This window comes from Sorangium sp. So ce1153 (genome assembly GCF_051521595.1).
Classification (GTDB): domain Bacteria; phylum Myxococcota_A; class Polyangia; order Polyangiales; family Polyangiaceae; genus Sorangium.
The window spans coordinates 6,727,501-6,784,675 of the sequence record NZ_CP150361.1 but is presented as its reverse complement, the minus strand read 5'-3'; the positions used below and the strand labels follow the sequence as shown (position 1 = coordinate 6,784,675).

General features: G+C 72.1%; 46 protein-coding genes and 1 rRNA gene (2 of these 47 running past the window's edge). 29 read left to right on the top strand and 18 right to left on the bottom strand.

The window, feature by feature from the left end:
* Window positions 1-629 carry the beginning of a UxaA family hydrolase gene (locus WME85_RS24385; protein WP_437841426.1) on the bottom strand. It extends 859 nt beyond the left edge of the window, so 629 of the gene's 1,488 nt are visible here — the first part of the coding sequence; it begins with the start codon at window positions 627-629; its stop codon lies beyond the left edge, outside the window.
* Window positions 630-891: 262 nt separating this feature from the next.
* Here WME85_RS24385 and WME85_RS24380 point away from each other — a divergent pair, with 262 nt between their 5' ends.
* Complete coding sequence (locus WME85_RS24380) at window positions 892-1,323, top strand: carboxymuconolactone decarboxylase family protein (RefSeq protein ID WP_437841425.1); 432 nt, start codon at window positions 892-894, stop codon at window positions 1,321-1,323.
* 1 nt (window position 1,324) lies between these two features.
* Window positions 1,325-2,215, top strand: a complete 891-nt coding sequence (gene sigJ, locus WME85_RS24375; RefSeq protein WP_437841422.1) for an RNA polymerase sigma factor SigJ — start codon at window positions 1,325-1,327, stop codon at window positions 2,213-2,215.
* Window positions 2,216-2,248: 33 nt separating this feature from the next.
* Here sigJ and WME85_RS24370 read toward each other — a convergent pair whose 3' ends face one another.
* Window positions 2,249-3,076, bottom strand: a complete 828-nt coding sequence (locus WME85_RS24370) for a helix-turn-helix domain-containing protein (RefSeq protein WP_437841419.1) — start codon at window positions 3,074-3,076, stop codon at window positions 2,249-2,251.
* A 246-nt stretch (window positions 3,077-3,322) separates the two neighbouring features.
* On the opposite strand from WME85_RS24370, the gene WME85_RS24365 reads away from it, so the two are divergent.
* The 3 genes from WME85_RS24365 (at window position 3,323) to WME85_RS24355 (ending at window position 5,405) form a co-directional block, all read left to right on the top strand.
* The gene (locus WME85_RS24365; protein WP_437841417.1) at window positions 3,323-4,195 is read left to right on the top strand and encodes an NAD(P)-dependent oxidoreductase; all 873 of its coding nucleotides are present in this window, start codon (window positions 3,323-3,325) and stop codon (window positions 4,193-4,195) included.
* Window positions 4,196-4,214: 19 nt separating this feature from the next.
* Window positions 4,215-4,979 (top strand): SDR family oxidoreductase, encoded by a 765-nt coding sequence (locus tag WME85_RS24360; protein WP_437841415.1) that lies wholly within the window; start codon window positions 4,215-4,217, stop codon window positions 4,977-4,979.
* Window positions 4,980-5,129: 150 nt separating this feature from the next.
* The gene (locus WME85_RS24355; RefSeq protein ID WP_437841412.1) at window positions 5,130-5,405 is read left to right on the top strand and encodes a hypothetical protein; all 276 of its coding nucleotides are present in this window, start codon (window positions 5,130-5,132) and stop codon (window positions 5,403-5,405) included.
* An 8-nt stretch (window positions 5,406-5,413) separates the two neighbouring features.
* On the opposite strand, the gene WME85_RS24350 is transcribed toward WME85_RS24355, so the two are convergent.
* On the bottom strand, window positions 5,414-5,818 hold the full coding sequence (locus tag WME85_RS24350; RefSeq protein WP_437841410.1) for a PEGA domain-containing protein: 405 nt from the start codon (window positions 5,816-5,818) through the stop codon (window positions 5,414-5,416).
* A gap of 87 nt (window positions 5,819-5,905) precedes the next feature.
* Window positions 5,906-7,864, bottom strand: a complete 1,959-nt coding sequence (locus WME85_RS24345) for a patatin-like phospholipase family protein (protein ID WP_437841407.1) — start codon at window positions 7,862-7,864, stop codon at window positions 5,906-5,908.
* Window positions 7,865-8,057: 193 nt separating this feature from the next.
* Between WME85_RS24345 and WME85_RS24340 the strand changes: the two genes are divergently transcribed.
* Complete coding sequence (locus WME85_RS24340; RefSeq protein ID WP_437841405.1) at window positions 8,058-8,669, top strand: hypothetical protein; 612 nt, start codon at window positions 8,058-8,060, stop codon at window positions 8,667-8,669.
* 365 nt (window positions 8,670-9,034) lie between these two features.
* Window positions 9,035-14,155: a protein kinase domain-containing protein gene (locus WME85_RS24335; protein ID WP_437841402.1), complete on the top strand. Its 5,121-nt coding sequence runs from the start codon at window positions 9,035-9,037 to the stop codon at window positions 14,153-14,155.
* A gap of 69 nt (window positions 14,156-14,224) precedes the next feature.
* Here WME85_RS24335 and WME85_RS24330 read toward each other — a convergent pair whose 3' ends face one another.
* The gene (locus WME85_RS24330; RefSeq protein WP_437841399.1) at window positions 14,225-14,608 is read right to left on the bottom strand and encodes a VOC family protein; all 384 of its coding nucleotides are present in this window, start codon (window positions 14,606-14,608) and stop codon (window positions 14,225-14,227) included.
* Window positions 14,609-14,933: 325 nt separating this feature from the next.
* On the opposite strand from WME85_RS24330, the gene WME85_RS24325 reads away from it, so the two are divergent.
* The gene (locus WME85_RS24325; protein ID WP_437841397.1) at window positions 14,934-15,458 is read left to right on the top strand and encodes a hypothetical protein; all 525 of its coding nucleotides are present in this window, start codon (window positions 14,934-14,936) and stop codon (window positions 15,456-15,458) included.
* A gap of 52 nt (window positions 15,459-15,510) precedes the next feature.
* On the opposite strand, the gene WME85_RS24320 is transcribed toward WME85_RS24325, so the two are convergent.
* Together WME85_RS24320 and WME85_RS24315 are read right to left on the bottom strand one after the other, a co-directional pair.
* Window positions 15,511-16,107 (bottom strand): hypothetical protein, encoded by a 597-nt coding sequence (locus WME85_RS24320; RefSeq protein WP_437841395.1) that lies wholly within the window; start codon window positions 16,105-16,107, stop codon window positions 15,511-15,513.
* Between the two features lie 4 nt (window positions 16,108-16,111).
* Window positions 16,112-16,759, bottom strand: coding sequence for a hypothetical protein (locus WME85_RS24315; RefSeq protein ID WP_437841393.1), 648 nt, complete (start codon window positions 16,757-16,759; stop codon window positions 16,112-16,114).
* A 279-nt stretch (window positions 16,760-17,038) separates the two neighbouring features.
* Between WME85_RS24315 and WME85_RS24310 the strand changes: the two genes are divergently transcribed.
* From WME85_RS24310 to WME85_RS24255, 12 genes are all read left to right on the top strand, one after another.
* Window positions 17,039-17,575: a hypothetical protein gene (locus WME85_RS24310; RefSeq protein WP_437841390.1), complete on the top strand. Its 537-nt coding sequence runs from the start codon at window positions 17,039-17,041 to the stop codon at window positions 17,573-17,575.
* Between the two features lie 8 nt (window positions 17,576-17,583).
* Window positions 17,584-19,812, top strand: a complete 2,229-nt coding sequence (locus WME85_RS24305) for a type VI secretion system Vgr family protein (protein WP_437841389.1) — start codon at window positions 17,584-17,586, stop codon at window positions 19,810-19,812.
* A complete protein-coding gene (locus tag WME85_RS24300; protein ID WP_437841387.1) occupies window positions 19,812-22,025 on the top strand; it encodes a type VI secretion system Vgr family protein in 2,214 nt (737 codons plus the stop codon). The genes WME85_RS24305 and WME85_RS24300 overlap by 1 nt, the downstream gene beginning before the upstream one ends.
* Window positions 22,022-24,253, top strand: a complete 2,232-nt coding sequence (locus tag WME85_RS24295; protein WP_437841384.1) for a type VI secretion system Vgr family protein — start codon at window positions 22,022-22,024, stop codon at window positions 24,251-24,253. Before WME85_RS24300 ends, WME85_RS24295 begins: the two co-directional genes overlap by 4 nt.
* A gap of 52 nt (window positions 24,254-24,305) precedes the next feature.
* Window positions 24,306-24,665: a PAAR-like domain-containing protein gene (locus tag WME85_RS24290; RefSeq protein WP_437760552.1), complete on the top strand. Its 360-nt coding sequence runs from the start codon at window positions 24,306-24,308 to the stop codon at window positions 24,663-24,665.
* A 1-nt stretch (window position 24,666) separates the two neighbouring features.
* Window positions 24,667-25,365, top strand: a complete 699-nt coding sequence (locus tag WME85_RS24285; protein ID WP_437841381.1) for a hypothetical protein — start codon at window positions 24,667-24,669, stop codon at window positions 25,363-25,365.
* Between the two features lie 93 nt (window positions 25,366-25,458).
* Window positions 25,459-26,262, top strand: coding sequence for a hypothetical protein (locus WME85_RS24280; protein ID WP_437841379.1), 804 nt, complete (start codon window positions 25,459-25,461; stop codon window positions 26,260-26,262).
* The gene (locus tag WME85_RS24275) at window positions 26,262-27,257 is read left to right on the top strand and encodes a type VI immunity family protein (RefSeq protein WP_437841377.1); all 996 of its coding nucleotides are present in this window, start codon (window positions 26,262-26,264) and stop codon (window positions 27,255-27,257) included. The genes WME85_RS24280 and WME85_RS24275 overlap by 1 nt, the downstream gene beginning before the upstream one ends.
* Entirely contained in the window at window positions 27,254-28,270 is a 1,017-nt protein-coding gene (locus WME85_RS24270) for a DUF2169 family type VI secretion system accessory protein (protein ID WP_437841374.1), read from the top strand. Before WME85_RS24275 ends, WME85_RS24270 begins: the two co-directional genes overlap by 4 nt.
* Window positions 28,271-28,333: 63 nt before the next feature.
* The gene (locus tag WME85_RS24265; RefSeq protein WP_437841371.1) at window positions 28,334-30,112 is read left to right on the top strand and encodes a tetratricopeptide repeat protein; all 1,779 of its coding nucleotides are present in this window, start codon (window positions 28,334-28,336) and stop codon (window positions 30,110-30,112) included.
* Between the two features lie 72 nt (window positions 30,113-30,184).
* Entirely contained in the window at window positions 30,185-31,309 is a 1,125-nt protein-coding gene (locus tag WME85_RS24260; RefSeq protein ID WP_437841368.1) for a beta-ketoacyl synthase N-terminal-like domain-containing protein, read from the top strand.
* Window positions 31,306-34,251, top strand: a complete 2,946-nt coding sequence (locus WME85_RS24255; RefSeq protein WP_437841366.1) for a hypothetical protein — start codon at window positions 31,306-31,308, stop codon at window positions 34,249-34,251. Before WME85_RS24260 ends, WME85_RS24255 begins: the two co-directional genes overlap by 4 nt.
* A 103-nt stretch (window positions 34,252-34,354) precedes the next feature.
* Here the strand turns inward: WME85_RS24255 and WME85_RS24250 are convergent, their stop codons facing one another.
* Window positions 34,355-35,053: a fatty acid desaturase gene (locus tag WME85_RS24250; protein ID WP_437841364.1), complete on the bottom strand. Its 699-nt coding sequence runs from the start codon at window positions 35,051-35,053 to the stop codon at window positions 34,355-34,357.
* A 327-nt stretch (window positions 35,054-35,380) separates the two neighbouring features.
* Between WME85_RS24250 and WME85_RS24245 the strand changes: the two genes are divergently transcribed.
* Window positions 35,381-36,430 (top strand): SRPBCC family protein, encoded by a 1,050-nt coding sequence (locus tag WME85_RS24245; protein WP_437841361.1) that lies wholly within the window; start codon window positions 35,381-35,383, stop codon window positions 36,428-36,430.
* Window positions 36,431-36,472: 42 nt separating this feature from the next.
* Here the strand turns inward: WME85_RS24245 and WME85_RS24240 are convergent, their stop codons facing one another.
* Window positions 36,473-36,910 (bottom strand): hypothetical protein, encoded by a 438-nt coding sequence (locus tag WME85_RS24240; protein ID WP_437841359.1) that lies wholly within the window; start codon window positions 36,908-36,910, stop codon window positions 36,473-36,475.
* Between the two features lie 267 nt (window positions 36,911-37,177).
* Between WME85_RS24240 and WME85_RS24235 the strand changes: the two genes are divergently transcribed.
* The 3 genes from WME85_RS24235 to WME85_RS24225 all read left to right on the top strand — a co-directional run bounded on the left by WME85_RS24235 (window position 37,178) and on the right by WME85_RS24225 (window position 40,159).
* On the top strand, window positions 37,178-37,465 hold the full coding sequence (locus WME85_RS24235; protein WP_437841356.1) for a hypothetical protein: 288 nt from the start codon (window positions 37,178-37,180) through the stop codon (window positions 37,463-37,465).
* 5 nt (window positions 37,466-37,470) lie between these two features.
* Entirely contained in the window at window positions 37,471-37,995 is a 525-nt protein-coding gene (locus tag WME85_RS24230; protein ID WP_437841353.1) for an HNH endonuclease, read from the top strand.
* Window positions 37,996-38,308: 313 nt separating this feature from the next.
* Window positions 38,309-40,159: a M2 family metallopeptidase gene (locus WME85_RS24225; RefSeq protein WP_437841351.1), complete on the top strand. Its 1,851-nt coding sequence runs from the start codon at window positions 38,309-38,311 to the stop codon at window positions 40,157-40,159.
* Window positions 40,160-40,301: 142 nt separating this feature from the next.
* Here WME85_RS24225 and WME85_RS24220 read toward each other — a convergent pair whose 3' ends face one another.
* The 5 genes from WME85_RS24220 to WME85_RS24200 form a co-directional block, all read right to left on the bottom strand.
* A complete protein-coding gene (locus WME85_RS24220) occupies window positions 40,302-40,604 on the bottom strand; it encodes a DUF3817 domain-containing protein (protein WP_437841349.1) in 303 nt (100 codons plus the stop codon).
* Between the two features lie 77 nt (window positions 40,605-40,681).
* Window positions 40,682-41,935 (bottom strand): ferritin-like domain-containing protein, encoded by a 1,254-nt coding sequence (locus WME85_RS24215; RefSeq protein ID WP_437841346.1) that lies wholly within the window; start codon window positions 41,933-41,935, stop codon window positions 40,682-40,684.
* 37 nt (window positions 41,936-41,972) lie between these two features.
* Window positions 41,973-43,262 (bottom strand): cytochrome P450, encoded by a 1,290-nt coding sequence (locus WME85_RS24210; protein ID WP_437841343.1) that lies wholly within the window; start codon window positions 43,260-43,262, stop codon window positions 41,973-41,975.
* A 69-nt stretch (window positions 43,263-43,331) separates the two neighbouring features.
* On the bottom strand, window positions 43,332-45,428 hold the full coding sequence (locus WME85_RS24205; RefSeq protein WP_437841341.1) for a substrate-binding domain-containing protein: 2,097 nt from the start codon (window positions 45,426-45,428) through the stop codon (window positions 43,332-43,334).
* 92 nt (window positions 45,429-45,520) lie between these two features.
* Entirely contained in the window at window positions 45,521-46,960 is a 1,440-nt protein-coding gene (locus WME85_RS24200; protein ID WP_437841339.1) for an alpha/beta fold hydrolase, read from the bottom strand.
* A gap of 161 nt (window positions 46,961-47,121) precedes the next feature.
* Between WME85_RS24200 and WME85_RS24195 the strand changes: the two genes are divergently transcribed.
* A complete protein-coding gene (locus WME85_RS24195; RefSeq protein WP_437841337.1) occupies window positions 47,122-48,054 on the top strand; it encodes a LysR family transcriptional regulator in 933 nt (310 codons plus the stop codon).
* Window positions 48,055-48,225: 171 nt separating this feature from the next.
* Entirely contained in the window at window positions 48,226-48,735 is a 510-nt protein-coding gene (locus tag WME85_RS24190; protein WP_437841334.1) for a hypothetical protein, read from the top strand.
* Window positions 48,736-49,402: 667 nt separating this feature from the next.
* On the opposite strand, the gene WME85_RS24185 is transcribed toward WME85_RS24190, so the two are convergent.
* Window positions 49,403-50,395 (bottom strand): SGNH/GDSL hydrolase family protein, encoded by a 993-nt coding sequence (locus WME85_RS24185; protein WP_437841332.1) that lies wholly within the window; start codon window positions 50,393-50,395, stop codon window positions 49,403-49,405.
* Between the two features lie 141 nt (window positions 50,396-50,536).
* A complete protein-coding gene (locus tag WME85_RS24180; RefSeq protein WP_437841329.1) occupies window positions 50,537-51,244 on the bottom strand; it encodes a DUF1349 domain-containing protein in 708 nt (235 codons plus the stop codon).
* Between the two features lie 131 nt (window positions 51,245-51,375).
* Here WME85_RS24180 and WME85_RS24175 point away from each other — a divergent pair, with 131 nt between their 5' ends.
* Window positions 51,376-51,765: a hypothetical protein gene (locus WME85_RS24175; protein ID WP_437841327.1), complete on the top strand. Its 390-nt coding sequence runs from the start codon at window positions 51,376-51,378 to the stop codon at window positions 51,763-51,765.
* Between the two features lie 152 nt (window positions 51,766-51,917).
* Here the strand turns inward: WME85_RS24175 and WME85_RS24170 are convergent, their stop codons facing one another.
* Window positions 51,918-53,456 carry a hypothetical protein gene (locus WME85_RS24170; protein WP_437841324.1) on the bottom strand — a complete coding sequence of 513 codons (1,539 nt, stop codon included), beginning with the start codon at window positions 53,454-53,456 and terminating at the stop codon, window positions 51,918-51,920.
* A 416-nt stretch (window positions 53,457-53,872) separates the two neighbouring features.
* Between WME85_RS24170 and WME85_RS24165 the strand changes: the two genes are divergently transcribed.
* Window positions 53,873-54,349 carry a mechanosensitive ion channel domain-containing protein gene (locus WME85_RS24165; RefSeq protein ID WP_437841321.1) on the top strand — a complete coding sequence of 159 codons (477 nt, stop codon included), beginning with the start codon at window positions 53,873-53,875 and terminating at the stop codon, window positions 54,347-54,349.
* Between the two features lie 5 nt (window positions 54,350-54,354).
* Here WME85_RS24165 and WME85_RS24160 read toward each other — a convergent pair whose 3' ends face one another.
* Window positions 54,355-55,257: a hypothetical protein gene (locus WME85_RS24160; protein ID WP_437841318.1), complete on the bottom strand. Its 903-nt coding sequence runs from the start codon at window positions 55,255-55,257 to the stop codon at window positions 54,355-54,357.
* A gap of 1,337 nt (window positions 55,258-56,594) precedes the next feature.
* Here WME85_RS24160 and WME85_RS24155 point away from each other — a divergent pair.
* Window positions 56,595-57,175: ribosomal RNA gene (locus WME85_RS24155) — 16S ribosomal RNA — on the top strand (it continues 976 nt past the right edge of the window).

The following is a 57,175-nucleotide window of genomic DNA, read 5'->3' as shown; positions in this document are numbered from 1 at the left end:
GCGCTCTCGAGGAGCAGGCCGAGCTGGTTGTTCTCGCAGCCCAGGCCGATGATCAGCACGCCGCCCGCGTTCGGATGGCCGGCCAGGGCCGCGGTCATCCGGCGGGTGGCCTCGAGGTCGCCCCCCAGCTGGGAGCAGCCGAAGGGGTGGGTGAGAGCGTAGACCCCGTCCACCCGGCCCTTGAAGCGTCTGTCCGCCTCGGCGGCCACCTTCTGGGCGGTGCGCGAGACGCAGCCCACCGTCGACAGGATCCAGATCTCGTTGCGGGTGCCCACCCGCCCGTCCTTCCGCCGGTAACCCATGAAGGTGCGGTCCTCGGTGGCGGAGAGGGGCTCCGGCGTCGTGGGCTCGTAGGCATAGGTGTCGAGGCCGGAGAGCGCGGTGGCCAGGTTGTGCGTGTGCACGTGGTCGCCCGGCTGGATGTCCGCCGTCGCCCGCCCGATCGGCCATCCGTACTTCCGCACCGGCTCGCCGGCGGCCACCGCGCGCAGCGCCACCTTGTGTCCGGCCGGGATCTCGACACGGGCGGTGATCGCCTCGGCCACCGGATCGCCGGCAGCCAGGCCCCGCACGGCGACGGCCACATCGTCTCGAGGATCGATCCGCAACAGGGAAGCTGCCAGGCTCATCTCACCAGGGTAATCGGTGTGTCATTGGCGCGGCAAGCCTGCGCGGCGCCTCAAGTACCAGAGTCCAGCGCGCGGCCAAACTCACGGAGGTCGCTCTGGCCGGTGCTCTTCGCAGCGATCTCTCCGTGGATTGGTGTAAAATTCATATGAGAGCGAAATTTTATGCCCGGTGAGCGCGCGCGCCGGTCCCACGTCACAGGCGCGAAGGCTGGATCGTCGTCAGGTGGAGGGGCCCGCGGGGCCCATGACAAGGAGAACGACGATGAGCGAGCGATCCTCGGTGAAGTACGAGCAGGTGATCCCGGACGTGGTGCAGGCGCTGACCGGCGTGCACCGGGTGATAGCGGGGCACGCCTTCGACCGGAAGATCATCCACCTCGTGCACCTGCGCGCGTCGCAGATCAACCAGTGCGCCTTCTGCGTGAAGATGCACACCAGGGAGGCGCGGGAGGACGGCGAGACGAACGACCGCCTCGACCGCGTGGTCGTCTGGGAGCACGTCAGCGATTTCAACGAGCGCGAGCGGGCCGCCCTCGCGTGGACCGAGGCGCTGACCGTCCTCGACCGGAAGACCGACTACGCACCGCTCCGCGCGCGGCTGCGGGAGCACTTCTCCGAGGAGGAGATCGGCGTCCTGACCGCCGCTGTCGCCATGATCAACCTCTGGAACCGCCTCCAGGTGTCGAAGCACTGACATGGCGCAGCGCGACGACGCATCGGCCTTCGAGGCGGCCAGGCCCATGCTGCTCGGCCTGGCCTACCGCATCCTCGGCTCGCGCGCCGAGGCCGAGGACGCGGTGCAGGACACGTACCTGAAGTGGCAGGGCGCCGACAGGAGCGCCATCGAGAACCCGGCCTCGTGGCTCACGACCCTCTGCACGCGCCGGTGCATCGATCTCCTGCGCTCCGCGCGGAGCGCCCGCGTGGACTACGTGGGCGCGTGGCTGCCGGAGCCGATCCACGCGCCGGCCGAGGTCGATCCCGGCGAGCGGCTGTCGCTCTCGTCGTCGCTCCAGACAGCGTTCCTGCTGGTGCTCGAGCGGCTCGCCCCGAAGGAGCGGGCGGCGTACCTGCTCCACGAGGTCTTCGACGTCTCCTACCCGGAGGTCGCCGCGGCGCTCGGCATCCAGGAGAGCGCGTGCCGCAAGCTCGTCTCGCGCGCGCGCGCCAACATCGCGCAATCGAAGGCGCGGCACGCGACCCCCCTGGACCGGCAGGAGCGGCTGCTCGCCGCCTTCCAGAGCGCCATCGCGAGCGGCGGCACGGACCACCTGGCGGCGCTGCTCTCGGACGACGTGGAGCTCTGCGCCGACGGGGGCGGCAAGGTCCCCACCCTCCTCCATGTCCTGCGGGGCAAGGCCGAGGTCCTCGGCTTCATCCGCCGCGCGCTCCACGAGTACTGGAGCGGCTACGAATGGGACGAGGAGGACATCAACGGAGGCCGGGGCGTCGTGCTGCGGAAGCACGGCTCGGCCACGGCCTGCGTCTCCTTCGCCTATGACGAGCACGGCGCGGCGACGAACATCTACATCGTGCGCAACCCCGACAAGCTCTCTCGCCTGGCCAGGGACGGCGCGGGCGCGTGAGGGGCGCGCTCTCCGCCCGGTTGCTTGCGCAGATCAGCGCGCGGCCGGGCGGCGGGCCAGCGCCGTCGGCGTCACGCCGAGGACGCGGCGCATGCACCTGGCCATGTGGCTCTGGTGCGCGAACCCCGCCTCGATCGCCACCTGGCTGGCAGGCAGATCGCCGCGCAGGAGCAGCGCCTTCGCGCGCTCCACCCGGCGCTGGACGACGTACTCGTGCACAGGGACACCGGTCGACCGCTTGAACAGCGTCTTCAGGTGGGACGCGCTGACCTCGGCGACACCGGCGAGCCGCTCGAGGGAGAGGTTCTGATCGAGGTGCTCCTCGATGTACGACGTCAGGCGCCGCAGCTGCAGCTTCGACAGCCCGCGCGGCGGCTTGCTCGGCGCCGGGGAGCGGCCGAGCAGGTGCACCGCGAGGGCGAGGCCCAGGCTCTCGGTGTAGAGCAGCCCGCTCGGGTATCCGGCCATGCGCTCGGCGTCGAGGGCCCAGGCGATGTGCTGGATCTGAGGATCCCTGAGCTGGTGGCGCAGATCGAGGCCCGCCTTGTCGGGGTCGCGCCCCATGTCGATGGCCGCGCGGCGCAGGAGGGAAGGGGAGAGCCGCAGGATGAGCGACGTGTTCGCGTCCTCCTCCTCCCAGACGTCCGCGAACCCGGCAGGGAGGATGTCGATGTCGCCGCGCGTGTAGAGGAGCCGCTGGACACCGCAGATCCCGCGTACCGGCGACCCCGCGAGGACCCGCAGCCGGTGGTCGTCCGATGCCTCGAGCGCGATGACGCCGGCCTGGGTCGTGAGGACGTCCACGCGCATCCCGAGGCGCGGGCGGGGCGCGGCCTGCTCCTGTGTGCCGATGGCTTGCATCCCGCCCGAGTATCCACCGGCGGCGCGCCGTGCGCCATGCGCTGCTGCTCCGGCGTTCGGGGGGCGCCCGGATGCGCTCGATGGCGCTCGATGGCGCTCGATGGCGCTCGATGGCGCTCAATGTCTGATTGCGTCCGAACGTGCTCTCCGCGCGTCCGAACGTGCGCGACGGCGCCCCGCGCGGGCCCAACCATGGCGAGCAAACGCGCCCGCCATCGACGCGGGTGAGCCAACGGAGGACATCGTATGAGTGAAGTCTCTGTCATCGGCCTGGGTCCCATGGGCCTCGCGCTCGCGCGGGCGCTGCTCGAGCGCGGCGACCGCGTCACCGTCTGGAACCGGACGGCCGCGAAGGCCGAGCCGCTCGTCGCGCAGGGCGCGGCGCCGGCGGCGAGCGTCGCGGAGGCGGTGCAGGCGAGCGCCGTCGTCGTCGTCTGCGTCGCCGACTACCAGGCGACGCACCGCCTGCTGGAGGCGCGCGACGCCGCCGCGGCCCTCGCCGGCAAGGTGCTCGTCCAGCTGAGCACGGGGACCCCCGAGGACGCGCGCCGCGGCGAGGCGTGGGCGAAGGAGCGGGGCGTCGATTACCTCGACGGCGCCATCCTGGCCATCCCGAGCCAGATCGGAAAGCCCGAGAGCACCATCCTCGTCTCGGGCTCGGACTCGGCCTACCGCAAGAGCAAGCCGCTCCTCGAGCGCATGGCCGGCGCCGTGCCTTACCTCGGCAAGAAGGTGGGCACGGCGTCGGCCCTGGACCTCGCGTTTCTCTCGTACGTGTTCGTGGGGCTCCTCGGCTTCTACCACGGCGCGCGCATCTGCGAGGCCGAGGGGCTGAGCGTGGCCGACCTGGGCTCGATGCTGGCCGACGTCGCGCCGGCCGTCGGCGCGATGATCAAGCACGACGCTCACGTCATCCAGTCCGGAGCGTTCGGTGACCCGGAGAGCTCGCTGGACGCCTGCTGGCGGGGCGCCGAGATCCTCGTGCGGCAGGCGAAGGAGGCGGGGCTCAACACGGAGCTCCCGCTGTTCGCCTCGGGGCTCTTCAGGAAGGGAGTGACCGCGGGCCACGGCGCCGAGTCTCCGAGCGCGCTGATCAAGGTGCTGCGCGAGGGCGCCTGACGCCATGGAGGGACATGCGATGAAGCGCTATGCAGGGAAGAAGGCTGTCGTCACCGGCGGGACCCATGGCATGGGGCTCGCCACCGTCAAGGCGCTCCTCGACGGAGGGGCCGAGGTGCTGCTCACCGGCCGGAACGAGCGGAACGTCGAGGCAGCGCGGCGCGAGCTCGGGCCCGGGGCGCACGCCGTGCGCTCCGACACGGGGAGCATGGCGGACATCGACGCGCTCCGGGCGATCGTGGCGGAGCGGCTCGGCCAGATCGACCTCCTGTTCGTCAACGCCGGCGTCGCGAGCCTGGAGCGGCTCGATCAGGTGACCGAGGCCTCGTACGACTGGGCCTTCGGCGTCAACGCGAAGGGCGCTTTCTTCACGGTGCAGCGCCTGGCCCCGCTCATCCGGGACGGCGGATCCATCGTCTTCACGACCTCGATCGCCAACGAGGGCGGCAATCCCGGCATGAGCGTCTACTCCGGGTCGAAGGCGGCGCTCCGCTCGTTCGCGCAGGTCTTCGCCGCGGAGCTCCTGCCCAGGCAGATCCGCGTGAACGCGGTGAGCCCGGGGTTCATCAAGACGCCGACCATGGGCGTCACGGGCGCCCCCGCGGAGGTCCTCGCGGCCTTCGAGAAGGAGGGCCACGAGGTCACCCCCATGAAGCGCATCGGCACGCCCGACGAGGTGGCCCGCGCGGTGCTGTTCCTCGCCTTCGACGCGACGTTCACCACCGGCGTCGAGCTGCCCGTCGACGGCGGCCTGGGCCAGGGCATCGTCGCGCCCCACGCGTAGCGGAGGGCGCGCCGGCGCGCGCGGGCCCTGCTCCGGCCGATGCGCTCGCGCGCTGACCGCGCCTCCTCGGGCATCGCGTCTATCCGCGCGCGGCGCGGGCTCGATCGACGCACGAATCGACGCACGAGGAGACGTGCAGAGAGCCCGTCTTTGCTGCCGCCGTGGGCCGCCGCTCTGGCGCTGCTGTCGCCCGTCCTGGGCTCGCGCGCCATGCCGCGCCTGCCCCTGTCGCCCGCGGAGGCGACCATCCCGCGCGTCGAGCTCGCCTGCCGCGTGATCGCCGCGATGGTCATGGCCTGGCTCATCATGCGCAGCGCCGGCGTCGCGCCGGCGGGCGTCAGCGGCCTGGCAGCTGAGCGAGACATCGAATCGGGCGGGACGAGTCCGCGGAAGCGTGACCCACTGCCTCGTGTTCAGCGCTGGTAACTTGCGCGCTACTTCTTCTTCTCGTCTTTCTTTTCGCCCTTGGCGTCCCCGCCGCCGCTCTCCTGGATCGACGGCGGCGGGTCCGACTGGACCGTCTTCGCGTCGCCCGGCTCGAGCGTCACCATCATGGTCCGGTTGCCGCGCTCCGGGTCCACGAAGGTCACCTCGTGCGTCCCGGGCGGGACCTTGCGGCCCGTGATCGGCGTCGTCCCGATGGGCTTGCCGTCCAGCAGGATCTCGGTCGCCTGCGCCGAGGTGACGTCGAGCATCGGCGCGTCGTCCAGAGGCGGCTCGGGCTCCGGCTCGGGCTGGGACGCGATCGGGGCGGGCGGCGGAGGCTCCGGCGGGGGCTTCGGGGCCCCGCCGCAGCCGGCGAGAGCGAGGGTGGCGAGGAGGGCGGCGATGCGAAGCATGGGCGGAGGCTAGACAGGAAACGCGCGCGAGGGAATGCCCAGGCGACGGATCCGCGGGCGCCGGGGCCGGACGACCGGCGCTGCTGGCTACACCTCCGGGGTGATCCTCAGCGCCGAGTCGGGTGACGGCGTGTTCCGGCCGAAGAAGGGCAGCTTGAGCGGGACCTCGGTGGCCTGTTGCCAGGCGTCCACGACCGTCATGAGCGCGCTCATGCGCCGGGTCGCCTCGGCGCACCAGGGGCCATCCTTCGGACGATACCACCTCAAGGAAGCGTCGTTCTCCTGCGCGGCGCGCCGGTACGCTTCCTCCTGCGCCGTGAAGACGCCCGCGTAGCTCGCGTGGCTCTCGGTCCCCAGGAACACCCGCTTGAGCGGGACGAGCTCGCGCTCGAGGTGCTCGGTGAGCACGCAGAAGCGCACCCACCGGTGCTGGTCGAACTTGAACTCGGTGGCCAGGCGCTCGCCCGCGTCTCTCCCCTTCTCTTGCATGTCCCTGATGACCTCGGGCGCCATCGCGAGGTTCAAGCCGCCCTGCCCGGCCGAGAGCGGGATACGCACGATGCGCTCCCGGTAGCTCGGCAGCTCGGACTGCATGCCGTCCCGGAACCCCATCGACGTATCGATGATCGACCACAGGAAGCCGCGCAGGCTCTCGATGGGCTCCCACATGGGCCTTGTCGCGCAGGTGCCCCGCGCCTCCGGGAGGCTCGGCCTCTCGCTCTCGTCATCGCTCGAGGCGAGCGAGATGCCGAACGTAGGGCGGTCGGGCAGCCATCGATCGAAGAAGTGGATGGGGAAATTGCTCGCGATGCCCCCGTCGCTGAACCAGTGCTTCTCGAGGTCGGCGTCGGGGTCGCACCTGCGGCGCCGCTCCTTCTTCAGCCTCTTCATCGCAGCAGCGTTGAGGCGGTAGAGCGGCACCGCGCTGAGCAGCACCGGGAAGCTGAGGCTCATCCGGGTGGCGACGATCACCGGAAGCCGTTTGCCCGTGGGCAACCAGTGATGATCCTCGGGCAGCCACTCTGGTCTACGCCCCCGCTTGCCCTCGGCGATCATGTAATCGACCACCGGCGCGGGGAAGAGCTTCCGCATCTCGCTGCCCTTGAACAGGAACGACCTGTCGGTGAAGGGCAGCACATAAGGTCTGGCGGAGCTGAGGTCGGTCGTCACCATCTTCAGCTCGACGCCGTTCTCCTCGTCGGTGGCCCGGGCGAGGTCCTCGAACGTGAGCGGCTGGCTCGGTTCCTTGCCGGCCATGTCGTTGATGTTCTCGTGAAGCCAGTCCGTCAGCGCCGTGCTGCGCGCGTCGCCGCTGTGGCCGGTGCAGATCCCGAAGAGGCCTCCCTGTGGCAGCTTCCCTGCGAAGAGATCCCAGGCGACGGCGAGCCATCCGCCGAGCAGCCGGCCGAGCGCGATGCAGCCGACGCCGGCGGCGACGGCGCACGAGACCGCGGTGGCGCCCGCGAGCTCGGTGCCGGCCCGGGACGCGAGCAGGGTCCAGGGCAGCGAGACCACCAGCAGCACCGCGCCCACGACCGCCCCGACCAGGGCGCCCCAGCGCCCGCCCGCGGCGTGGCCGACGGCATAGGAGCGTACACCCCGCTTGCGCAGGATGGCGTCCATCCGCACGAGGCGTCGGGCGATGAACCAGAAGAGGCTCTGCTCCGTGGCGCCCGCCGCCGGCCCGGCGGGGGCGCCGGCGCGGCCGCCTCCGGGCTTCGCCGCCCTCGCGGCGGCGCGCCGCTGGATCTCCACCGCGATCTCGAAGAGCGGGCGCATCTCGTCGATCGGCTGGAAGAGCTTCAAGAGGAGCCCTTTCTTGCCGAGGCTGTCGCTCAGCGCGCTGAGCTTCTCGAATCCGCGCGTGCCCGCGCCGTGCTGCGCCGCGGCCGTGGCCGCGGCGGCGATCGCCCCCGCGGACGCGCCGCCGATGCCGCGGAATCGATAGCCATTCTTGTGGAGCTGCAGGACCGCGGGCGGGTACACGATGCCGCTCGTGATCCCGCCTCTCATCACCAGATCGCACTCATGTGATCCGTCGCTCATCGTGCTTTCGCCTCCCGGCGCCTCGAGGACACTCTATCCCGAGCCGCGCGCCGCCGCCTGCCGGCTACCGCCGGTGAGACGTTGCGCCTGCCGGAGAGCGCGGGTACTTCTGATCGCCATGTCGACCGTGGCGATCGGCGCAACGGGGAACCAGCGTCGGCCGACGGTGCCATCCTCGTCGCGGCTTCGGGTGATGGGCGGCCTCGCGGCCATGGCGTTCGTCGTCCACGGCGGCAACCATGTGCGGCGGGGCTCTCCGCACGACCTGCTGTGGATGTGCAACGTCGCGCCGCTGCTCCTCGCGGCCGGCTGCTTCTTCGCGAAGCCGGACCTCGCCGCGATCGCCGCGCTGTGGCTCGCGTTCGGGACGCCCATCTGGTTGCTCGACATCGCGACGGGGAGCGGGCTCATCCTGACCACGTTCCTGCCGCACGTGCTCTGCCCGATCGTCGCCGTGCTCGCGGTGCGGGAGATGGGGCTCCCGCACCGCGCCTGGCTCAAGGCGACCGGGGCGCTGCTCGCCCTCGTGGGGCTGACGCGCGCGCTCACGTCCCCGGCGGCGAACGTCAACCTGTCTCAGCGCGTCTGGGCGGGCTGGGAGGGGATGTTCCCGCAGTATTACCCGTTCTTCGCCCTCGTCGCGGCCGCGGCGGCGCTCACGTTCTTCGTCATCGATCGCGCGCTGTCGGCGTGGCTGGGGTCATCGCGCCGGGGCGCCGCGGAAGGCATCGCGAGCTCCACGCCCGCGCGCGAGAGTGCGAGTCCACCTTCATCACCCGGATCCATCTCTCGTCGCCTGAGGTGATGAAGGAAGGGGGCTCACGGGTGGCTGGTGACCCGGCTCGAGACGTGGCTCCCGGCGATAGCCGCGCTGAAGAACAAGGCGCCGGTCGCGCGTCGACAACGCGGCTGTCGCCGCTCTGGCAACAGAGCAGCCAAGCGATCTCTGCCGGAGAGCGTCGACGGACGGGCTGACGAGCGTGCCCGGTAGCCATCTTTGCCGTCCCAACGCGGGGTAGTTCTCGGTCCTACAGAGGGACACGCCTCTCCTCTTGTTGTATGGAGGTTGCTCGGCTTGATCCCGTGGCGCGCGCGTGACTATCATCGCCGCGCGACAAGCGCCCAGACACGCCTGTCGCGACTCGGGGGAGCGCGATGTCACGAGCGGAGATGTTTCGTATCGACCGTTATGTCGTCACGGAGCAGATATACGCGGGCACGGGCGCGGTGCTCTACCGCGGTTACCGGGATGACGACGGAGCGCTCGTCACGGTCAAGCTGCCGCCGGGCGAGTACCCGGATCCGAGCGACGTCGCCAGGATCCGGCACGAATATGCCATCCTGAAGGACATCGACGTCCCCGGGGTCGCGAGGGCGCTCGACCTGATGAAGCACAGGAACGCGCTCGCGCTCGTGCTGGCCGACGACGGCGGTCGCCCGCTCGTCGACGTCATGAAGGAAGGGCGCCTCGACGTCGGCACGGCGCTGCGGCTCGCCATCTCCCTCGCCGGCACGGTCGACGCGCTGCACCGCCAGCGCATCGTCCACAAGGACATCAAGCCGCACAACCTGCTCGTGGACGGCGCGCGCTCTCGCATCACGCTGTTCGACTTCGGGATCGCGACGCGCCTGTCGCAGGAGGTCCAGCGGGCCCCCGTGCCGCAAGCGCTCGAGGGCACCCTCGCGTACATCTCCCCGGAGCAGACCGGGCGGGTGAACCGCGTCATCGATAGCCGGACGGACCTCTACTCGATCGGCGTCACCCTCTACGAGATGCTCTCCGGCGCGCTCCCTTTCTCGTCGAGCGACGCCCTGGAGCTCGTGCACTGCCACATCGCCCGGACGCCCTCGCCGCTCAACGCGCGCGCTCCGGAGGTGCCGGAGGCGGTCTCGAACATCGTGATGAAGCTCCTGTCGAAGGCGGCCGAGGACCGGTATCAGGGCGCCGGGGCGCTCCGGCGAGATCTCGAGAGGTGCCTCCGCGGCTGGGACGAGGCCGGGGCGGTCACGCCGTTTCCCCTCGGCGAGGCGGATCTCCGCGACAGGGTCCGGCTCCCCCAGCGGCTCCACGAGCGCGAGGCGGAGCTCGCGTCGCTCGCCGCCGCCTTCGAACGCTCGAGCGACGGCGCGGCCGAGCTCGTCCTCATCCGGGGCGGCGCGGGCGTGGGCAAGTCGGCCCTGGCGAACGAGATCCGCCGGCTGAGCGCCTCGCGACGAGGCTACTTCATCGCCGGGAAGTTCGACCCTCCGCAGGGCCGCAGCGCCCCTTACGCGGCCGTCGCGCGCGCCTTCGGCGATCTCGCCCGGCAGATCCTCGCGCAGCGCGGCGAGGTGTCGGCGCGGATCGCGAGGGATCTCGGCGCCGCGGTCAGCCCGAACGGGCGGGCGCTCACCGAGATCATCCCCGAGCTCGGGCCGCTCCTCGGCGCGCAGCCGGCCATCCCGCCGCTCGGCCCCGCGGAGTCGCAGAACCGCCTGATGCTCGCCCTCCAGCGCGCGCTCCGGGTCGTCGCCACCGCCGATCACCCGCTGGCGCTCTGCCTCGACGACCTCCAGTGGGCCGACGCGGCGTCGCTCAGGCTGCTGGAAGCCCAGCTCACCGACCCGGAGAGCGGCCACCTGCTCGTCATCGGCGCTTACCGCGACGCCGAGGTGGATGACGCCCACCCGCTCGCGCTCGCGCGGCGCGAGGTGGAGCGCCGCGGCGGCGCGGTCGTGGAGCTCGCGCTCGCCCCGCTGTCGCGGGCCGGCGCCGGCCGGTTCGTCGCCGACGCCCTCGGCTGCCCCGCGGCGGAGGCGGCGCCGCTCGCGGACCTCCTCGACGGCCAGGCGCGGGGCAATCCCTTCTTCCTGGGCCAGCTCCTCGTGGCGCTCGAGGCCGAGGGGCTCATCGCCTTCGATCCGCGCGCCGGCCGGCTCGCGTGGGACCTCGATCAGGTGCGCGAGCGGCTGGACACGGGCGACGTGCTCGTCGTCCTGACCCGCAGGATCAAGCGGCTCGCGCCGGAGACGCAGCGCCTCCTCGCGCTCGCCGCGTGCATCGGCGTCGAGTTCTCGCTCGATCTGCTCGTCGCGATCGGCGACCGCGACCCCCGCGCGCTCGCCGCCGGCGTGTGGGAGGCGCTCTCGGAGGGCCTGCTCGTCGCCCTCGACGGGGGCTACAGCGCCCTGGATTCCCTGACCGGACCGGCCGGAGGCACGGCGCTCCCCGCGGCGCCGGGCGGCTCGTTCGGCTTCGCGCACGAGCGGGGGCAACAGGCCGCGTACGAGCTCCTCGGCGCGGAGGAGCGGCGCGCGGTCCACCTCCGCATCGGCAGGCACCTCCGCGACAAGGCGCCGCCGGACGGCGGCCTCGGCGACGGCGAGCTGTTCGAGCTCGTGCGCCACCTGAACCAGGGCGCGGCGCTCCTCGAGGACCCGGCCGAGCGGCTCGAGCTCGCGCGCCTCGACCTCGCCGCCGGCAAGCGGGCCCGCGGCCGGATGGCGAGCGCCGCCGCCGAGGAGATCCTCGCGGCCGGCGCCGCGCTCCTCCCGCCCGGCGGCGCCGCGGGCGATGAGGAGCTCGCCTTCGCCCTGCGCCTCCTGTGGGCCGAGTGCGCCTTGCTGAGCGGCAAGGAGGAGCGGGCGGAGCGCCTGTTCGACGACCTCCTCGCGCGCGCGCGGTCGCTGGCGGAGCGCGCGGACATCCACTCGCTGCGCGCCACGCTCTACGTCGGGGCGGGCAAGCCCGCGGAGGCGCTGCGCGCCGGGCTCGCCGGGCTCGCGCACTTCGGCGTCGCCGCGCCCGAGGACGACGCCGGGTGGCAAGCGGCGCTCGCCGAGCAGATGGCGCTCGTGGAGAAGAACCTCGCCGGCCGCTCGATCGCGAGCGTCGTCGACGCGCCGGAGCTCGCGGCGCCGGAGGACAAGGCGCTCCTCCGCCTCCTCATGAACGTCTATGTGCCCGGCTGGGTGGTGAGCACGACCGTCGGCTTCTTCTTCCTGACGAAGCTCGTGAACACCTGTCTCGAGCGAGGCCACTCCGAGGTCGCCCCCTTCGCCTATGGCACCTACTCGTTCCTCCTCGCCGGGGCCTACGGCCGGTACCGGCAGAGCTACGAGTTCGGCGAGCTCGCGCTCGCGCTCGCCGAGCGGTTCCCGAGCCCCGAGCTCCTCTGCAAGCTCTACCTGAACACGGGCATCCCGCTCATCTTCTCGCGCCCCCTCCGTGCCGCGCTCGCGCGGCTCGGGCGCGCCGTCGAGGCGGGCTTCACGACGGGCGACCTGACGTACCTCTCTTACGCCGTCAACAACGCCCTCTCCATCCGTCTCGGCATGGGCGACGATCTCGGGGCGGTCCTCAAGCAGGCCGGCGAGGACATCACGCTCACCCAGCGCACGAGGGACGTCATGTCCGAGCGCATGCTCCGGCTCACCCGCCAGATGGCGGCGTGCCTGCTCGGCCTGACGAGGGACGAGGGATCGCTGAGCGACGGCGCGTTCGATGAAGCGCAGTTCCTGGCCGAGGCGGAGTCGAGCGGCGTCAAGGTGCACGTCTACTATCAGCACGTCCTCTGCGGACAGGCGCTGTTCCTGCGCGGGGATCCTCGCGCGGCGCTCGATCACGTGCTCGCGGCCGAGGAGGTCGCCGCTTACGCGTCGGGCCTCTACATCATGACGGAGCTCCCGCTGCTCGCCTGCTTGACGCTGGCGGCGCTCTGCGACGACGCGACCTCCGCCGACAGGGCGCGCCACGAGGCGATGATCGCGGCCCAGCGCGACAAGCTCGCGCGCTGGGCGGAGGGCTGCCCGGAGAACTTCCGGCACAAGCTCCTCCTCGTGGACGCGGAGCTCGCCCGCGTCCGGGGCGACGACACGGCGGCGACGGACGGGTACGAGGCGGCGATCACGGCGGCCCGCGAGAGCGGGATCGGCCGCGACGAGGCGCTCGCGAACGAGCTCGCCGCGAAGTACCACCTCGCGCGGGGGAGGCCGAAGATCGCGCGCGGCTACATGACGGACGCCTATTACGGCTACTTTCAGTGGGGCGCGACGACCAAGGTGCGGTCGATCGCCGCGGACCACCCCGGGCTGCTCGTCCGCCCGGCAGCGCCGGCCAGGGCCGACGCCGACCAGAAGATGACGAGCAGCACCGTCACCATCGCGCTCCGCACCTCGAGCTACAGGTCGACGACCGGCCACCCGGACGTGCTCGACCTGGAGATGGTGATGAACGCCGCGCACGCGATCGCCGGCGAGCTCGTGCTCGACCGGGTGCTCGACCGGATGATGCGGATCATCGCCGAGAGCGCAGGGGCGCAGCGCGGCGTGCTGCTCCTCGACCGCGAGGGGGAGCTCGCCCCGGAGGCGGAGATCTCGTTCGGTCCGGCGGGCGTCACCGTCGACCGCGCGGCGAACGCCGCCGCCGCGGTCGCCTATAGCCGGGCCATCGTGGGTCGCGTCGCGCACGCCGGCCGCACCCTCGTCCTCGACGACGCGTCGGCGAGCGCGGCGTTCTCGGACGATCCCCACGTCGCGCGCCAGCGCGTCCGCTCGGTCCTCTGCCTCGCGCTGAAGCACCAGGGCAGGCGCATCGGGGTGCTCTATCTGGAGAACAACGCGGCGTCGTCGGTGTTCACGCCGGCGCGCGTGGAGCTCTCCTCGCTGCTCGCGTGCCAGGCGGCCATCGCCGTCGAGAACGCGCGGCTCTACGCGCACGTGCAGAGCGTGACGGACGAGCTGCGGCGCTCGAACGAGATCCTGGAGACCAGCGTGCAGCGCCGGACGGAGGAGCTCCGGCAGGCGAACGAGCAGCTGACGATCGAGCTCGCGGAGCGGGGGCGGGCCGAGCAGGCGCGCGTGATCTTGCAGGAAGAGGTCATCCGCGCGCAGCGGGAGCGGCTCGCGGAGCTGTCCACGCCGCTGCTCCCCATCGCCGAGGGCGTCGTGGTGATGCCGCTCATCGGCACGCTGGACGCAGACCGCGCCGCGCAGATGCAGGAGGCGGCGCTCCGCGGCGCGGAGGACGTGAGCGCGAGGATGGTCATCCTGGACATCACCGGCATCCGGACGATCGACACAGCGGTGGCGGGCACGCTGCTCAGGACCACGGCCGCGCTGCGCCTGCTCGGCGCGCAGGCGGTGATCACGGGGGTCCGCGCCGATGTGGCGCAGACGCTGGTGGCGCTCGGCATCGACCTCAGGACGGTGCTCACCTTCGGGACGCTCCGGAGCGGCATCGCGTATGCGCTCACGCGCGCGGGCGGCGGGGGCAAGGCCGCCGTGCTGCCAGCGAGACAGGCCGGGGGCTGAGGAAAAGGAGCCACGGAATCGATTTCACGTGCGGCATGCCGGACTGAGGGCTGGACGAGACAACGGCGCTCAGCCGCCGCTGCCGTAAGGACGGGTGATGATCTCGAGGTAGTGCCCGTCAGGGTCGGGGAAATACACGCCGCGCCCGCCGTCGTGGTGGTTGATCTCGCCGGGGTGCTGCGCCTGTGGATCCGCCCAGTACGGCAGCTGGCGCTCGCGGATCCGGCCGAAGATCTCGTCGAACTCTGCCTCGCTGACCAGGAAGGCGAAGTGCTGAGGGCGGAAGTCCTCGGCGCTCTCCATGAAGTCGAGCGTGACGTCGTTGTCGAGCCGCACCGCCAGGAAATGTCCGAACGGCTGCGGGGCGGGGAGGCCCAGGATCTCGGTCATGAAGGTGGCGGACACCTTCTTGTTCTTCGCCGGAACGATGGTGTGGTTGAGCTGGACGGTCATGGGCGCGCCCCCCTTCCACGGAGCCTGCGCAGCCCCTCTGGCCGCTGCGGCGAGGCCACGATCTCGATCTTCGGCCTGGTGTCGTTCATCTCTGGTTCCTCCGTCCGAGCCGGGACCCGCCGAGCGATCCGCTTCATGAGGTCCGCCGCGCGCGCCCGCCCGGGATCAGGGCGAGGGTGCCACGGTGGGATCACGCCAGCAACCGCGCGCGCGGGTGCGATCTCCGCGATGGAGCGGGACGCGGGCCTGGTCGGCGCGTCGCTCGAGCTGACGCGTGTGCTGCTCGCGGCGCCCGCGCCTCCCGCGGGGGTATGATGGGCGCCCGATGCCCGAAAGCCGACCCCCCCTCCCGCAGCTCCCCGGCGGCCCCGACCCGACGCAGCCGGTGCCGCGCTCCCCTGTGGAAGGCGTCGATCTCGACACCTACGCCCGCATCTCCGCCGAGCTCGCCGAGACGCCGGCCGATCGAGCCACCATCCTGGCCTCGCACGGGCTCGACGAGATGCGCTGGATGGACGTCGAGATGACGTGGCTCCTCCGCGTCGCGACCGCCGCGCTCCAGTCGGACCTCTCGCTCGGCCAGGACCTCGATCGCGCCTACACCGCCGCGCAGGCGGAGCTTGGCTCGCCCGGGCCCACGTTGCCGCTCGAGGAATACGCCCGCCTCGCCGCGCACATCGAGGCGGGCGAGCCCCCGAGCGCCGTGCTCGCGCGCGCCAGGCTGTCGCTCGCCTCCTATGCCCGCCTGCAGCGCGCCTGGACGCTGCGCCTCGCCGCCGACCCGGCGCTCGCCCGGACCTACCGCGAGCTGGTGGCCGCGGCGCGACCCGCGCCCGATTCGCCGGGGTGAGCCGCCGCTGCGGCCAGGGGGTCGCAGGCGCAGCGCCCTCCTGCCGCGTCGGTCAGACCTCGACCTCGTCCGCCGGCGGCGCGAGCGCTTGCAGCACCTCGAAGAATCGCCTGGCCAGCTCTGTGTCCGCCGCCATGGCGCGCGCGAAATGGCGCGACAGCCGCAGGTAGTCGGCGGTCGACAGCCCGCGCGCCGCGAGCGGCTGCGCCGGCGAGCCGGCCGCCTGGATGGCGGCGACCAGCGTCGCGTATCCCTCGACGTCCATCGCCGGCAGCGGCTTGAGCGCGTCCTGCGCCTTCGCGAAGAAGTCCGAGTAGACGATGGGAATGCGCGCGCGCTCGGCGTGGTCCATCACGTCGTCGCCCATTCGCTGCATCCAGTAAAGCGTGGACTCGTTCCACTGCGCTTCCGTGAGCCCACGCGTCTCCAGCACACGCGCGAGCGCGCGATCGCCCTCGGCGAGCTCGGCGGACATCTGCGCATGATCGATCAGCGTCACGCCGTGCGGCGCGCCGCGCTCCGCCGCGGCCTCGTCGTCCTCGTCCCTGCCAGATGCCGGCACCAGGGCATCGTCGCCGCCCTCATCGCGCATGTCCAGCTCGCCCAGCTCGCCGGCGCCAGCGCCGCTGTCCGCGCCAGCGCCGCCCACGCCGTCAGGGCGCCGTCGAGAACTGCAGGTCGGGCAGCATGGCGTTGAGCTCGTCCACGACGGCCTGGACATGGCGGCTGCGGACCTGACGGCCGATGTTCATCAGGCTGTCGGTGTCGGCGAGGTGCGCGTGACCCGTGTTGTACTCATCGCCGACCGGCAGCGCGCTGCCGGCCGCCGTCGGCAGCGTGTGACCGAACTCGTGCGGTATCGTGTAGAAATTGCTCCTCGATTGATGCGCCGCGTTTCCGGCGGTGTAGGGGATGCCGTCGAGGTGATCGAGCTGGATCAGGCGCGCGCCGAAGTTGACCCAGCTCCGGGGCGAGGGGGTCCCGGGCGTGAGCTTTCTCACGTTGACTGTCCAGTGGCCTCCGGCGAGCACCCACCGGATGTCGAACTCGATGGGCAGATCGCGCGCTGGATTGGCCAGCCGGTGCGTGCCCGTCGGCCGGACCCGGAGCTGACGGCTCCACGTGCCCCAGATGTGCCTGTCGGCGATGTCATGGAACCGCCGCCGTTCTCTCAATGTCCACGGCCGGGCCCCTGGATCGAGCTGCCACACATAACGCCACTCCTCTTGCACGAAGATGTGCCCGGTTCGGGTATCCAGATCGATGACTCCCCACGACGCGCGGCGGACGATGTGGCCCATGGCAGGCGTCGATGGTAGCGCCTGCTCTGGTTGCAGGTCGATCGCCTCGCGACGAGGCGCGCCAGCGTTCATGGGGCGCTGGCCGGATTCGAACAGGGATACCGGAACAGGGGGCGAGAAGCTCAAGCATTCTCCCTACCGCTTCCCTGGAAATGTTTCTGGACGGAGTCTGGAGCTGCCGGCGCCGTGCGCGCCATTCTGGAGATGCGTGGAGGCGCACCTCGTGTATCGTGGCCGGATAGAGCCTCGCACGAGGCTTCACGCATACAGGAGGACCGCATGGCGGGGCGAGGGAAGCGGACGGCGGCGGTGCGGGCGATCGACGTTCCTTCACGCCCGTCGCTCGCGGCGGCGGACGCTCCGGTCGCGGAGCCGCCGCCCGCGTCGCAGGCGCAGCCGGCGGCCGGCGGGCTGATGGCCGCGCGGCTCGTCGCGTTCGACGCGCAGGGCCGCGCGGCCCGGCTCTCCCTCGGCGGCGCCGAGATCGAGGCGGCGCTCGACGAGGCGCTCTCGCCGAGCGTGCTCGCCACCGCCCTCGCCCGCGGCGAGCGGCTCGTCGTCCAGCGCGAGGGAGAAGGCTGGGTCGTGCTCGGCGCCCTGCGCACCGCGCCCACGCCAGGCGTCGACGAGGGCGACGAGTTTCTCATCAAGGCGCGCCGCGTGCTCGTCGCGGCGGAGCACGAGTTCGCCATCGCGAGCGGCGCGGCGAGCCTCGTCGTCCGCGCCCAGGGGTTCGTCGAGACCGTCGCGCACGACATCACCGCGCGGGCCTCCGGCATCCACAAGATCGTCGGCCGCATCATCCGGCTCAACTGAGGTCGACCGTGGAGCAACTCCTCTCGCTCTCCCTCGACTGCAGCGCGATCCCGGCGGGCTTCACCGCGACGGCCGCGACCGTCCTGGAGGCCATCTCGCAGCCGACCCACGCCACCGTCGAGCTCGTCGGGCCCGGCGACCTCGACCTCGAGCGCCCCATCGGCGAGAAGGCCCATCTCGCCCTCTGCGTCGACGGCGACCCGGTGCGCCATTTCCACCTCGTCGTCTCCGCCGTGCGGTTCGACGGCGTACAGCACGGCCACAGGCGGCGCTACTTCGTCGAGCTGGTCCACGAGCTCTCGCTCCTGTCGCTGCGCAGCGACGTGCGCATGTTCCAGGAGAAGGACGCCAGGGCGATCGTGTCCGAGGTGCTCGAGGGCGCCGGCGTCCCTCCCGGCGACGTGGCGTGGTCGGTGCAGCGCACGCTCGGCAAGCGCACCTACTGCGTCCAGTACCGCGAGACGGACCTGAGCTTCGCCTCCCGGCTGCTCGAGCACGAGGGCATTCATTACTTCATCCACGACGACGGCGACGGAACGCACGTCACGTTCGCCGATGCGCAATCGAGCTTCCCTCCCATCGAGGGGGTCACGCAATGGCCCATCCTCGACGGGCGCGATCACGGCGTCGGCGTGCTCGATTTCGAGCTCGAGACGATCGCGACGCCGGAGGCGGCGTCCGTCGGCGATTACAACTTCGAGACGCCTCAGCTCGACCTCACGTCCACCCACCCCGGCGTCGAATCGCCGCGCGGCGAGCGCTTCGAGTACGCCGCCGGCCACAGGACGCCGGACGAGGGCGCGGCGCTGGCGAAGATCCGCTGCGAGGAGATCCTCGCCCGGGCCCGCGTCGGCGCTGGCCACAGCGATCGCTGGACGTTCCGCGCCGGCTCGTGGTTCGAGCTCGAGAACACGGCCGGCGCGCACCTGTCGCAGAAGTACCTGCTCACCGCCGTGCGGCACGAGATCGTCGGCCTCGGCCTCGGCCCCGGGCTCGACAGCGACGACAGGCGCTCGTACACGAACCGGTTCACCGCGATCCCGCACGCGACCACGTTCCGCGTGCCGCGGACCGCCCCGCGCCCGCGGCTGCGAGGCGCCCACTCCGCGGTCGTCACGGGGCCGGGCGGCGAGATCCACACCGACAAGCTCGGCCGCATGAAGGGCAAGTTCTTCTGGGACCGCCTCGGCAAGGACGACGACACGAGCTCGCGCTGGATGCGCGTCGTCCAGCTCCCCATCGGCGGCTCCATGGCCCTCGCGCGGATGACGTGGGAGATGTCGATCGTCTATTTCGACGGCGATCCCGATCGGCCCATCGCGGTGAGCCGGATGTACAACGCCGAGAAGGCGTCTCCTTACCCCTATCCGGCCGCGAAGACGCGGATGGCGCTCCAGACCGCGTCGAGCCCGGCGAGCGGCAAATCCAACGAGATCCGGATGGAGGACGGGGGCGGCGGGCAGGAGTTCTTCGTCAATGCGTCGAAGGATTTCGACGGGCAGACGAACAACAACAAGACCGAGAAGGTGGGCGTCGACGAGCGGGTGGAGGTGGGCGTCGACGAGCAGATCACGATCGGCGCGAGCCAGACCGTGTCGATCGGCGCGAACCAGACCTCCACGGTGACGGCCGACCAGGGCATCCAGGTCACCAGCGACCGCACGGTGTCGATCGGCGCGTCGGAGGCCGTCTCGGTGAGCGGCAACATCAGCCAGCTCATCGCGGGCAGCGACACCGAGACGACCGGCGGCAGCCACACGACGCTCGCCGCGCTCGGCATCGACAAGACGGCCACGTCGAGCTACTCGCTCACGGTCGGCGGCTCGATGCTCTCGGCGGCCGGCATGGGCGTCTCCGTCGCGGTGGCGGGCGCCAGGTCGGAGACGGTCGGCGGCGCGAAGATCACCGCGTCCGGCAGCTCCGTCACCGAGTCGGTCGTCGGCGCCTACGCGGCCACGGTCGGCGGCGCGTGCGTTCACGCCGCGGCGGCGAACCGGGTCGGGGGCACGAAGGGCCCCGCGGCGGTGACCGTCGGCGGCCTGGCGTCGATGAACGCCGCGGGCAAGGTCGCGATCAACGCGAAGAAGATCAACATCCTCGTCGGCGGGGTGGCGAACCTGCTCGGCGGCGGCGGCGTGCTGACGCTCACGCCCGGCTCCGCGAGCTTCGCGGGCCTCATCACGCTCGACGCGTCGGGCAGCATCAAGATCTCCGGCAACCCCAACCTGGTGGGCTGATGGCGCGCGTCGTCGAGCTCTCCGTCGGCGGCACCGCGCTCGAGGTCGCGCGCCTCCAGGGGACCGTCGCGCTCTCGTGCCCCTTCGAGCTCTCGGCCGAGGTGTTCACGCGCGACGGCGCCCCGTCTCCTGGCGAGCTCCTGGGAAAGCCCTACGAGCTCGTGCTCTCCGACGGCTTCGGCGGGGCGCTCCCCACCCGCGGCGTGGTCGTCTCGGCCGTCCGCCACGTCGGCGACCTCGTGGAGGGCGCGCGGATCGAGCTCGCGCTGGGCTCGCCCGTCTCGCCGCTCGCGATCGGGCGCGACAGCCGCGTCTTTCAGGAGATGACGGTCGTCGAGATCGTCAAGAAGGTCCTGGAGCGCGGCCAGGTGGCCGACGTCGAATGGCGCACGAGCGCGTCGTACGCCACGCGGCCCTACACGGCCCAGTACCGCGAGAGCGACTGGGACTTCATCCAGCGATTGCTGGACGAGGAGGGCATCTACTACTGGTTCGAGCACGAGAGCGGCGCGACGAAGCTGGTCCTCGGCGACGACTCGACCGCGGCGGCTCCGATCGACGGCGGCGCGGAGCTCTCGTTCCGGGACGACGCGCAGCTGCTCGAGACGGAGGGCGCCGTTTACCGGGTGACGAAGCGCGCTTGCCTCGCCCACGACGCGGTTCGCCTCCGCGATTACAACTTCGACAAACCGCGCCTGCTGCTCGACGAGAAGGCCGGCAGCGGCGCGCGCGAGCTCTACGACTTCCCCGGGCGGTTCGCGGCGCCGGGCGATGGCAAGCGCCGCGCCCAGGTGCGCCTGGAGGAGCTGCGCGCGCGCCGCGTCGTCGTCGCGGGCGAGACGTCGACGACCCGGCTGCGCGTCGGCCGCGCCTTCGATCTGTCGGAGCACCCGGTGGAGGGGCTCGATGGCAGCTACCTGGTCGAGCGCGTCACGTACATCGTCTCGGATCACCGCGACCCGTCGACGGGCGGGCGCGAGGCGCTCCGCATGACGTGGGTCGCGCTCCCGAAGGCGACGCCGTACCGCGCTGCGCGCCGCGGGCCGGTCACGCGCGACCCGGCTGGCCCGGAGACGGCGGTCGTCGTGGGCGCGCCGGGCGAGGAGATCCACCCCGACAGGTCCGGCCGCGTCCGCGCGCAGTTCTACTGGGATCGTGAGGGCAAGCGCGACGACAGCGCCTCGACGTGGATGCGCGTCGGCCAGTTCCCGCTCGGCGGCTCGATGGTCCTGCCGCGCGTCGGCTGGGACGTGCTCGTGCACCACGTCGAGGGCGACGTCGATTTCCCCTACGTGAGCGCGCACCTCTACGACGGGCAGTTCCCCGTCCCGTACAGCCTCCCCGGCAACAAGACGCGGACGGCGTGGCAGACCGCGACGACGCCGGGCGGCGGCTCGTCGAACGAGATCCGGTTCGAGGACAGGAAGGGCAGCGAGGAGATCTTCATCAACGCGTCGAAGGACATGAACGTCGCCATCGGCGATAACAAGATGGAGAAGGTCGGCGTCGACCTGGAGGAGACGATCGGCGCGAACCTCGACGCCAAGGTCGGCTCGAACCGCAAGCTCGGCGTCACGTCGAACCAGGGCGTGACCATCGGGGGCGCGGAGTCGCTCACGGTGTCGGGCAGCCGGTCGGTGGTCGTCGGCGGCTCCGAGACCACGACGGTCGGCGCCTCGCGCAGCGTCACCGCGACCATGGGGTCGAGCCTCGACGCCAAGGGGGGCCGCTCGGTGACCATCGGCGGGACGATGATGGCCATCTCCGCGCTGGGCGTGAACCGCCTCGTGCTCGGCACGGCGAGCGTCACGGTGGGCGGCGCGTGGGTCAGCGCCGCGGCGACCGGCCTCGCGCACCTGACGGGCGGCGCGTGCGCCGAGACGGTCGGCGGCGCCAAGATCAACGCGGGCGCCGCCGGCTGCGCCGTCTCCGTGAAGGGCGCGGCCGCCGAGACGGTCGGCGGCGCGTACGTGATCGCGGCCGGGTCGAACGTGGGGGAGAGCGCGACGTCGAGGCTCGCCTTCACGGTCGGCGGGGCGATGCTGGCCAACGCCCCGAAGATCGAGATCGAGGCCGAGAGCGAGATATCGGTCCGCGTCGGCGGCGCGTCGCTCACGATCAAGCCGTCGAGCATCGAGGTCAAGGCGCCCATGATCGGCGCGCCGGGCGCGACGATCACGAAGAAGGCCTCGAAGATAGAGCACAACGGATGACCGACGCGACCTCGCTCCACCAGGCGTTCTTCGCGACCGACGGGTTGCCTCCAGAGCTCGCGCGCGTGCGGAGCATCGTCGCCCACGAGGGGCTGAGCTTGTCGTACCAGGTCGAGGTCGAGCTCGAGCTCTCCGCGCCCGCGATCGACCCGAGCGGCTGGATCGGCGCGGGCGCGACGGCGATCGTGGCGAGCCAGGACGGCGGTGCGGTGCGGCTCTTCTGCGGCGTGGTGACGCGCGTGCGCGAGGGCGCGAGCCGCAGCGAGCCGCACCGGATCGCGGTCACGCTCGAGTCGCCGCTCGCGGGCCTCCGGTGGACCACGGACCACCGCATCTTCCAGGAGCAGACCACGCAGGAGATCGTGTCCGCGGTGCTCGAGGAGCGAGGCCTCGACGCGTCCCGCGTCCGCTGGCGGCTCTCCGGCAGCTACCCGAAGCGCGAGGTGTGCACGCAGTTCGGCGAGGACACCTTCGCGTTCGTCTCGCGTATCCTCGAGGAGGACGGCATCTTCTACTTCCACGAGCACGGCGACGACGGGGCGATCGTCGTCTTCGGCGACTCGAGCTCGGCGTACACGGAGGCGCAGCCGTCCGCCGAGGTCGCGTTCCGGCACGAGAGCGGGCTCACCTCGGGCCACGCCATCACCGCCCTCGCCCTGTTCGAGCGCGCCCGCCCGGCCAAGGTGACGCTCCGGGATCACGACTTCAAGAAGCCCGCGCTCGATCTCGAGGCCACGGCGAGCGGCGAGGCGCCGCTCGGCCGCGAGCATTACGATTACCCCGGCCGCTATGTCGAGCCCTCGGAGGGCGCGCGGCGCGCGCGGATCCGCCTCGAGGCGTTCGAGGCCGCATCGCAGGGCGCGCGCGGCGCGAGCACCGTCACGTCGCTGACGCCGGGCCACACCGTGAAGGTAACCGACGTGCCGGAGCAGGCGCTCGAGGGCGAGTGGGTCGTCCGCGAGATCGAGCACGTGTGGGAGGACGCGCCCGCGACGGGCTCCTACAGGAACCACTTCCTGCTCCTGCCGAAGGACCTCCCGTTCCGGCCGCCCGCGTCGGCGCCGGAGTGCGACGTACCGGGGCCGCAGCTCGCGACGGTGACGGGCCCCGCGGGCGAGGAGATCCACACAGACGCGTTCGGGCGCGTCAAGGTGCAGTTCCCCTGGGACCGGCGCGGCGACGGCGACGACAAGAGCTCGTGCTGGGTGCGCGTCGCGCAGATGCACTCGAGCGGCTCGGTGGCGATCCCGCGCGTCGGCTGGGAGGTCGTCGTCGATTTCGAGGGCGGCGACCCGGATCGGCCCATCGTCCTCGGCCGCGTCTACAACGGTAAATACGGCCCGCCTTACAAGCTGCCCGACAGCAAGACGCAATCGGCGCTGCAATCGTCGGCGAGCCCGGGCGGCGGAGGCCACAACGAGATCCGCATGGAGGACGGCGGGGGCTCCGAGCACGTCCATGTCCACGCGGAGAAGGATCTCAACGTCGTCGTCGCCAACAACAAGACGGAGAAGGTCGCGAACGTCGCGACGCTCGGCGTCGGATCGAACCACAAGCAGACGGTGGGCGCGAACGCCACGCTGGACGTCGGCGCGCAGGAGGACATCGAGATCGGCGGGGCGCAGACGATCTCGGTCGGCGCGGCGCGGACCGAGACCGTGAGCGGCGACGAGAAGGTCGATATCAAGGGCTCGCGCTCGCTCACGATCGGCGGCAGCCACACGACGATGACGCCCATGTCGGTGAGCGCGAGCACGCCGGCCTCCTTCAGCGAGACGGTCGGCGGCAGCGCCGTCGAGGCGGCCGCGCTCGGCGTCGGGATGGCCGTCGCCGGGGTCACCAGCATCACGGTGGGCGGCGCCGAGATCGCGGCGTGCGCGACCGGCGCGAGCTCGTTCACGCTCGGCGCGCACGCGACGACCGTCGGCGGCGCCTTCATCTCGGCGAGCGGCAAGGACGTCGCGATCAACGTCGGCGGCGCCAAGGCCACGACCGTCGGCGGCGTGTGGGCGGCGCAGGCCGGCGGGGATATCGCCATCTCGAGCGGCTCGACGCTCAACATCACCGTCGGCGGCGCGCTGTCGATGAACGCCGCCTCGATCGCGCTCAAGGTCGGCGGGTCCAACGTGACGATCTCCGCCGGCTCCGTTGTCCTCAAATCGTCGACGATCAAGCTCACCGCGACCGGACCTCAGCCCGAGCTTGCCCCCATGGTGGCGGACAAGTAGCGAGGAGGCCTCCGCCGCGCACTGGCACGGACCTCGAACGAACATGCCTCTCTTGAACCAGAACAAGATGTGCGCGAGCGTCGCGTCGGTCCACACCTCCGTCACGTCGGGGCCGCTCGATATATGCAAGACGCCGACGCCCGGCGGCCCCGTCCCCATGCCGTACCCCAACGTGGCCGTCTCCTCGACGATGGGCCCGGGCTACACGACGAAGACCCTCAGCATCGCCACGCCGATGTGGACGAAGAAGGGCAAGAGCGCGCTCTCCAACGGGGATCAGCCGGGCGTCGCGCTGGGCGTCGTCAGCAACAAGATCATGGGGATGGTCGCCATCCTGATGGCGTCGACCGACGTCGAGGCCGAGGGCGGCGGCGTCGTGCGGACCGGCGACAAGTCGAACGGGAACATCTGAGATGGCCGTCCAGGCCCCCGAGGATCTCATCCATGGCGGAGGCGGGCTCGCGGCGTCCGGCTACAAGGATGTGATGTGCCAGGCCTTCCGCGAGGCCGTCGAGGAGCATTGCTCGCAGCCGAAGGGGAAGCGCGGGTCGTTCAACAACAGGTTCTACGACAAGCTCCGGCGCCACAATCCCGAGCTGGCGGGTCGTATCCAGCGCGAGGTGCCCGTCGTGTTCGGCGGGGCCGCCGGGTCGGCCGGCCAGCTCGCGTCGAACCTGACGAACGCGCCGGGCCCGGCCGGCGCCGTGGCGAACGCGGTCCTCGCCGCGCACCAGGCGGGCGTGAGCTCCCTGGCGGGGTCTGGCGCGACCGCGGTGACCGGCGCGCTGGCGAACCCCCGGATCCCGGCTGGCCCCTGGGGGATCGTCGGCCTCGGCGCCCTGGGGGGCCTGATGCGCGGCGCGCCGCTGGCGAACCGCATCAAGTTCGCGCTCTTCCGGCTCCAGAACCGGGGCATCCGGGTGAAGTTCCCGGACGGGCTCATCGGCCGGCAGGTGATCGAGATCAAGGGCCCTGGCGACACGATGAGCAAGGGGCAAGCCAAGGACTATCAGGCGTTCAGCAGGCCTGATCCGCCGATCGTGCCGAGCTGCGAGTCGTGCGATCCGGCCAATTGCGACAACAAGAAGACCGCCAACGGGGGGTGCAAGTGACGCCGCCGCGGCGCCCGGGGCTGCGAGGGCGGCCTGGCCGGCCCTCGACCCGGAGCGCGCCGCGGTCGAGCTCCACCCCGCGAGAGGTGAACGGTGCCCGTTCTTCATGACATGGAGTTCGCCGCGGGAGGGCTGCTCGTCGCGTACCGCGCGAGCGCCCAGCCGCAGGAGCTCACCATCGAGGTCGTGACCGCGGGCACGGCCGAGTTCCCGATGTCGGTCGCCTCGCTCCGCGCCGTGATCGAGGCGGTCAACCGCGGCGCCGCGGGCGGGGCCGTCTTCGACCCGCTGCTCGGCGCGGCCGAGCGCCTCGACGGGCCCTGGGACGGCGAGGGCGTCCTCGGTCCAGCGTACCGCTGGACGCTGCGCGTCGCGGGCGTCGCGCCGCTCTTCCTCCGCAACGTCGTCGAGGAGCTCCGGCGCGCGGGCGCCGACCGCCCGGTGACGCGGATGAGCCTCGTCGGGACGCTGCCGCTCGACGGCAGCGAGATGTCGGTCCGCGAAGGCCTGGTGCGCTCGTGGCTCGACGATCGCGCGACGTACCTCGAGGCGTGGCCGCACCGCGAGTTCCCGGTGGACGTCGAGCCGACCGATCATGTCGCCAACCTGCGCATCGAGCTCGCCACCTCGATCACCCCCGAGATCCGCAGCGAGCTCGAGGCGACGAGCGTGTGGTGGCTCAACGCCATCCGGAACTACGTCTCGGAGGAGGGGTTCGAGGTCGTCATGAATCCATCGAAGACCTTGCCCGCGTTCGGGTCGAGCCGCACCGAGTTCAGGGCTCATTACGCCGAGTTCCTGTACAAGCGCGCTCCGGCGCGCGCGGCGCTCCAGAACCTCCTTTATCGCTTCCACCGGAGCGTCGCGCCCATCGCGCGCGTCGCCTTGCAGCTGTGATGCAGGGGCCCGCTCCGGAGCCGCTCGCGCGGCTGGCCAACAGGACGCCGATCGTCTACGGCGCGCTCGGCGCGGTCTTCCACCTCGAGCCGCTCGCCGCGGAGGACGAGGCGCGGCTCGATGCGGTCAATACCATGGTGTGGGACTGGATCGGCCCCGCGCTGGTGCACGCGTCGCTCTCGTGCGCCGAGCGCCCCGAGCCGGTCCGGCGCGCGCACCTCGATTACATCGCGACCCATTGCGCGAACCTCGGCGTCGCCCCGGTGCCCGGCGGCGGACCGGAGGACCAGAAGATCTCTGCCAACCTCGTGCGGCTCGGGCGGGACGAGATGTCCGTCGTGTGCAGCGGGTCGCGCGACCCCTTCGAGGCGTCGCCGTACTCGTACCGCTTCTGGGCGGAGATCGGCGATCTCCCGGAGGGCTCGGACGCGCTGCACCTGCCTGCCCACGCCGTCCTGCACCTGACCGTGCCGGAGACATGGCCGCTCGCGGACTTTCACGCGCGGATCTCCGCCATCGCGGCGAAGCTCCGGCTCCGCTGGGGCGCCGCGGGGTACACGTTCTCCGACTGCGAGGCGCAGAACTACCAGGCGCCCGCGGCCGCGATCTATGCGCACGCGCGCAGGTATTGGGGTTATGACGTGGCGGAGTACGTCCGTCTCACCGAGGCATTCTCCCGGCGGATCCGCACCGTCAGCTGGCTGACGTGGCTCGGGCCCTCGATGCTCGACGAGCTGCGCGCCCGAGGCGGCCTCGGCGCGTCGCGCCTGTCGACCCGGACGGGCTCGGGCGGCGGGGTGTTGATCCAGGCGGGCGGCGCGCCTGAGCGCGGCGACGTGAACCGGCGCCAGGTGCCCGCGGCCTATCGGGAGGTCGACGCGCTGGTGCGCCCGCTGCGCGCCGCGAGCGGCGCCGATCTGCCGTTCTTCGCGCCCTGGGACGAGGTCTCGATCGAGCGCTGGCTCCGCCGCTTCGAGGTCCTCGGCGGACCATGATCCGCATCATCAACCAGACCCCGGGCCGGCACCTCGCGGTCCCGGTCAAGACGAAGGAAGGGCGCGATCGGCTCGCGGTCATCGTCAAGATCACCTTCCTCGTGGACGCGCGCGGCGGCGTGACGATCGATCCGGACGGGCCTGCGCCTTATCTGGTCGACGAGTTCAACGGTCCGGACGCGGCAAAGGCGAGCATCCGGAAGCCCTCCGACCTCTTCGACCAGAAGCCCGGGACCGACGTGCTCCTGGTCGGGCACGCCCACGCCCGCTCCCCGGGGCAGGCGAAGCACGTCGATGTGTCGTTGAAGATGGGCCCCGTCGCGAAGGTGGTCCGGGCTCACGGCATGCGTGCATGGACGCTCGGCGCGATGGGCGGGCTCGCGCCGGGCCCGGCGCAGCCCATCGTCGAGCCGGTGCCTTTGCTGTACGAGCTCGCGTGGGGCGGCCTCGACCTCTCCGACCCGGAGCGGCCGTTCGGGGAGCCGAGGAACACCGTCGGTCGCGGCGCCGTGCGCGACGCGCGCTCGCTCGTCGATCAGCCGGCCGCGCAGATCGAGAGTCCGGATCACCCGATCGGGGGTCACCACGACGTGCCGGCCGGCTTCGGCGCCATCCATCGACACTGGCAGCCGCGCGCCTCGTTTGCGGGCACCTACGGCCCCCGATGGATGGAGACGAAGATGCCTCTCCTGCCGGACGATTTCGACGATCGATTCCACGTCTGCGTGCCCGAGGACCAGTGGTCGCCGGCGCCGCTGCGGGGCGATGAGCCGATCGAGGTCACCGGCGCGACGCCGGGCGGCCGCCGGTGGGCCTTCGCGCTGCCGCGCGTGCATCTCGGGTTCACGAGCTTCGCGCTCGGCGCCCGCACCGAGCACCGCACGCACCTCGACACCGTGCTGATCGACGCGGACGCGATGCGCGTCGAGCTCACGTGGCGCGCAGCGATTCCTTTGCCCAGGAAGTACGAGATGTTAGAGTGGGTTCACGTGGTTCATAAGCGGGTGGTGTAACCGCCGTGAGCCGTGTGGGATGCCGTCGGGACCAGGACGAGGGGTGAGGAGGAGGCGCATGGAATGGCGCTCGTGAACACGGCGGACGCCGCGGGCGTCGAGGCCGCCTGGCGCGATTTTCTGGCGAACGACGTCAGCGTGCAGGCGTTCGGCGCCGCCGCGGGTCGCCGCCAGCTGCTCGGCGAGGCGCCGCTCTCGCGCACGGTGCACGTGGCGCTCTCCGGAGAGGGCAAGGACGCGCACGCGGCGGCCGACGCGCTCGCGGAGGCGGTCGTCGCGTGGGACTCGTTCGTGCTCCTGCAGGGCCTCGTCGGGACGGCGTTCACGCGGCAAGGTCGGTACGACGACGCGCTTCGCGTCCACCTGACGGCGCTGCGCCTCACGCCGCGCTGGCATCCGACCTCGGCCTACCGCGTGCTCGACGCGATCGCCGACGACCTCGTGCATGTCGGCCGCTTCGAGGAGGCCGCGCGCTTCGCCGAACGCGCGCTCGACTGGGACCCGACCAACCCGGAGGCGCTCCTGACGCTCGGCGTGGCGCTGGCCAGGGCGGGCGATCGCGACCGCGCGGGCGGCGTCCTCGCGTACCTCGCCTCCGCGGGCTACTCCGAGGCGTTCCTCCGCGCGCTGATCGGCGCGCTCGGCGGAGACGGGGCCAAGGCGCCGCCGTACTCGCCGGACCTCACGAAGGTCCGCGGCCTGTCCGACGACGCGTGGCTGCGCTTCTGCGCGGTGAACGCGCTGAACCCGTTCACGGAGGGCGAGGAGCAGCGGCGGGCGCACGCGGTCGCCTGTCTCGCCCGCGGTCGTCATGACTACGCGCTGTTCGCCACGCGCCAGGCGCCGAGGTGGCTCACGGACGACTCGCCCATCGACGCGCGCGTGGCCCGCGCCTGGGCCAAGGCGCGCGAGGACGCCATCGCGGCGTTGAGCGCGGCGCGCGGCGCCGTCGAGGAGCTCGCGCGCAAAGAGGACGGGCAGTTCGGGGAGGAATCGGAGGTGCGGTTCGAGTTCGCCGACGCGTGCGTCGAGCGCGGCGAGGCCGAGCCGCTCCTCTCGATGCTCCTCGACCCGAGCAGGGACGTCGTGCTCTACGCCGCGCGCGCCCTCGTCAAGCTCGGCCGCGCTGACCATGCGCCGCTCATCGAGGCCATGGCCGCCGGCGAGGTAGCGCTCGGCTGGGACGACATGCCCTCGGCCGCAAAGGTGCTCTCGGCGATGAAGCGCGCGGGCGGCGGCGCGAAGAAGAAGAAGCCCGCCGCCGCGAAGGGCAAGGCCGCGCGGCTCCGCGGGCGCGCGCTCATCGCGAAGGTGACGGAGGCGATCGCGGGCACGGGCGCGATCGCGGACCCGCGGCCGGTCCCCGCGGCGAAGCTCAAGAAGCTCACGTTCCCGTGCAAGAAGCCGCTGTCGCCCGGGCTCGCGGCCTTCCTCGCGTTCGACGCGAGCTTCCTCGGGTTGTTCGAGGATCCGGCGGCGCCCCGCTTCGCGCCCAGGACGCTCGGGCAGATCGCGGCGGAGGAGTTCGACCCGATGCTCGCGGACATGTTCGAGGGCATCGACGAGGCGCTGCCGGGGGAGGCCTACCTGCTGGGCCCGCAGGACGGCGAGGCGAGGGACGTGCTCTACGTCGGCGAGCCCGACGCGGCGGGCGAGTACCCGGTGCTGGAGATGCGCACGGATCCGCCCGAGGTCCGCGTCGCGTACCCCGGCGTCGACGTCTACCTGGCGCACCTCTTCGAGGTCGTCCCGTTCGACCCGGAGAAGAACCCCGAGGACGCGAGCGCGCTCGAGGCGCACGGCGAGCTCGACCTCGGCCCCTGGTCGGCGCTGCCCGAGTGACATGGACCCCCGCACGGCCCCGCGCGGCAGCGCCCTACGAGCGTATGGACCAGCGGCGGAAGGGAGCGCGTCATGAGGCCGAGCACGGCTGACGCGGGGCCCCCGGAGGCGGGGCTCTCGGCGCGCGCGCCGCTCCCGGCCGCCGAGGCGGTGATCGTCGGCGCCGGCGCGCGCGCGCCGGGCGGGCTCACCGCGCTCCAGGTGACCATGAGCGTGCGCGCGCTCAAGATGGACCCCCGCGAATCGCACCTGATCGATCGCGCCGGCGAGCCCATGGTGACCTGCCGCCTGCCGTCGATCGGCGATCACGTGATGGGCCTGGATCGGCTCGTCGCCCTCGGCGGCCCCGCGCTCACGCAGGCCGCCTTCCCCTGGCTGTCGGCGCAGCGGCAGAGGGGGCAGGCGGCGCGTCCGCTGCCGGTGATCGTCGCGCTGCCGCCGCGGAGCCGCCCTGGCTTCGATCCGCGCCTCGAGTCGCAGCTCCTCGCCGGCCTCGAGGCGCGCTCGCAGGTGCCCATCGACCACGCGCGCTCGACCCTGGTGCTCGGGTGCCGCGGCGGCGGGGCGCACGCCTTCGAGATCGCGCTCGAGCGCCTGCGCTCCGGCGAGCACGACGCGGTGGCGGTCGGCGGGGTCGACAGCTTCTTCGACCCCGACGCGCTCGAGTGGCTCGATCGCGAGCTGCGCCTGCACTCGATGCACACGGAGAACGGCTTCATCCCGGGCGAGGGCGGGGGCTTCGTCGTCCTCGCGGCCCGCGGGCGCGCGGGCTCCCTGCCGCGCCTCGGGCAGGTGCTCGGCGCCGCGGTCGGCGCCGAGCCGCGGCCGTACGGGTCTGACGAGCCGTGCCTCGCGCACGGCATCATGGCGGCCGTCAAGCGGGCGGCCGCGCCCCTCGGCGTCAAGGCGCGGCGCATCCCGTGGGTGATGAACGACGTCGTGAACGAGCGTCACCGCGTCGACGAATGGAGCTACGTCATGGCGCGCGCCTTCGAGGCCTTCTCGCCCGACGTGATCTGCGAGCAGCCGCTCCTCAAGACCGGCGATCTCGGCGCCGCCAGCGCGCCGGTGATGCTCGCGATGGCCACCGTCCGGTGGGAGACGCGCTGCGCGCCGGGCGACTGCGTGCTCATCGGCACCCACTCCGAGGGCCCCGAGCGCGGCGCGCTCCTCGCCAGCGTCGACCCGGCCCGATGAGCTCCTCGAGCGTTCCCCCCCGCGCCGCGCCCGCCGAGCCCGGGAAGAACGCGGCCGCGCTGGCCCAGCGGGCCGTGGAGGACGTCCTCTCCCTCGTGCCCGAGATCCCGCTCCAGGTGGACCGCGCCGGCGTCGGCGACAGGCTGCGCCGGGCCGTGCAGTGCGCCTACGCGGTGCTCGACAGCGACGTGCTCGCGCCGGTGCACCACGACGGGCTCACCGAGGCGGCGGCGCTCGTGCGCGAGGCGCGCGCGCTGCTCGTGGGCGCCGGCGATCGCCGCGAGGAGCCGGCGCTCGACAGGGCGCTCGACGGGCTCGACCTGGCCGCCTCGGCGCTCGTGATGGGCGCGCGGGCCGTGGCGCAGATCCAGCTCGCGCGCCGGAGCGAGCTCTCGGGCGGCGGCCGGAGGTCGAGCGAGCCGCCGCGCGAGCGGCCCTTCCGCGCGAGCCAGGGCACGCCGTCGCTGCACGCGTTCGCGCGGCGCCCGCTCGTCCCGGAGCTCTCGCTCGACCCGAGCGTCCCGCTGCGCGAGCCGCAGCCGGCGCCGCGCAAGCTGAGGCCGCCCGCGACGCTCGACGCCCTGAAGGCGTTCGCCGCAGCGGCCGCGACGGGCGAGCTCGAGAAGAAGCTCGGCGAGGACGCGGCGGAGGTGCCGGACGCCCCCGCCGCGGCGCCGCCCCGCTTCGTCCACGAGCCCGCCGTCGAGGAGGCGGAGATGCTCCGGCGCCTCGGGCGCGACTGCCTCGAGGACATCGCCATCCACCGCGATCTGCGCAGGCCGAACGCGATCGAGACGTGGGTGGATCAGGAGCCGTTCGAGCAGCGCCTGCTCGACAACCTCGACTGCTTCGCCAGCGTCGGGGCCGCGGCGCTGCCCCTCGTGTCGCTCTATTTCGCGGAGGCGAAGGCGCCGGATCCGGGGCGCGCGTTCGCCGTCGCGCTGACGCTCGGCTCGATCGAGGGCCGCGATACGGTCGGCGCGGCGGTGGCCACGCTCAAGCACAGCGCGCCGGAGACGTACCCGGGGTGGATCGAGGGCCTCCAGCTCGCGCCGAACCCCGAGATCGACGCGGCGCTGGCCGAGCTCGCGGCCGGCGCGCGCGTGCCGCTCGCCGCCGTGGCGCTCGAGGTGCTCGCGCTCCGGCAGTCCGCCCCGTTCGAGCTGGCCTCGCGGCTCGCGTGGTCGGCGCGGCCCGAGCTCGCGGAGCGCGCGGTCCGCGCGCTCGCCGTGGCAGGCCCGCGCGACGAGGCGATCGAGGTGATCGAGGGCGTGCTCGCCCGTACGGACAGCGACGCCGTGTTCCTCGCCGGCGCCGAGGCGGCGATGCGGCGCGGGCACGGTCCGGCGCGCTCGCTCCTGCGCGCGACGCTGTCGGGCCGAGCGGGCCCGGCGCGCGCCGCGGGCGCGGCATGGCTGCTGTGCCTCGGCGGGCACGAGGCCGACCTGGAGCCGCTGCTCGCCTGCGCGGCCGCGGCGCCGACTGCCCAGCTCGCGCGCGGCCTCGGGCGCTTCGGGCACGTCGGGGCGCTCGGCTTCCTGGTGAGCTTGCTCGGCTCGGGCGACGAGCTGCTCGTGGGAGCGGCGGCCGAGGCGCTCGAGCGCATCACCGGCGCGGGGCTGCGCGAGACGGTGGAGGAGCCGTGGGAGGTGGAGCTGCCCCCCGAGGCCGCGGCTGCGGTCGAGGCGGACGCGCTGCCGATCCCCGTGCGCAAGGTGGAGAAGGTCGTCACCGACCCCGTGCGCTGGGAGGACTGGCGACGACGCAACGCGCGCCGGTTCGATCCGGAGGTGCGCACGCGCGGCGGGAGGCCGTTCACCGTGCAGTCGCTCGTCGACGAGCTCGAGGCGACGTCGACCCCGCCGCCGCGCCGCCACGAGGCCGCGCTCGAGCTCTGGATCGCGACGGGGATGGTCTCCGCGTTCTCACCGGACGACTGGGTCGCGCGGCAGCGCGCTCACCTGGCGGAGCTCCGCGATCGCTTGAGCAGCGCGAGTTTCCCTGCGGGCAGGTGGGGGTTCGGGTTTACCCGAAGCAGCATGCCTCCGCCTCCTGCGGCGCCCGTGTCGTACCCGCCGTTCCCCTCGACGATGGTGATCGAGCTGCCGGTGGAGCCGACGGAAGCGCTTCCGTTCGTCCCGCCCCCTCCGGGCGCGGCGCCTCCGCGTGCGCCGTCGCCTGCGCCGCCTGCCGACGACGGGGCGCTGCCGTTCGTGTCGCCGCCGCCAGCACCGCGTGCGCCGTCGCCCGCGCCGCCTGCCGACGCCGGGGCGCTGCCGTTCGTGTCGCCGCCGCCAGCACCGCGTGCGCCGTCGCCCGCGCCGCCTGCCGACGCCGGGGCGCTGCCGTTCGTGTCGCCGCCGCCAGCTCCGCCCGTGCGTTCGCAGCAGACGCCGCCTCCCGCGGCGCATGCCGCCCTGCCGTTCGTGGCGCCGGCGGAAGGAGCGTCCCCGCTGGCGCCTCCTGCCGCGTCGGCGGCGAGCTCCTTGGTTCCTCCTGCCGGCGCCGCGCTGCCCTTCGTCGCGACGCGGGCCGGGGGCTGGCCGCCGACGGACGAGGCGCCCGCGCCGCCGATGTCGGGAAGCGCCCTGCACGCGCCGCGCGACGTCTTGCCGTTCAAGAGGTCCGCTGCCGCGGGACCGACGCCCGCAGGCGCCGATGCGCGGCAGTCCCGCGCCGGATTGCCGTTCAGGGCGCCGGGCCAGGCCGGCGCCGCTGCCGTCGCGCCGGCGCTCACGCTCGAGCAGCACGCGTGGATCTGGGCCTGGCGCGCCATCGAGCCGGCGAGGTGCGCCGAGCTCCTCGCGCAGCACGGCCTCGCGGGCGAAGACGCCTGGCTCGCTGCCGACCGTGCATGGCAGCAGCGCCTGAGCGCCGACCGGGCGCTCCACGAGCGCTGGCTTCACCTGATCGCCCATTACCGGGGGCAGGTTCCCCGGTGACGCTTCCCTGAAGGCGCGGCTCGGCGGGCGTGGGCGAGCGCTCTACCGAGACGTGGCGCAGGCCAGGCCAACGAGGGCTGGGGCTCCTCTCACGGCCGCTGTCTCACCGGCGGTGAGGGGACGGGACGGCGAGGCGGCTGCAGGGGAGGCCGGGGATGCGGTGGTGGCGCTCGTGGTAGCCGAGGCTGAGCGCGATGGGCGAGCGGGTGAAGGCGAGCCGGCGGGCGGCGGCCAGCATCCAGGCCGGGGCGTTGTGCGGGATGTACGCGGCCCACACGGCCATGGTGAGCTGGAGGGCCGCCGCGGTGGCCGCGACGGCGAGGAGCGCAGGCTGCCGCGACGCGAGCAGGAGCGCGAGCGACGCGAGGTTGAGCGCGGCCTCGGCGAGCTGGTGGCGGCGGCCGGAGGGGCCGGCGGCGCGGAGCGCCTCGGCGCGGAGGGCGACGGCGGCGAGGGGGGCGCCGAGGAGCGCCCGCAGGAGCGGCAGGCGCGCGGGGGCGCCCTCGATGTCGTCGGGCGCGAGCGGGCGGGCGTGATGGCGCAGGTGCATGAGCCGCAGGGCGTGGCCGCTCATGAGCATCACCGCCGCCGAGAGGGTGAGCGCGATCTCGTTCGCCCGGCGCGGCAGGCGGAGGGCGCCATGGGCGACGTCGTGCATCAGGGCGAAGGCGGCGAAGAAGAGCGCGCCGCCCGCGGCCGCGGCGAGCGCCGCGCTGTCGATGCGCGAAGCGAGGGCGACGCCGGTGGCGCAGAGGCTGATGCGGGCGATGTGCAGGGCGAGATCGCCGACGCGAGGTTTCATGGCGTGCTGTGGTTGCGACCGCCGTGCCAGCGAGCGCGGGCCGGCGCGGCGTGACCGGCGCGGGCCGCGCTTGGCGCGCCCGGCGGCGCGCCAGGGCGCCGGCACGCCCTCCGCTGTCCGCGCGGACGACGAGCCGGGTGTCCACGGCGTGGACAGCCACGAAAGCGCGTGGACAGCGCGCGGCCGACGCGCGCGCTTTCAGGCAGCGGATCGGGGCGCGCACCGCAGCCGCTCGGGTTGGTGAGCGGCTTGCAAACGCCAGAGGCGGGGACAAGGGCGGGCGACCCCGCTCGGTCCGGGGCCTTCGGGCCCAGGGATGGATGCACCATGGCCACCGCGTCACTTCTCCTCGCCGTCATCAGCCTCCTCGGCGCGTTCGATATCGCCTACTTCCACTGGTACCGGTGCCGCCTCGCGGACCGCGTCGAGTCGCGCGTCGAGGGGTGGCTCCATGTGGCGCGCGGGTTCATCTATGCGCTCCAGCTCGCGCTCGTGCCCAACATCCAGCTTCACGGCGCCTTCTACGCCGGCTTCGTGGCGCTCTTCATCGCCGATATCGGCGTCGCGATGGCCGACGTCGCCGTCGAGCCGGCGTCGCGGCGCAGCCAGGGCGGCCTGCCCGGCGGGGAGTACCTGATGCACATCGCGCTGAGCGTCCTCGTCGGCGCCTACCTGCACGCGGTCGCGCTGGACTCGCTGGCGTGGCGGCACCTGCCCTCCTCGGTCGTGTACGCGCCTGCGGGCGTCCCTGGCTGGCTTCGCGGGCTGCTCGGGCTGATGGGCGCGGGGGCGGCGCTCGTCGCGGTGGTGGAGGGGCTCGCGCTCGTCGAGCAGCGCCTGCCCCGACCTGCCCCGATCCACGTCCGCGTCCGGCTCCGCACCACCGTCGAGCGGCTCTGGGAGGTCACGCAGGATCACCGGCTCCACCCGAGCTGGGACCATCGGTTCAGCAGGATCTTCATGCTCGGGGAGGTCATCCAGACCGGGACCGCGATGCGCTACGAGAAGGATCTGCTCGGCCTGACCCTCCGCGGCGGCGGGCGATACAAGCTCCACCGGCCTTGTCAGCAGTCCACGTTCGAGTTCTGGTCGGAGGATCCGCGGTCCTTGATCCGCAGCGGCGTCGGGCTCTGGCTGTACCGGCCTGCGGCGGATGGGTCCGTGGAGTTCTCGACGTCGTACACGTACGAGGTGCGCTGGGGGGCGCTCGGGCGGTGGATCGATCGGGCGGTGTTCCGGCCGTTGTTTCAGCGCGAGACGGAGCGGAGCTTCCGGCGGCTCGCGGAGCGGTATTTCCCCGAGGGGGCGTCGGGGGTCGCGGGGGCGCGCGGGAGGAAGCCGGTGCGCTTCATCGACGGAGGCTGTCTGGTCAGGTGACGTGCTCGTGGGCTGCGGGCGTCTCGGCCTTTCGTGCCTTCCTCAGGAGCGAGCGCCTCGAAGGCGCGCGCCGGCCCAGGCGCACGGCAGGGCGACCGCGATGTTCGCGAGCGAGTACCAGGCTGGGCCGAGCTCCCACATCAGGATGGCGCCGAGGGTGGCGAGCGCGACGCCGACGAGGCCGAGCGCGAGCGCGTGGCGCATCGGGCGGGCCGGCGCGAGGCGGGCCGCGACGTAGCAGCCGGCGGTGTTGAAGGGGATGCGGTAGGCGAGCGCGAGCACGAAAAGCGAGTCGGCCATGCGCTCGCCGTGCGGCGGGAACACGCCGGATGCGTGGAGCGCCAGATCCACGGCCGTTGTGATGAGGAAGGTCGAGAAGAGCCCGCAGAGCACGGCGCCGACGCTGCGGAGCGGGGTCCGGGTCGGGGCGGCCTCGGTCGTGACGGTGAGCGTTCCTTGATGGGCTTCGATGGTGTTCATGGTGTCCTCGTCCGCGGGATGTCGCGCCGTCTTTGGCGCTACACGGAGACGTCGGAGCTGCCGGCGCTTCCTCGACATCGGCGACGACGATTTTTGCGAGCCGGTGGGCGACCCGCTCCCCGGGCTAGGGTGCCAACCCATGCTGGAGTCAACCCGACCCAGGTTGAGGTGGCGCCGGCTCGGCGACCGGACGGACCCGGTACAGGACGACATCCGGGGGTGCCATGCGACCGCCACGCGGATGCCGCGATGTGCTACCATCTCCTGATGGACTCACCGCGATCGGGCGCAGGGCAGGAGAGCGCCATCCTCGGCCGCCTCATCCGCCCCGAGCGGGACGACCTCTCCCCGGAAGCTGCCCGGTCGATCCTGCAGCTCGCCTTCGACGAGCAGGATCGCGCGCGGATGCATGAGCTCGCCCTGAAAGCGCAGCTTGGCGAGCTCACTGCCGAGGAGCAGGCCGAGATCGAGAGTTATCGCCGCATCGGACGGCTCGTCGATCTCATGCACTCGAAGGCGCGGCGATCGCTGAAGCGGGCCGGAGTCGCTGCTTAAACTGGATGGACACCTCGCTGGTGGCGCTGGTCACCCAGCGCGCAAAAGCCGTCTGCGAGTACTGTCAGCTTCCACAGCCCCTCTCGTCGATCCCTTTCGAGATCGATCACATCATCGCGCAGAAGCACGGCGGAGTGACTGTTCCGGAGAACCTCGGGTTTGCGTGCTTCTACTGCAACAGCTACAAGGGCCCGAACATCGCCGGGATCGATCCAGAGTCTGGGCGGATCGTGCGCCTCTATCACCCGCGCAAGGACCGGTGGAGCAAGCATTTCGCTGGGATGGACCACTCCTCGTGGGCAGTTCCGCCATCGGACGCGCCACCATTGCTGTGCTTGCGATCAACCACCCCGACGCGGTCGCGCTACGAGCGTCACTTATCGAAGAAGGGGTGTTCCCGCGGACGGCGTGAGCGCTTCGGACCGCGTCAACGTCACCATCCGGCAGGTCGCAGGCGCGGCCTGGTAGCTGCGCGGCTCCACGAGCGCCGCTGTCCGCCCGCGATCGAACGCGAGGTGTCCTGGAAATGACGAGCGTCCCGGGACCGCGCCGGAGATCACCTGTCCTCCCTGATGCTGCCCAGGCTCCGTGTCGTCCGTTTCCGGCGCGCGCACGGAGCTCGACGCGCGCGCGGAGATCGTGAAATGGACAGGAATCTTCGCGCGGTGACCCCGACTCGGACGCGCGCGCCCCGCCTCGCCGCCATGAGGGTTGCTCGAGCCGGCGAGCGGCCTTAGACGCCGATCAGGATCGCGGCGCCGAGGCGCACCCCACAATCCATCGATATCGGGGTGGAAGGACGGCTCCACGCCGGAGATGTCCGCGACCGAGGAGCAGCGGGAAATGATGCGCATGGTTCCGGTGTTCGCCATCGCCTTGCCCTGCGGCGCGCTCGCGCTCACGGCGGCCTGCTCCGATCCAGCTCCTCCCGTGTCGCCCGCGACGCCGCGGCCCGATTCACCGCCGCGGCCGACGCCGGACGAGGCGGCGCGGTTCGTCGACGCAGCGGAGTCGGAGCTCCACCGGCTCAGCACCGACAACAACCGCGCGGCGTGGGTCGCGTCGACCTACATCACGGAAGACACCCAGATCCTCGCGGCCGCGGCGAGCGCGAAGCTGCTTGGAGCGCAGGCCGACCTCGCCGAGCGGGCGGACCGGTACCGCGGCCTCGAGCTGCCTCATGACGTCCGCCGCCGGCTCGATCTCCTGCGCACGTCCCTCACGCTCTACGCCCCCGCCGACCCGGCGAGGACCCAGGAGCTCGCGACCATCGCGTCGAGGCTCGAGGCGATGTACGGGGCGGGCAAGTACTGCCCCGCGGGCGGCCAGTGCCTCGACCTCGAGCAGCTCGGCAGGATCATGGCCACGAGCCGCGATCCCGAGGAGCTGAAGCGGGCGTGGGTCGGCTGGCGCACGGTGTCCGCGCCCATGCGCGGCGACTTCGCGCGGCTCGTGCAGCTGGCGAACGAGGGCGCCCGCGAGCTCGGGTTCAAGGACACCGGCGACGCCTGGCGCTCCAAATACGAGATGCCGCCGGGCGCGCTGCCGCGGGAGGTCGATCGCCTCTGGGAGCAGGCCAGGCCGCTCTACGACGCGCTCCACTGCTACGTCCGCGGCCGGCTCGCCGCGAAGTACGGCGAGGACGTCGTGCCCGGCGCGCGCCCGATCCGGGCCGACCTGCTCGGCGACATGTGGGCGCAGGACTGGAGCAACATCCACGATGTCGTCGCGCCCCAGGGGGCGGCGCCGATCTACGATCTCGGCGCGGCGCTCCGCGCAAAGGGGCTCACGCCGATCGAGATGGTGAGGACGGGTGAGCGCTTCTTCGTCTCGCTCGGGTTCGACCCGCTCCCGGCCACCTTCTGGGAGCGGTCGCTCTTCGTCAAGCCGGCTGATCGCGACGTCGTGTGTCACGCGAGCGCGTGGAACATCGATGACGAGGACGATCTGCGCATCAAGATGTGCATCGACGTCACGGCCGACGATTTCTATACGATCCACCACGAGCTCGGACACAGCTTCTACCAGCGGGAGTACAACCACCTGCCGTGGCTGTACCGCGACAGCCCCAATCCCGCGTTCCACGAGGCGCTCGGCGACACGATCGGGCTGTCGGTCACGCCGGAGTATCTCCAGCGGATCGGGCTCGTGGCCGAGCCGCCCCCCGCGTCGAGCGACATCTCGCTCCTCCTCAACGAGGCGCTCGGCAAGGTGGCCTTCCTGCCGTTCGCGGTCCTCGTCGACCGGTGGCGCTGGGGGGTCTTCTCGGGGGAGATCTCGCCGCCGGACTACAACCGGGCGTGGTGGGATCTCCGGACGAGGTACCAGGGAGTCACGCCGCCGGTGCCCCGCTCCGAGGCGGACTTCGACCCGGGCGCGAAGTACCATGTCGCGGCGAGCGTGCCGTATATCCGGTACTTCTTCGCTCACATCCTCCAGTTCCAGCTCCACCGCGCGCTCTGCGATGCGGCGGGGTACAAGGGGCCGCTCCACCGCTGCACGATCTACGGCAGCGCGGCGGCCGGCGAGAGGCTCCGGCGGATGATGGCGATGGGGCGGAGCCGCCCGTGGCCGGAGGCGCTCGAGGCGGTGACCGGATCACGGCAGATGGATGCGGCGGCGATGCTCGACTACTTCGCGCCGCTCAAGGACTGGCTCGACCGGCAGAACCGCGGCAGGACGTGCGGCTGGTAGAGGGAAGGGCGCTGGAGCGGGCGCCGCCGCCCGCGCAGCGCGTTGCCGCCTCGGGCGCCGTGTTTGCCGGCGAGAAGCGCCCCCATCCCCGGAGCCAGGGGGCGGCTCCGGGGCGGGCGGTGACGGCGGCGTGCCCGCCCGCCTACGGCGTTGGGGTCGTCGCGATCTCGCGCTGCAGCGAGCGATCGAAGACAAACGTCCCGAAGGGGACGACCGACGACACGAAGGCGAGCGACGCGCGGCCGAGGGACCACCGGCGCGCGACGGCGGCGCGAAGGAGCGCGGCGAGGAACAGCACGAAGAGGAGGCCGTGGGCGCTGCCGACGACGCGGACGGCGAGCGGCAGGCCGGCGAGGTACTTGAGCGGCATCGCGATGAAGAGCAGGAGGAGATAGGACAGGCCCTCGAGGATCGCGACGAGGCGGAGCTGGCGAAGCGCGGTCATGGCGGGAAGGTAGGCCAGGCGGCGGGAAAACTCATGTGCGCCATCGCACCCCCTCGCGCGGGCGATGCAGGGGCCGATCACGCGGGCGGCGCCGGGACGCCGCGGCCGGCGCCGGCCGCGGGGGAGGGGAGCGGCGCGGACAGCAGCGCCTGCGCGCACGGCGCGATCACCTCGCGCACCGCCTCCAGGTGGCAGCGCGCCCGCTCCGCCTCGGTGAGCCGGCCGTGGTCGCGCCACGCGGCGGCGTCGATCCCGGCGCGCTCCGGGCCGCGCGCGGCGAGCGCGCCAGCGAGCGCCTCGTCGAAGGCGCGCGCCACGGCCGCGCGCACCGGCTCGCCGCCGCGCGCGACGGCCCATCGCACGAAGGCCCATGCGAGCTCGGCGTGGGCGGCCTCGTCGGCGGCGATCCTGTCGAGGGCGCGGCGCGCCTCCGGGTCGCGCGCGCGGTCCCGCTGCGCGCTCGCCTGCAGCGCGGCCAGCGTCTCGCCCACGCAGCCCTCGCGCACCGCGCTGACCGCGGCGCTGGCGAGCGTCGGCGCGTCGAGCGCGCCGTCCATGGCGAGCGGCCCCGGGCCGAGCGACCGGCCGGCGTAGCGGCTCGCGAGCGTGAAGCAGGCCCGGGCGTGCTGCAGCTCGTCCGAGAGGGCGCGGTGCGCGGCGTCGACGAGGGCAGGCGGCGCGCCGAGGGCGAGCAGGTCGAGGGCGAAGCGCGCGAAGGAAGCGATCGACGCGTGCTCGAGGCGCGCGTCGGCGAGCCACGCCTCGGCGAGGGCGGCGCGCGTCGCCGCATCGAGCGAGAGGGCCTCATCCGCCGCGGCGTCGAGCACCCAGTCGGCCCGCGCCTCGACGCCGGCGAGGCGCGGCTCGCCGCCCACGAGGAACGGCCGGCCGCACGCGCCGATGCCCGGGTCGTTCGTGTCGTAGCAGCACTGGCCGTCCTCCAGCCTGCCGTTCTCGTAAGTCACGCAGGACACGGGGTTCGGGTGGTACTGGCTCGGGCAGGTCTCGGCGCTTCCCCCCGCGCCGCCGGTCCCGCCAGCGCCCCCGCCGCCGGCGCTGTTGGCGCTCGCCCGGACCTCTTCCGGCGAGAAGCACCTCGTCTCCGAGGAGGTGCCTTGACCGCCAGCGCCGCCCTGACCGCCGGCGCCGCCTTGACAGACGGAGCTGCTCTCTGCGCCCGCGCCGCCGGTCCCGCCCGCGCCGCCGGCCTCGCCTGGGCATGTAAACACCACGGTAGAGGTGTTGTTCAGGCAGCCGAGCGCCAGCGACAGGCTCGTGAACATGCCGGTTCCGACGATCTGCATGATGCGCGCGCGCAGCTCACTGCTCATGTCATCTACCTCCCTGCGATGTGCCGTCTCCGGCCCCTCAGTTTCTGCCGAGCGTCACGGGCACGGCCGCGGGCTTGCGGAAGAACATGCTGGGCGCGTAGCTCGGGCGCCCCTCGCCAGCCAGCCGCAGGCCAGGGAACGCCGCGCGCAGCGCCTGCACGGCGCACCTCACCTCGATGCGCGCGAGGGGCGCGCCGATGCAGGTGTGCACCCCCCAGCCGAAGCCGAGGTGCCGCCCGCGCGGGTTGACCGGGCGACCCACGTCGAACCGCTGCGGGTCCGGGAACACCGAGGGGTCGTGGTTGGCGGCGCCGAAGAACGCGAACGCCGTGGCGCCGGCGGGGATCTCGACGCCGCCGACGACGGCGGGCGCCTTCGCGCGCCGCGGCTCCATCTGCACCGGCGCGTCGATCCGGAGCGTCTCCTCGATGGCCGCCTGGAGCAGCGCCGCGTCGTTGCCGATCGCGTCCCAGAGCGCGGGCGCCTCGAGCAGGCGGAGCACGAGCGAGCCGATGAGGCTCGCCACGGTCTCGTAGCCAGCGAAGAACATGACGATGAGATGGGAGATCATCTCTTCCATCGACAGCGGCGCCTCGCCGTCGACGCGGGCGCGGATCAGGGCGGTGATCAGGTCGTCGGCTGGCTCGGCGCGGCGTCGCTCGATGAGGTCGGCCAGGTAGCGCTCGTAGGAGACGAACCGCCGCGCCGCCTCGACCTTCCGCGCCGTGTCGACCCCGGGCTCGTACAGCTTGAACCGCTCGTCCTGACAGGCCCTGAGCAGCGGCGCGTCCTCGATCGGGATCCCCACCAGGGCGGCGATGATCTGCAACGGGAGCGGGAAGGCGAGCGCTTGCATCAGATCCACCGGGCCGCCGCCCGGGGCCATCGCGCGCACGAGCGCTTCCGCCGTGGCCGCGATCGTGGGCTCGAGCGAGGCGACCCGCGCGGGCGTGAACGCCCTGGAGAACAGCGCCCGCGCGCGCGTGTGTCCGGGAGGGTCGTTGTTGAAGAGCGCAGGCGGCATCTCGTAGACCCCGCGCCGGAGCTCGACGGCCACCTCCTCCGGGAGATCCGGCGGCAGATCGAGGATGTGCGCCGAGGAGAACACGACCGGATCGCGGAGCACCTGGGTGACCTCGGCGTGGCCGGTGACCAGGTAGGCGGAGAACGCCTCGCTGTAGGCGACCGGCGCCTCCCGATGGGCCGCCTGATAGAGCGCGCGGGCGGGGCTGTCCGCGTAGGCCGGCGAGAATGGCTCGAACAGCGCGCCGACCCGGCGCAAGCTGTCGGCGACCGGCGACCCATGACCCGTTTGCTCCTCAAGCATGGATCCCGAGCGTACCTGGTCCGGTGATCGAGGAAAAGGCGGGAGGACGGGGCGCCAGAGCGCCCTGGATCACGCCGTCAGCTGCCGGACCGCGGCGGCCAGCGACTGGAAGATCGATATCCCGCGCAGCTCGATCCCGAGCTCGACCATGCTCTGCGCCATCCCGGGACCCACGCCGACGAGGCTCACGCGCGCCCCGAGCAGCCGGGTCGCCTGCGCCGTCTGCACCAGCGCCGCCGCGGTCTCCGCGTCGACCAGCGGCACGCCGGTCACGTCGAGCAGCACCCACCGGGCGCCCTCCCGCGCGACGCCCGAGAGCACGGCTTCCAGGATCTGCTGCGCTCGCGCCGCGTCGATCGCGCCGATGAGCGAGATCAGCAGCACGCCGGGCAAGAGCGGGATGACGGGACACCCGAGCTCCCGCACCGTGCTCGCGAGCGCCCGCTCTCGCTCGTAGGCGGCGGCCAGCATGTCGCGCTCCGCGTGCAGCGCGGCCTCGAGCTCGTAGCGCTCGAACGCCGCCGCGAGCAGCGCCGTCCACATGCCCAGCGGCTGGAGGTTGTCCGCGAAGCTCTCGGTGTGCAGCCCGCCGACCACCAGCGTCCCCCAGTCGCGCCGCGCGTTCACGATCGGGATCAGCACGAGGTAGCCGCTCGGCTCCTCCGGCGCGGCGGCCTCGATCAGCTCGGGCGGCGGAAACACATCGGCCGGCGCCCGCTGCCGCACGAGCGCCTCGAGCCCCGGCTCGCGGGCGCGCAGGCTGTCGATGATGAGCTCGGGCCCGCCCGGGCCCGGATCGTCCGCCCAGAGCGCCACGCACGCCACGCGCATGGTCGTATGGCGCAGCCACCCCAGGCGATCGTCGCGCCACGTCTGCTTCGACGCGAGCAGCATGCTCGTCTCCATGCTGGTGCGGACCAGCCGCTCGAGGCTCTCCACGCTGCGGCGCTCCCACGCCGCGAGCGCCCGCTGCTGCGCGAGGTGCATCCGGTCGAGGAAGATCTCCACCCGGCGCGCCGCGTCCGGATCCTCCGCGCCGGCGAGCTGCCGCGCGGCGGTCCGCTCGACCTGCTTCACCGCCGCGCGGAGGACCTCGATCCGGTCGTTGTACGCGACCGCGGCGGCGAAGGCGCGCTCGAGCTCCTGCGCGTCCGGCAGCGCCGCCCCGGTCAGCGCCGCGCCGAGGCCTTGCACGACCACCTCGACCTCGAACCAGACCCGGGGCGCCTGGTCGAACGGCGACGGCGTCCCCCCCGCGAGCAGGACGTTCAGCTGCCGGGACAGGTCTCCTTGCCAGTCGCCCGCCGGCCCGGCCGGCTCCGGCGCGTTCAGCGCGGCCTCCCACGCGGCGCCGACGCCGCACGAGCGCCGCAGCACCAGCTCCGCGGGGACGCGGGTCACGAGCTGCTCCGGGGCGCGGCCCTCGATCATCTCGACGAGCCGCTGCACGGCCGTGCTCCCGAGGAGCTCGGGGTTCTGCCGCATCGTGGTCAGCGGCGGGTCGAAGTGCTGGGCCGTGGTGATGTCGTCGAACCCCACGACGGCGATGTCCTCGGGCACGCGGTAGCCGCGCGCCCGGATCGCGTTGATGGCGCCGAACGCCATCTCGTCGTTGCCCGCCACGATCGCGTCGCAGAACCTGCCGTCGCGATCGAGGAGCGCCCCGAACCGCTGCTCCGTGTACGAGATCGAGCACTGGTCGAAGCTCGAGAGCAGGTTGAGGTCGGTCGCGAGTCCGCGCGCGCTCAGCGCCTCCTCGAAGGACCTGGCCCGCTCGATGAAATCATCCGAGCTCGACAGGCCGATATAGGCGAGCCGGCGGCGGCCGAGGCCGACGAGGTGCTCGACCAGCCGGTGGATCGAGTCGCGGTTCTCGGCCCGGACGACCGGATAGCGCGCGCTGAGCGCAGGCGCGCAGAAGAGCACGGCTGGCGTCGCGTCGGAGAGGAGCTCCTCCAGGCCGTCGCACGTGTACATCGCGACCCACCCGGCCACGCGGCGGATCCCCAGCCCGCGTCGCGCGACGCTCCGGGGCGACCCCTGCAGGATGATGATCCGGTAGCCGCGCTCCCGCGCCGCGCGGTGCATGCCGGCGAGCGCCGCGGAGTTGAACGAATTGTCGATGTAGACCGCCGCGACCCCGATGACGTCCGATGTGTTCCGCATCACGTTCTCGGCCCTCGCGCTGGCCGTGTCCCGACTCTATCGGACGTGCCCGATCCCGTCTCCGCCGGCGTGCCCGGTGGGCTCCCGCGAGGTCACGTCGGCGGAGCTGCGTCCGGAGCGGCGAACGCGCGGATCTCCTGGATCATCTGCTCCGCGGCGTCCTCGAAGAAGAAGTGGTCCGCGTCGGGGAGCTCGATCGTCCTGTGGCGCGGAAAGACCGTCTCGAAGCGCTCGAGGTCGCTGCGGGGGAACCCCACGTCCTTGAGCGCCCAGAAGATGAGCGCCTCCTTCTGCGCGAGCCGCGGCAGGCCAGCCTCGACCTCGGCGAAGTAGTCGTTCGCGGCCGTGATTTGCCCTGGATAGAAGGCCGCGATGCCGCGGCGATCGAGCGGCAGGAACGGGCGGACGTAGACGTCGGCCACCTCGGCGGGCAGCTCCCGGACGATCCCGTTCTCGATCCCCAGCGCGGCGAACGCGTTGAAGTTCACCTGCGCGAACTCGCCGATCGGGCCGCCGACGATCATCGAGAACTTGCCGCGGGGCGTGTCCGTGCTCGTCGGCCACGCCCACGTGCTCCCGAGGACGACGCGCCGCACGAGCTCGGGCCGGCGCCCGGCCAGCCCGAGGCCGATGGGCCCGCCCCAGTCCTGCATGACCAGCGTCACGTCGCGGAGGCCGAGCCGATCGACGAGCTCCTCGACGACGAGGCTCTCCTCGCGCGGCGTGTAGCCGAACCCGGCCGGCGCCTCGGACAGGCCGAAGCCCGGGTAATCGGGCGCGACGCACCGGTGTGACCCTCGGAGCCCGCGGATGAGGTCGCGCCACTGGAACGACCACGCCGGGTTGCCGTGCAGGAAGAGGAGCGTCTCGCCCTCGCCCTCGTCGACGTAATGGACGCGCGCCCCGCTCGGCAGCTCGAGGAACCGGTGATCCGCGTCGAACATCGCGCGCGGGATCTCGAAGGCGAGCCCCTGGGGACCGCGCGGCGCGGCGCGCTCGCTCGAGAGCGCGCCGGCGAGGCCGAGGAGCTCGATCGCGCCGAGCGCCGCGACGGCGGCCGTGCCGGCGCGCGAGGGGCGCTGTCGATCGACGACGCGCACGACGCGCACGACGCGCACGAGGCGCGGGACGAGCAGCGCCAGCGCGACAGCGACGCACGCCACGGCGGGGAGCGCCGCAGCGGCGAGGCCGCGCGGGCCGGCAGCGGCCATCCCCAGGAGGGCGCCGGCGGCGAGCCCGGCGAGGACGGCCGCCAGCGTCGCGCGCGGCCGCGCTGAGCGCCCGGCGAGGGCGCGGTAGAGGAACGCCGCCGCGACCGCCGCGACGACGCAAGCGGGGGTGACGACCGCGTAGCGGAGCGCGGGGAAGAAGGCGATGCCGCGCGCGTGCGGCGCCGCCAGCACGGCCATCGTGGCCAGCGGGACGACGGAGACGGACGCGACCAGCCCGGCGCGGAGGACGCGCAGCGCCTCCGCGCCGGTCCATCTCATCGCCATCGTGTCGATCGGGGTCGCTCTGACTTCGGTGATCAAGGGGGGCCTCCGGCGGGTCGAGATCGTCGTGATCGCTGTCGTTTTCGCCGCGCGCGTGGCCGGAGCGGGGGACCGTTCCGCGGACCGGGCGCGCTGCGCTGACGAGCCCATCCTGGCGCCCGGTGCCTTCATGTTTCCAATACATGGTATTCATCTGAGCCATGCAGGATGAGCATGACGCGCGCGAGCTGGCCGCCCTGGACCTCAACCTGCTGGTGGTGCTCGACGCGCTGCTCGCCGAGCGCCACGTCACCCGCGCCGCCGCGCGCCTCGGCATGACCCAGCCGGCGTGCAGCCACGCGCTCGGCCGGCTCCGCCGCGCCCTTGGCGATCCGCTGCTGGTGCGCGGCGCGCGCGGCGCGATGCTGCCCACGCCGCGCGCCGAGGCCCTCGGGCCGGCCCTGCGCGCCGCGCTGCGCGGGCTGGCCAGCGCGATCCGCGGCGAGCCGCGCTTCGACCCCGCCACCGCGCGGCGCACCTTCCGGATCGCCACCGGCGACTACGCGGAGCTGGTGCTGCTGCCGCCGCTCCTGTCGCTCCTGGCCAGCGCGGCGCCCTCCGTGGACGTCTGGATGATGCCGCTGGCGCTGACCCGGGACGGGGTGGTCGCGCAGCTGACGTCGGGGGCCGTCGATGTGGTGATCGGCCCGCCGCGCCGCGGCTGGCCCGACGACCTCTACGTCCGCCCGCTCTTCGAGGAGCGCTTCCGCTGCGTGGTGCGGCGCGACCACCCGGCGGCGCGCGGCCGCCTCACCCTGGACCGCTACTGCGCGCTCTCGCACCTGCTCGTCGCGCCGCGCGGCACGCCGGGCAGCCTTGTCGACGACGCGCTGGCGGCGCTCGGGCGCGCCCGGCGGATCGCGGCGACGGTCCCGCACTTCCTCGTGGCGCCGCACGTCATCGCGGCCACCGACCTGATGGCCACCCTCGGCGCCCGCATCGTCGACGCCACCGCGGCGCCGCTCGGGCTCGCGGTGCTGCCGCCGCCGCTCGAGCTGGCGGGCTTCTCGTTCGCGATGATCTGGCACGAGCGCACGCACCACGATCCGGCGCACCGCTGGCTGCGCGACCAGGTCGCGCGGGCGGCGTCCTGAGGGGCGCGAGGCGTCTTCGCCCGGCGATCATCTCCCGAGCGGGGACGTCAAACCACCTCGCCTCGTGACCGCCGCTCCTCGAGAACGTCGCGGCGACTTCATGCCTTCTTTCCCGCCGTCAAACTAGCCGTCGATCGAAGGGCGGTGTTCACATGTTGTCTTCGAATCGCCATGGCGCGGTCGTCAGAGTCCATCGACGGCAGGCTGTCGCTCGCGTCGTTCGAGGGGCAGCTCCACCCGATCACGGCGCAGGAGGCGAAGGGGCACGGGCTCAAGGCCTGGCCGAGCTACGATATCCAGGGCGACGGGGTGAAGTACTATCCGTCGCTCACCGCGGCCGAGGAGCCCTCGTCGGCCTCGGACCCGGACGTGCGCTACAGGCTGCTCGACGCGTACGGGCCCGACGGCCTGTGGCCCCGCCGCGGCCTCGCGACGCTGTTCACGTCGAGCGGCGCCTTCCTCGGCGACCGCGGCGGCAACTGCGGCTCGGGCTGGTCCTTCTACTGCCCGACGAACGCCGCCAACGCGCCCTGGGGCTGGGACGACGGCGACGACGGGCCCATCGTCCGCGGGGAGATCGCGACCGATCCGGCCAGGCTCGCCGCGCACTACTTCAGCGTGCCTGCGGGCTTCTCCACGACCTACTCGTTCAACCCGTTCCGCGGCGTCGGCTCGCCCTGAGCGACGGCGCGGGCGCGCGGCCTTGGCGTGTGCGCGTGATCTTGCCAGACGCGCGACCCTGCGCGTGCAGGGACACAGGGCCACGTTGAATCTCTATGCCGCCCTCACGGCAGCATCGTGCGTCGTGCCCACCGCTGGTCGCTTATTAAACCTGATGTCTTACCAGGAGAATGGATGAAACAGGCCTTGGGCTTCGGGAGCTGGCGCCGGCCAACACGTCGTCTCGTGCCGTAGTGGTCGCCTCGCTCGCCGAGACGCTCACCCGCGCGGTCGCACTCGGGGACGAGGTGGCGGCCCGCGTCGTTCACGAAGCAATCGGTCGGCTGCTCGGGCTGCCGGTGGCACCGGAGGGGTGAGCAAGCCTGGGCCGAACGTTGAGCCTGCTGCTCGCGACGCCGACGCGCCTGCGTCACCGGGCGCCTTGCGGCGCAGAACGGTGCTTTTCCAGTGCGGTGGCCGCCGCGTGGACGCTGGGACAGCGTGCTGGAACATCGGTCGGCTCGCCGAGCGGAAGCCGCGTCGTGCTGCCATTCGTTCTTGATACCAGGCGAGGTGATTGCGCCGGGGCGAACCAATAGCCGGGGTTACGCCGCGAGCTCCTCAATTTCGGATCGAACGGCGTGCGCCGCGAATCTGCTCGAGCGTTGGTGGCGTTCGCCTTTCGATTTCAGCGGAGGTACGGACTCAACGCCTCGAACCAAACATCGGCCATGCGGTTATACCCTGCCTGGTTCGGGTGGAGATTGTCGCCGAGGAGGGTCTGCCTGTAGTTCGTGTCGTTGGTGAACGCTGTGTACATGTCCACCAGCACGATGTGCTGCCCCATGCTGACGCGCGTCGAAACCAGGTCGGGCATGGCCGCGTTGTAGGCCATGATGGCGTTGTTCGTGCCGTCCGTTCTCGTCGGCACGATCTGCGCGAGCACCACGAGGATGTTCGGATCACGCATGAAAATCGAGTCGAGCAGCTTGCCCAGGCGATTCGGTGCGTCCGCAAGGTTGATGTTGCCGTTGATGTCGTTCGTTCCGATCATCAACGTAATGATGTTGGGCTGGTAATTCGGAATGCTGGTGCCCACGAGCTTCGCGATGCCGTTGTTGCCCTCGATCGTCCAGCCGCCGTGACCCTCGTGGTTCCTCGGGAACGTCACTCCGTCCACCATGGGCACGCTGTAATCACTGGCGGAACCGACGAAGGTGATGTCGCGGTCCGCTTCGAGCGCGAGGTGGAACAGCGGGGCGCGGTAGCCGCCGGCGACGTTGAAACCCTGCGTGATTGAATCGCCGAAGGGCATGATCTTGCAGGGGCCGCTCGCCGGGCAGGGCTGGAATGCCGGGCCGCCGCCCGCGCCAGCGCTGCCCCCTGCACCTCCGTTGCCCGCGGTACCTCCGCCACCGTCGCCCGCGGTACCTCCGCCACCGTCGGATACGCCGTCCATGCCACCCGAGCCCGCTCCGCCGGCGCCCCCGCCGGCCGCGCCCCCGCTGGTTGCGCTCGAGCCGGAACTGCCGGGCGAGCCGCCACCCGACGCTGTCCCGCTGCCGCTCGTGGTCCCCGTCGTCGTGCCCGGCGAGTCGGCGCCGTCACTGCACGCTGCGACGAGCAGCACCACACACGTGAGGACGGCGGAAGAAGAGAATTTCAGGCGGTGTACGAGCATCTGCTACGCATAGCACGATCGCGTACTCCACCGCGATTGTGGAGCGCAGCTTATCGAAGCTGCCGTCATCGTTGAAAAATTTCATCGCGATGGGACGTCGGTCGAGGCAGCGCGCGCTCGCGCCGTCGCGCGGCTCGTCCTTCACACCACGTACGTGAGCGGCAAGGTCGTCGCGGCCAGCGGCGGCATCTGAGCGGCGCGCGCCAGCGCCTCGTCGCTCGCGGCGTCGCCGCTGCGGAGGTCGCCGAGCCGGCGCGGCGTGAAGCGGATGTCGTCGAAGACCGCGGTGCACCCGTCGCCCGCCGGCGACTGCGCCGAGAAGCCGACGCCGAGCTCCGTCGCGATGCCGAGCGAGAAGCTGCGGATGACGCGCCACGTCGTCCCGTCGGTGGACGCGTGGAACGCGCACGTGCGCCCGAGGCGCGAGGCCCGCAGCCACACGTGGTCTGCGTCGACGGCGAAGGACGTGCGTTCGTCCGACCGGCCGCGGGTCACCACCGACACGACCGTCGGCACGCGCTCCGCGGAGAGCTCGAAGGAGAGCTTCGCCCACGCGCGCTCGTGCGCCCAGAGGAGCAGCACGCCGGCGTCGCGCACGTACGAGAAGCCGACGGTCACCCGCGCGCTCGCGAGGAAATCCCCCTGCGGCGTCCCGAGCAGCCGCGGCGCGTTGAGGACGCCGGTCGTGCGCTCGGGATCGAGGAACAGGTCGGTCTTGCTGCCTGCCGTGACGATCAGGCTTGATGCCCTGCCGACGCTCCAGCTCCTGGGCGGCACGTCCCAGCGGAGCGGCGTCGGTAGCGGCGCCAGGTACACAGCTTCACCCACGTCGTCCCCCTCCCCCTGCATGACGCGATGCTACCAGAAGATTGCTCCTTCCTTGTCGATGAATCGTTCCTGTGTGTATGCAAGATCTCAGGACCATGCGAATTACCGTCGTTCTGGCATCCTGCTGTCTGGCTGGAAGCCTTGTCGGCTGCTTGAAGCCGAGGCGTGGTCCGCCGGAGTTCCTGCTCGGTCCGGGGGCGGTGCGGGGGAGCGGCAACGTCTATGTCGACGCGGCGGCGACCCTCGCCGCCGGGGCCGGGGCGACCGTCGCGAACCGCGAGGCGTACGACATCTGCTACGCGTCGTGCCAGCGCGGGACGGCGTGCGACCCCGCGACGGGGCTGTGCGTGCGCCTGCCGTGCGGAGGCGAGTGCCCGGCCGACCGCCGCTGCAAGCTCGTCGAGGGGAGGGAGACGTGCGTCCTCGAGGCGCCCGATCGCGGGGCGGCGGAGCCCGGGGCGGGGGAGCTCGGGCCGCGGGGCGCGGCGGGCGTGGTGGATGGCGGGGCGGAGGTCAGGAGAGAAGGAGATGAACCGCCATGACGCCAAGGACGCCAAGAGAGAAGAGATGAGAGAGGGGTGAGACGGAGGACGGGTGACGAGAGACGGAGAGCGGCGAGACGGAGAGCGGCGAAACGGGAGACGCGAGAGAGCAGGAAGCGATGACTGCTCTCTCTCTCTCCGCGAGTGGCTCACTATCGCCGCGACAGATCGAGCAGCGCCCTCGCCCGCGAGTAAGCGATGTACGGGTTGTCCCCGGACCCGCCCAGATCGTCTCCGTCCTCTCCCGCGCCCTGCGGCCTCACCGGGATCCAGAAGTAATCCGGGTGCATCTGCTTGCCGTTCACGCCGTTGGCGAGCGTGGGGTTCTTGATCCACTCGCCGCCGAGCACCGTCAGCCGGTCGTCGAGCTCCAGCACGTAATGGAGCTCCGACGACACGGGCGGCACGTTGCGCAGCGCCCCGGGCAGGAGGAGCGACGCGGGGCTCACCTCGTCCGAGATCATCCCGTAGCGCGCCGCGACGCGGACGAAGCGCCGCGCGCTCGGGTTGAACCGGTAATTGTAGCAATCGGCCCCCTGGTACCCGCCGCTGCAGACGAGCCGCGCCGCCTCCTGCGCGCTCACCTCCGCCATCGTGTCGATGGTGAACGACGTCACCGGGTAGCTCCACACCTCGCGGTGCCACGTGTAATCGACGACGAACGAGCGCCGCCCCCGCCCGCTCGACGCGGAGCTGATCGAGCTCGCGCCGAGGCCGAGGAGGCCTGTCATCGCGACGTGCATCGTCCCCGGGTTCAGGTCGCGGCACGCCGGATCGACCGGCCGGCCGTAGACGTCGCGCGCGACGAGGTCCTCCCGCGTCTCGCAGCGCCGCCCCGAGAAGGTGGCGGCGTCGTGGTGGTACAGCTCGGTCATGAGCGCCTCGATGTCCGCCATGTGGAACAGGACACACCCGGTCTCGACCGACGCGCACTCGACCAGCGTGTTGCCGGAGCGCTTCACGCGGACGTCGCGCCGCGGCGGGCCGCCGCCCTCGGCAACGACGTAGGCCGCCCAGCCGTTGCAATGGCCCCACCAGTACTCCGGGGTGACGCCCTGGTACATGCCGTGATGCCGCAGCTCCCAGTACGTCGTCGGCCCCGCCACCCGCGTCGCCCGGGGAGCGCGCGACGTCGCGCTCGGCCCCTCCGGCTGGCTCCTCTCGCCGGTGACCGCGCCCGCGGCCGGCTCGATCGACCGCGCCTGTCCCGCGTAGAACAGCAGATCGTACTTCTCCGCGGGCGAGAGGTTGTCCGGATCGGACCTCAGATCGCCGTAGTCCTTGACCGCGGAGTTCCACCGGTCCGCGATGCCGTTCCTGCTGTGAGGCCACCACTGCGAGGCGAAGGGCCCTGTGGCCTGGCCTTGCAGCAGGCTCGAGTTCAGCGCGACATAGGAGCCCCTGAGCTCCGGGTGCAGGCTCGTGGGGAGGTTCGCGCCGTCCATCGCCTCACGCGTCCCGCTCAGGGGGATGAGGAGCGTGTGCCCGCCGCCGAAGCGCGGACCCGTCTCCGGCGAGAAGCCGAGCACGTACGGTATCGTCCCTCCCTCGATGAAGCGCGCCTCTCTCGGCCTCGCGCTGGCATCGAGAGCGGCCGAGCTGTCGCGCAGCTGCTCCTGCTCATCCACGTCCATACAACCCAGCGCGAGAACCGCTGAGCTCACCGCCATCGCCCCGATACGCATTTTCATGGCTGCTCCCCCCGATGCACGCCTACCATGTGCCACCCGCGTCGCCGATGTCTGCAGAGGTCGGGCCACGGGAGAGGTGGATGCATCGCGCAATCGATGCACGCGCGCACAGCCGCGCTGCAGCGATGGTCTCGTTACTCCTTTGCGTTCTCCTTTGGGCCCGCGCGCGTGCGCTCCAGACGGCCGCGCTCGCTCGCGCCCCTCTGGCCGCTTCGGCTGCGCGGCGGCCGCCTTGCGCCTGAGGTGGTCTCGCGCTGCGGGCACGTCCTCGTCGCCTGAGGTGGTCTGTCTCTGTGGGGCACGTCCTCGTCGCCCGAGGTGGTCTCTCGCGGGGTCACGTCCTCATGCGAGCTCGGCCGTGGCGCGCCGCGCGAAGCCCTCGACGTCCTCGCGCCCTGGGCGTATGCGTCGCCTTCATGCAGGTGGCCGCCGGCCTCTCGGACATCTCGGCGAAGCTCGTGGACAAGGTGTCGCTGTGGATCGACACGCTCGTCGTCATGTTCCCGAACCTCGTCGTCGCCGTCGTGGTGGTGACGGTGGGCTGGGGGCTCGGGCGCCTCGCCCGGCGGCTCGTCTACGGAGCGCTGGAGCGGCTGCACACGCCGCACAGCGTGAACGCCCTCGTCTCGTGGCTCGCCAGCATCGCGGTGCTCTCGGGCGGCCTGATGATCGCCCTCGGCATCCTCAACCTCGAGAAGGCCGCCACGTCGCTCCTCGCCGGCGCCGGCATCGTCGGCCTCGCCCTCGGGTTTGCGTTCCAGGACCTCGCCGCGAACTTCATCGCCGGCGTCTACCTCGCCGTGCGCTTCCCCTTCCGCGAGGGGGACCTCATCGAGACGAACGACACCCTCGGCATCGCCGAGCGGATCCGCATCCGCTCCACGATCATCTGATCTCCTCACCGGGAAGCCGAGCCGCCGGGGTCGGCCACGCGGGTCCAGCGGTCGAGCCAGGAGATGAGCGGATTGCCCGAGCGGCCCGTGGGCGCCGAGCGCACGGCGGCGCCCACGCGCTTCATCCACGCGAGCTCCTCGGCGTCCATCGGACCGCGCGCGAGCGCCTCCAGCGCCTCGCGCACCTCGTCGGTGGTCTTCGCGCCGCACAGCGCGACGTCCACGTCCGGGTGCGTGAGCGCGAACCGGTAGCAATCCGAGCCTCGCGGGGGCGGCTCTCCAGGGGGGATGAGCCGCGGATCGAGCAGCGCTCCCCAGCGCGTCGCCGTGTACGCGACCACGCCCGGCCGCTGTCGCGCGCCGTCGCCGGGCGCCGCCGGGCCGGGGCCGAGGTGCGGGAAGACCTCGGTCTCCGCGCCCGGGTGCGCCGCGTTGTACCGCACCATGATGGCGCCGTAGGTCGGATCCGCGATGTAGCGCGCGAACGTCGCCCGCCGGTGGCAGGAGATCATGATGTGCCGCGCCTTGCCCGCCTCGCACACGCGCCGGGCCGCATCGACGATCCGCGTATCCGGCGGCTCGTTCCACCAGCCGAGCAGGAGCACGTCGGCGTGGTCGAGGCCGAGGCGGCGCAGCGCGAGCTCGACCGAGGGGCGCACGAGCGCCGCCACGCGGGCATACGTCTGGACGACCACCACGAGCTCGGCCCGCCTGGACCTCGCGAGGTGGCGGACGGCCGCCCCGAAGTCGGGCCGGCGCAGCGAGCCCCAGTAGAGATAGTTGATGCCCTGGTCGACCGCCCACTCGACGTCCCGGCGGCACGCGCCGTTCGACGCGAGCCCGAGGCGGCTGACGCGGAGGCCAGTCCTTCCGAGCGTCGTCCTCTGGAATCCGGAGCGGTTCGTCATGGAGTTCGTCCTTGTGCGCCGCTCGCGGCGCGCGTGGCGGCAGCGGTGTGGACCGGCCGAATCCGGCGAGCTCGCCTGTCGGGCAGATCCGCAGTTGCGTGGCGGAGCATAGGCGATTCGGAGGGACGGAGACGCGAGGTCGCTCTCGATGCGGTGCTGTTCAGGTCGAAGGGCCTCGCCGCTTCGTCGAGGCTCCTATGAAGGAGGTGATGGCCGCTGATCGACAGAGCAGGCGAGCTCGACCTCGACGACACCGCTTGCCGGGCCGGACCTTGCCGGGGCAGGTGACGTGGGTCGACGCGCGACCGCGCAGCTGCTCGCAGCTGCTCGAGGAGAGCGCCCCAGGGCGCTTACACTGCGGACGTGGGTCTTATCCAGGCGGAGCCGCCGCAACGGGCGGCATCCGGGAGCGCGGGGCGGGGCACGCCTCGCCTCCGCGGGCGGCCCGGTCGACCTCCCTGGCGAGCCCACTCGCCGCGGTTGACACATTCTCGAAACATCAGTAAGTTAGGCGTTGCCAATCGGCGGAACCGGAGAGCGAGCAGCGGAAACGCTGCAACTCTGGACCGCTCGGTCGACCGTCCTCGGCAGAGGTGGTCGATAGCATCGCGACAGGTCGTTCAACGGCCTGCTGCGAACAGGCGAAACCGGGGAGCTCGGCAGCGAAAGCGCTGCAACTCTGGCCACCCTGGAGCGCCTGGTCGACCCTCTCGAAAGAAAGGGTTGACGGCTTCGAGACGGGCCGTTAGAAAGCCCGCCCCGAATCGGTGGGCCGGAGAGCTTCGCAGCGAAGGCGCTGCAACTCCGGGCTGCCTGGTAGGTGGTCGACCTTCTCGAAAGAAAAGGTTGACAGATTCGAGACGGGCCGTTAGAAAGCCCGCCCCGAATCGGTGGGCCGGAGAGCTTCGCAGCGAAGGCGCTGCAACTCCGGGCTGCCTGGTAGGTGGTCGACCTTCTCGAAAGAAAAGGTTGACAGATTCGAGACGGGCCGTTAGAAAGCCCGCCCCGAACCGACGGAGCCGGAGAGTCGGCAAGCGAGAGCTTGTGCCTCCCTGGGCCGGTCGAAACGGTCTTCATCCGAGATGAGCGACGCGACGGACGCGACCTGAGAGGGTGGCGGCCAGCCGCGGAGGCACCTCCGAAGATCGGTACGGATTGCAGATTGTCGAGGCGAGCTGACCCGCGGAAGCGGGCTGATCTCCCTCCTCGGTCCTTGAAAACTGGGTTGTATGCCTACGAAGTGACGTGGGTCCCAAGGCGAGCGCAAGCTCGACCTCGCACGTCAGAAATGGCGAGCAAGTCAGGCGGTCTTAGCCACCGTCTGATGCAACAGGATTTAACTGGAGAGTTTGATCCTGGCTCAGAACGAACGTTAGCGGCGCGCTTAACACATGCAAGTCGAGCGAGAAAGGGCTTCGGCCCCGGTAAAGCGGCGCACGGGTGAGTAACACGTAGGTAATCTGCCCCCAGGTGGTGGATAACGTTCCGAAAGGAGCGCTAATACAGCATGAGACCACGTCCTCGAAAGGGGATGAGGTCAAAGCCGGCCTCTTCATGAAAGCTGGCGCCAGGGGATGAGCCTGCGGCCCATCAGCTAGTTGGTAGGGTAATGGCCTACCAAGGCGAAGACGGGTAGCTGGTCTGAGAGGATGATCAGCCACACTGGAACTGAGACACGGTCCAGACTCCTACGGGAGGCAGCAGTGGGGAATCTTGCGCAATGGGCGAAAGCCTGACGCAGCGACGCCGCGTGAGTGATGAAGGCCTTCGGGTTGTAAAGCTCTGTGGAGGGGGACGAATAAGGGTTGGCTAACATCCAGCTCGATGACGGTACCCCTTTAGCAAGCACCGGCTAACTCTGTGCCAGCAGCCGCGGTAAGACAGAGGGTGCAAACGTTGTTCGGAATTACTGGGCGTA

Bases quoted from the DNA above. Each gene is read 5' to 3' on its own strand.
- WME85_RS24250 (WP_437841364.1), bottom strand. From the start codon at position 35,053: ATGAAACCTCGCGTCGGCGATCTCGCCCTGCACATCGCCCGCATCAGC.
- WME85_RS24235 (WP_437841356.1), top strand. From the start codon at position 37,178: ATGGACTCACCGCGATCGGGCGCAGGGCAGGAGAGCGCCATCCTCGGC.
- WME85_RS24350 (WP_437841410.1), bottom strand. From the start codon at position 5,818: ATGCTTCGCATCGCCGCCCTCCTCGCCACCCTCGCTCTCGCCGGCTGC.
- WME85_RS24240 (WP_437841359.1), bottom strand. From the start codon at position 36,910: ATGAACACCATCGAAGCCCATCAAGGAACGCTCACCGTCACGACCGAG.
- WME85_RS24205 (WP_437841341.1), bottom strand. From the start codon at position 45,428: ATGCGGAACACATCGGACGTCATCGGGGTCGCGGCGGTCTACATCGAC.
- WME85_RS24195 (WP_437841337.1), top strand. From the start codon at position 47,122: ATGCAGGATGAGCATGACGCGCGCGAGCTGGCCGCCCTGGACCTCAAC.
- WME85_RS24325 (WP_437841397.1), top strand. From the start codon at position 14,934: ATGCCCGAAAGCCGACCCCCCCTCCCGCAGCTCCCCGGCGGCCCCGAC.
- WME85_RS24210 (WP_437841343.1), bottom strand. From the start codon at position 43,262: ATGCTTGAGGAGCAAACGGGTCATGGGTCGCCGGTCGCCGACAGCTTG.
- WME85_RS24340 (WP_437841405.1), top strand. From the start codon at position 8,058: ATGGGCGGCCTCGCGGCCATGGCGTTCGTCGTCCACGGCGGCAACCAT.
- WME85_RS24185 (WP_437841332.1), bottom strand. From the start codon at position 50,395: ATGCTCGTACACCGCCTGAAATTCTCTTCTTCCGCCGTCCTCACGTGT.
- WME85_RS24215 (WP_437841346.1), bottom strand. From the start codon at position 41,935: ATGAGCAGTGAGCTGCGCGCGCGCATCATGCAGATCGTCGGAACCGGC.
- WME85_RS24190 (WP_437841334.1), top strand. From the start codon at position 48,226: ATGGCGCGGTCGTCAGAGTCCATCGACGGCAGGCTGTCGCTCGCGTCG.
- WME85_RS24285 (WP_437841381.1), top strand. From the start codon at position 24,667: ATGGCCGTCCAGGCCCCCGAGGATCTCATCCATGGCGGAGGCGGGCTC.
- WME85_RS24300 (WP_437841387.1), top strand. From the start codon at position 19,812: ATGGCGCGCGTCGTCGAGCTCTCCGTCGGCGGCACCGCGCTCGAGGTC.
- WME85_RS24275 (WP_437841377.1), top strand. From the start codon at position 26,262: ATGCAGGGGCCCGCTCCGGAGCCGCTCGCGCGGCTGGCCAACAGGACG.
- WME85_RS24270 (WP_437841374.1), top strand. From the start codon at position 27,254: ATGATCCGCATCATCAACCAGACCCCGGGCCGGCACCTCGCGGTCCCG.
- WME85_RS24220 (WP_437841349.1), bottom strand. From the start codon at position 40,604: ATGACCGCGCTTCGCCAGCTCCGCCTCGTCGCGATCCTCGAGGGCCTG.
- WME85_RS24230 (WP_437841353.1), top strand. From the start codon at position 37,471: ATGGACACCTCGCTGGTGGCGCTGGTCACCCAGCGCGCAAAAGCCGTC.
- WME85_RS24165 (WP_437841321.1), top strand. From the start codon at position 53,873: ATGCAGGTGGCCGCCGGCCTCTCGGACATCTCGGCGAAGCTCGTGGAC.
- WME85_RS24180 (WP_437841329.1), bottom strand. From the start codon at position 51,244: ATGCAGGGGGAGGGGGACGACGTGGGTGAAGCTGTGTACCTGGCGCCG.
- WME85_RS24380 (WP_437841425.1), top strand. From the start codon at position 892: ATGAGCGAGCGATCCTCGGTGAAGTACGAGCAGGTGATCCCGGACGTG.
- WME85_RS24170 (WP_437841324.1), bottom strand. From the start codon at position 53,456: ATGAAAATGCGTATCGGGGCGATGGCGGTGAGCTCAGCGGTTCTCGCG.
- WME85_RS24330 (WP_437841399.1), bottom strand. From the start codon at position 14,608: ATGACCGTCCAGCTCAACCACACCATCGTTCCGGCGAAGAACAAGAAG.
- WME85_RS24225 (WP_437841351.1), top strand. From the start codon at position 38,309: ATGATGCGCATGGTTCCGGTGTTCGCCATCGCCTTGCCCTGCGGCGCG.
- WME85_RS24360 (WP_437841415.1), top strand. From the start codon at position 4,215: ATGAAGCGCTATGCAGGGAAGAAGGCTGTCGTCACCGGCGGGACCCAT.
- WME85_RS24255 (WP_437841366.1), top strand. From the start codon at position 31,306: ATGAGCTCCTCGAGCGTTCCCCCCCGCGCCGCGCCCGCCGAGCCCGGG.
- WME85_RS24265 (WP_437841371.1), top strand. From the start codon at position 28,334: ATGGCGCTCGTGAACACGGCGGACGCCGCGGGCGTCGAGGCCGCCTGG.
- WME85_RS24295 (WP_437841384.1), top strand. From the start codon at position 22,022: ATGACCGACGCGACCTCGCTCCACCAGGCGTTCTTCGCGACCGACGGG.
- WME85_RS24315 (WP_437841393.1), bottom strand. From the start codon at position 16,759: ATGGGCCACATCGTCCGCCGCGCGTCGTGGGGAGTCATCGATCTGGAT.
- WME85_RS24160 (WP_437841318.1), bottom strand. From the start codon at position 55,257: ATGACGAACCGCTCCGGATTCCAGAGGACGACGCTCGGAAGGACTGGC.
- WME85_RS24370 (WP_437841419.1), bottom strand. From the start codon at position 3,076: ATGCAAGCCATCGGCACACAGGAGCAGGCCGCGCCCCGCCCGCGCCTC.
- sigJ (WP_437841422.1), top strand. From the start codon at position 1,325: ATGGCGCAGCGCGACGACGCATCGGCCTTCGAGGCGGCCAGGCCCATG.
- WME85_RS24260 (WP_437841368.1), top strand. From the start codon at position 30,185: ATGAGGCCGAGCACGGCTGACGCGGGGCCCCCGGAGGCGGGGCTCTCG.
- WME85_RS24345 (WP_437841407.1), bottom strand. From the start codon at position 7,864: ATGAGCGACGGATCACATGAGTGCGATCTGGTGATGAGAGGCGGGATC.
- WME85_RS24335 (WP_437841402.1), top strand. From the start codon at position 9,035: ATGTTTCGTATCGACCGTTATGTCGTCACGGAGCAGATATACGCGGGC.
- WME85_RS24365 (WP_437841417.1), top strand. From the start codon at position 3,323: ATGAGTGAAGTCTCTGTCATCGGCCTGGGTCCCATGGGCCTCGCGCTC.
- WME85_RS24310 (WP_437841390.1), top strand. From the start codon at position 17,039: ATGGCGGGGCGAGGGAAGCGGACGGCGGCGGTGCGGGCGATCGACGTT.
- WME85_RS24245 (WP_437841361.1), top strand. From the start codon at position 35,381: ATGGCCACCGCGTCACTTCTCCTCGCCGTCATCAGCCTCCTCGGCGCG.